General features: G+C 72.7%; 54 protein-coding genes. 15 read left to right on the plus strand and 39 right to left on the minus strand.

Going from position 1 to position 54,802, the window contains the following annotated elements:
* Positions 1–138 precede the first annotated feature (138 nt).
* The 9 genes from RB608_RS04820 to RB608_RS04860 all read right to left on the minus strand — a co-directional run bounded on the left by RB608_RS04820 (position 139) and on the right by RB608_RS04860 (position 8,370).
* Positions 139–468 carry a Rieske 2Fe-2S domain-containing protein gene (locus RB608_RS04820; protein ID WP_308086669.1) on the minus strand — a complete coding sequence of 110 codons (330 nt, stop codon included), beginning with the start codon at positions 466–468 and terminating at the stop codon, positions 139–141.
* Positions 465–1,226: an enoyl-CoA hydratase-related protein gene (locus RB608_RS04825; RefSeq protein ID WP_308086670.1), complete on the minus strand. Its 762-nt coding sequence runs from the start codon at positions 1,224–1,226 to the stop codon at positions 465–467. The genes RB608_RS04820 and RB608_RS04825 overlap by 4 nt, the downstream gene beginning before the upstream one ends.
* The gene (locus tag RB608_RS04830) at positions 1,223–2,449 is read right to left on the minus strand and encodes an acyl-CoA dehydrogenase family protein (protein WP_308086671.1); all 1,227 of its coding nucleotides are present in this window, start codon (positions 2,447–2,449) and stop codon (positions 1,223–1,225) included. Before RB608_RS04830 ends, RB608_RS04825 begins: the two co-directional genes overlap by 4 nt.
* Complete coding sequence (locus tag RB608_RS04835) at positions 2,446–3,120, minus strand: nitroreductase (RefSeq protein WP_308086672.1); 675 nt, start codon at positions 3,118–3,120, stop codon at positions 2,446–2,448. Before RB608_RS04835 ends, RB608_RS04830 begins: the two co-directional genes overlap by 4 nt.
* Positions 3,121–3,164: 44 nt before the next feature.
* The gene (locus RB608_RS04840; protein WP_308086673.1) at positions 3,165–3,923 is read right to left on the minus strand and encodes an SDR family oxidoreductase; all 759 of its coding nucleotides are present in this window, start codon (positions 3,921–3,923) and stop codon (positions 3,165–3,167) included.
* A gap of 41 nt (positions 3,924–3,964) precedes the next feature.
* Entirely contained in the window at positions 3,965–4,915 is a 951-nt protein-coding gene (locus RB608_RS04845; RefSeq protein ID WP_308086674.1) for an LLM class F420-dependent oxidoreductase, read from the minus strand.
* A 14-nt stretch (positions 4,916–4,929) separates the two neighbouring features.
* Positions 4,930–6,582, minus strand: coding sequence for an AMP-binding protein (locus tag RB608_RS04850; RefSeq protein ID WP_308086675.1), 1,653 nt, complete (start codon positions 6,580–6,582; stop codon positions 4,930–4,932).
* A complete protein-coding gene (locus tag RB608_RS04855; protein WP_308086676.1) occupies positions 6,579–7,649 on the minus strand; it encodes a CaiB/BaiF CoA-transferase family protein in 1,071 nt (356 codons plus the stop codon). The genes RB608_RS04850 and RB608_RS04855 overlap by 4 nt, the downstream gene beginning before the upstream one ends.
* A gap of 121 nt (positions 7,650–7,770) precedes the next feature.
* A complete protein-coding gene (locus tag RB608_RS04860; protein WP_308086677.1) occupies positions 7,771–8,370 on the minus strand; it encodes a TetR family transcriptional regulator in 600 nt (199 codons plus the stop codon).
* 158 nt (positions 8,371–8,528) lie between these two features.
* On the opposite strand from RB608_RS04860, the gene RB608_RS04865 reads away from it, so the two are divergent.
* The 5 genes from RB608_RS04865 (at position 8,529) to RB608_RS04885 (ending at position 12,799) form a co-directional block, all read left to right on the plus strand.
* A complete protein-coding gene (locus tag RB608_RS04865; protein ID WP_308086678.1) occupies positions 8,529–9,278 on the plus strand; it encodes a tyrosine-protein phosphatase in 750 nt (249 codons plus the stop codon).
* 168 nt (positions 9,279–9,446) lie between these two features.
* Positions 9,447–9,590, plus strand: coding sequence for a hypothetical protein (locus RB608_RS04870; protein ID WP_308086679.1), 144 nt, complete (start codon positions 9,447–9,449; stop codon positions 9,588–9,590).
* A gap of 202 nt (positions 9,591–9,792) precedes the next feature.
* Complete coding sequence (locus RB608_RS04875; RefSeq protein WP_308086680.1) at positions 9,793–10,947, plus strand: acyl-CoA dehydrogenase family protein; 1,155 nt, start codon at positions 9,793–9,795, stop codon at positions 10,945–10,947.
* A complete protein-coding gene (locus RB608_RS04880; protein ID WP_308086681.1) occupies positions 10,944–11,726 on the plus strand; it encodes an SDR family oxidoreductase in 783 nt (260 codons plus the stop codon). The genes RB608_RS04875 and RB608_RS04880 overlap by 4 nt, the downstream gene beginning before the upstream one ends.
* The gene (locus tag RB608_RS04885) at positions 11,723–12,799 is read left to right on the plus strand and encodes a zinc-binding dehydrogenase (RefSeq protein WP_308086682.1); all 1,077 of its coding nucleotides are present in this window, start codon (positions 11,723–11,725) and stop codon (positions 12,797–12,799) included. The genes RB608_RS04880 and RB608_RS04885 overlap by 4 nt, the downstream gene beginning before the upstream one ends.
* Before the next feature lie 25 nt (positions 12,800–12,824).
* On the opposite strand, the gene RB608_RS04890 is transcribed toward RB608_RS04885, so the two are convergent.
* The 5 genes from RB608_RS04890 to RB608_RS04910 form a co-directional block, all read right to left on the minus strand.
* A complete protein-coding gene (locus tag RB608_RS04890) occupies positions 12,825–14,111 on the minus strand; it encodes an acyl-CoA dehydrogenase family protein (protein ID WP_308086683.1) in 1,287 nt (428 codons plus the stop codon).
* Between the two features lie 56 nt (positions 14,112–14,167).
* The gene (locus tag RB608_RS04895; protein ID WP_308086684.1) at positions 14,168–15,247 is read right to left on the minus strand and encodes a phosphotransferase family protein; all 1,080 of its coding nucleotides are present in this window, start codon (positions 15,245–15,247) and stop codon (positions 14,168–14,170) included.
* Positions 15,234–16,289, minus strand: coding sequence for a phosphotransferase family protein (locus RB608_RS04900; RefSeq protein ID WP_308086685.1), 1,056 nt, complete (start codon positions 16,287–16,289; stop codon positions 15,234–15,236). The genes RB608_RS04895 and RB608_RS04900 overlap by 14 nt, the downstream gene beginning before the upstream one ends.
* Positions 16,290–16,403: 114 nt before the next feature.
* Positions 16,404–17,624 carry an NAD(P)/FAD-dependent oxidoreductase gene (locus RB608_RS04905; protein ID WP_308086686.1) on the minus strand — a complete coding sequence of 407 codons (1,221 nt, stop codon included), beginning with the start codon at positions 17,622–17,624 and terminating at the stop codon, positions 16,404–16,406.
* Between the two features lie 3 nt (positions 17,625–17,627).
* Positions 17,628–18,647, minus strand: coding sequence for an amidohydrolase family protein (locus tag RB608_RS04910; RefSeq protein WP_308086687.1), 1,020 nt, complete (start codon positions 18,645–18,647; stop codon positions 17,628–17,630).
* A 242-nt stretch (positions 18,648–18,889) separates the two neighbouring features.
* Between RB608_RS04910 and RB608_RS04915 the strand changes: the two genes are divergently transcribed.
* The 5 genes from RB608_RS04915 (at position 18,890) to RB608_RS04935 (ending at position 23,368) form a co-directional block, all read left to right on the plus strand.
* Positions 18,890–19,693 carry an IclR family transcriptional regulator gene (locus RB608_RS04915; RefSeq protein WP_308086688.1) on the plus strand — a complete coding sequence of 268 codons (804 nt, stop codon included), beginning with the start codon at positions 18,890–18,892 and terminating at the stop codon, positions 19,691–19,693.
* Positions 19,694–19,763: 70 nt separating this feature from the next.
* On the plus strand, positions 19,764–20,834 hold the full coding sequence (locus RB608_RS04920) for an alcohol dehydrogenase catalytic domain-containing protein (protein ID WP_308086689.1): 1,071 nt from the start codon (positions 19,764–19,766) through the stop codon (positions 20,832–20,834).
* A complete protein-coding gene (locus RB608_RS04925) occupies positions 20,831–21,688 on the plus strand; it encodes an SDR family NAD(P)-dependent oxidoreductase (RefSeq protein ID WP_308086690.1) in 858 nt (285 codons plus the stop codon). Before RB608_RS04920 ends, RB608_RS04925 begins: the two co-directional genes overlap by 4 nt.
* Positions 21,688–22,698 (plus strand): alcohol dehydrogenase catalytic domain-containing protein, encoded by a 1,011-nt coding sequence (locus RB608_RS04930; RefSeq protein WP_308086691.1) that lies wholly within the window; start codon positions 21,688–21,690, stop codon positions 22,696–22,698. The genes RB608_RS04925 and RB608_RS04930 overlap by 1 nt, the downstream gene beginning before the upstream one ends.
* A gap of 1 nt (position 22,699) precedes the next feature.
* Positions 22,700–23,368 (plus strand): nitroreductase family protein, encoded by a 669-nt coding sequence (locus tag RB608_RS04935; protein WP_308086692.1) that lies wholly within the window; start codon positions 22,700–22,702, stop codon positions 23,366–23,368.
* A gap of 14 nt (positions 23,369–23,382) precedes the next feature.
* Here RB608_RS04935 and RB608_RS04940 read toward each other — a convergent pair whose 3' ends face one another.
* The 13 genes from RB608_RS04940 to RB608_RS05000 form a co-directional block, all read right to left on the minus strand.
* Positions 23,383–24,174 (minus strand): glucose 1-dehydrogenase, encoded by a 792-nt coding sequence (locus RB608_RS04940; RefSeq protein WP_308086693.1) that lies wholly within the window; start codon positions 24,172–24,174, stop codon positions 23,383–23,385.
* Positions 24,175–24,177: 3 nt separating this feature from the next.
* Positions 24,178–25,743, minus strand: coding sequence for a class I adenylate-forming enzyme family protein (locus RB608_RS04945; RefSeq protein WP_308086694.1), 1,566 nt, complete (start codon positions 25,741–25,743; stop codon positions 24,178–24,180).
* 45 nt (positions 25,744–25,788) lie between these two features.
* On the minus strand, positions 25,789–26,247 hold the full coding sequence (locus tag RB608_RS04950) for a DUF3237 domain-containing protein (RefSeq protein WP_308086695.1): 459 nt from the start codon (positions 26,245–26,247) through the stop codon (positions 25,789–25,791).
* Positions 26,244–27,311, minus strand: coding sequence for a phosphotransferase (locus tag RB608_RS04955; protein WP_308086696.1), 1,068 nt, complete (start codon positions 27,309–27,311; stop codon positions 26,244–26,246). The genes RB608_RS04950 and RB608_RS04955 overlap by 4 nt, the downstream gene beginning before the upstream one ends.
* 7 nt (positions 27,312–27,318) lie before the next feature.
* Entirely contained in the window at positions 27,319–28,386 is a 1,068-nt protein-coding gene (locus tag RB608_RS04960) for an extradiol ring-cleavage dioxygenase (protein ID WP_308086697.1), read from the minus strand.
* 31 nt (positions 28,387–28,417) lie between these two features.
* Entirely contained in the window at positions 28,418–29,389 is a 972-nt protein-coding gene (locus RB608_RS04965; RefSeq protein ID WP_308086698.1) for an alpha/beta hydrolase, read from the minus strand.
* A gap of 60 nt (positions 29,390–29,449) precedes the next feature.
* Positions 29,450–30,643 carry an FAD-dependent oxidoreductase gene (locus tag RB608_RS04970; protein WP_308086699.1) on the minus strand — a complete coding sequence of 398 codons (1,194 nt, stop codon included), beginning with the start codon at positions 30,641–30,643 and terminating at the stop codon, positions 29,450–29,452.
* Positions 30,644–30,743: 100 nt separating this feature from the next.
* On the minus strand, positions 30,744–31,061 hold the full coding sequence (locus RB608_RS04975; RefSeq protein WP_308086700.1) for a non-heme iron oxygenase ferredoxin subunit: 318 nt from the start codon (positions 31,059–31,061) through the stop codon (positions 30,744–30,746).
* Positions 31,062–31,256: 195 nt separating this feature from the next.
* Positions 31,257–32,582: an ABC transporter substrate-binding protein gene (locus RB608_RS04980; protein ID WP_308086701.1), complete on the minus strand. Its 1,326-nt coding sequence runs from the start codon at positions 32,580–32,582 to the stop codon at positions 31,257–31,259.
* A 94-nt stretch (positions 32,583–32,676) separates the two neighbouring features.
* Positions 32,677–33,777: a branched-chain amino acid ABC transporter permease gene (locus RB608_RS04985; RefSeq protein WP_308086702.1), complete on the minus strand. Its 1,101-nt coding sequence runs from the start codon at positions 33,775–33,777 to the stop codon at positions 32,677–32,679.
* Entirely contained in the window at positions 33,777–34,667 is an 891-nt protein-coding gene (locus tag RB608_RS04990; protein ID WP_308086703.1) for a branched-chain amino acid ABC transporter permease, read from the minus strand. The genes RB608_RS04985 and RB608_RS04990 overlap by 1 nt, the downstream gene beginning before the upstream one ends.
* 7 nt (positions 34,668–34,674) lie before the next feature.
* Positions 34,675–35,382 carry an ABC transporter ATP-binding protein gene (locus tag RB608_RS04995; protein WP_308086704.1) on the minus strand — a complete coding sequence of 236 codons (708 nt, stop codon included), beginning with the start codon at positions 35,380–35,382 and terminating at the stop codon, positions 34,675–34,677.
* Positions 35,379–36,140 (minus strand): ABC transporter ATP-binding protein, encoded by a 762-nt coding sequence (locus RB608_RS05000; RefSeq protein WP_308086705.1) that lies wholly within the window; start codon positions 36,138–36,140, stop codon positions 35,379–35,381. The genes RB608_RS04995 and RB608_RS05000 overlap by 4 nt, the downstream gene beginning before the upstream one ends.
* Positions 36,141–36,410: 270 nt before the next feature.
* Here RB608_RS05000 and RB608_RS05005 point away from each other — a divergent pair, with 270 nt between their 5' ends.
* Complete coding sequence (locus RB608_RS05005) at positions 36,411–37,292, plus strand: VOC family protein (RefSeq protein ID WP_308086706.1); 882 nt, start codon at positions 36,411–36,413, stop codon at positions 37,290–37,292.
* 118 nt (positions 37,293–37,410) lie between these two features.
* Here RB608_RS05005 and RB608_RS05010 read toward each other — a convergent pair whose 3' ends face one another.
* The 12 genes from RB608_RS05010 to RB608_RS05065 form a co-directional block, all read right to left on the minus strand.
* Entirely contained in the window at positions 37,411–38,736 is a 1,326-nt protein-coding gene (locus RB608_RS05010; protein ID WP_308086707.1) for an aromatic ring-hydroxylating dioxygenase subunit alpha, read from the minus strand.
* Positions 38,737–38,816: 80 nt separating this feature from the next.
* Positions 38,817–39,530, minus strand: coding sequence for a dienelactone hydrolase family protein (locus RB608_RS05015; RefSeq protein ID WP_308086708.1), 714 nt, complete (start codon positions 39,528–39,530; stop codon positions 38,817–38,819).
* Positions 39,531–39,694: 164 nt separating this feature from the next.
* Positions 39,695–41,320, minus strand: a complete 1,626-nt coding sequence (locus RB608_RS05020; protein WP_308086709.1) for a long-chain-fatty-acid--CoA ligase — start codon at positions 41,318–41,320, stop codon at positions 39,695–39,697.
* Complete coding sequence (locus RB608_RS05025; RefSeq protein ID WP_308086710.1) at positions 41,317–42,132, minus strand: IclR family transcriptional regulator; 816 nt, start codon at positions 42,130–42,132, stop codon at positions 41,317–41,319. Before RB608_RS05025 ends, RB608_RS05020 begins: the two co-directional genes overlap by 4 nt.
* A gap of 136 nt (positions 42,133–42,268) precedes the next feature.
* Positions 42,269–43,072 (minus strand): SDR family oxidoreductase, encoded by an 804-nt coding sequence (locus tag RB608_RS05030; RefSeq protein ID WP_308086711.1) that lies wholly within the window; start codon positions 43,070–43,072, stop codon positions 42,269–42,271.
* Positions 43,069–43,599, minus strand: coding sequence for an aromatic-ring-hydroxylating dioxygenase subunit beta (locus RB608_RS05035; protein WP_308086712.1), 531 nt, complete (start codon positions 43,597–43,599; stop codon positions 43,069–43,071). The genes RB608_RS05030 and RB608_RS05035 overlap by 4 nt, the downstream gene beginning before the upstream one ends.
* Positions 43,600–43,752: 153 nt before the next feature.
* Positions 43,753–44,673, minus strand: a complete 921-nt coding sequence (locus RB608_RS05040; RefSeq protein ID WP_308086713.1) for a zinc-binding dehydrogenase — start codon at positions 44,671–44,673, stop codon at positions 43,753–43,755.
* Positions 44,674–44,702: 29 nt separating this feature from the next.
* Positions 44,703–45,320 carry an NAD(P)H-binding protein gene (locus tag RB608_RS05045; RefSeq protein WP_308086714.1) on the minus strand — a complete coding sequence of 206 codons (618 nt, stop codon included), beginning with the start codon at positions 45,318–45,320 and terminating at the stop codon, positions 44,703–44,705.
* Positions 45,317–46,507 carry an acyl-CoA dehydrogenase family protein gene (locus RB608_RS05050; protein ID WP_308086715.1) on the minus strand — a complete coding sequence of 397 codons (1,191 nt, stop codon included), beginning with the start codon at positions 46,505–46,507 and terminating at the stop codon, positions 45,317–45,319. Before RB608_RS05050 ends, RB608_RS05045 begins: the two co-directional genes overlap by 4 nt.
* Before the next feature lie 25 nt (positions 46,508–46,532).
* Positions 46,533–47,651: an acyl-CoA dehydrogenase family protein gene (locus tag RB608_RS05055; RefSeq protein ID WP_308086716.1), complete on the minus strand. Its 1,119-nt coding sequence runs from the start codon at positions 47,649–47,651 to the stop codon at positions 46,533–46,535.
* Positions 47,652–47,703: 52 nt separating this feature from the next.
* A complete protein-coding gene (locus RB608_RS05060; RefSeq protein ID WP_308086717.1) occupies positions 47,704–48,144 on the minus strand; it encodes a MaoC family dehydratase in 441 nt (146 codons plus the stop codon).
* Positions 48,141–48,563 carry a MaoC family dehydratase N-terminal domain-containing protein gene (locus RB608_RS05065; protein WP_308086718.1) on the minus strand — a complete coding sequence of 141 codons (423 nt, stop codon included), beginning with the start codon at positions 48,561–48,563 and terminating at the stop codon, positions 48,141–48,143. Before RB608_RS05065 ends, RB608_RS05060 begins: the two co-directional genes overlap by 4 nt.
* A gap of 102 nt (positions 48,564–48,665) precedes the next feature.
* Between RB608_RS05065 and RB608_RS05070 the strand changes: the two genes are divergently transcribed.
* The 4 genes from RB608_RS05070 (at position 48,666) to RB608_RS05085 (ending at position 54,688) form a co-directional block, all read left to right on the plus strand.
* Entirely contained in the window at positions 48,666–50,267 is a 1,602-nt protein-coding gene (locus tag RB608_RS05070) for an FAD-dependent monooxygenase (protein ID WP_308086719.1), read from the plus strand.
* 63 nt (positions 50,268–50,330) lie between these two features.
* Positions 50,331–51,113, plus strand: coding sequence for an enoyl-CoA hydratase-related protein (locus tag RB608_RS05075; protein WP_308086720.1), 783 nt, complete (start codon positions 50,331–50,333; stop codon positions 51,111–51,113).
* Between the two features lie 75 nt (positions 51,114–51,188).
* Positions 51,189–53,516, plus strand: a complete 2,328-nt coding sequence (locus RB608_RS05080; protein ID WP_308086721.1) for a CoA transferase — start codon at positions 51,189–51,191, stop codon at positions 53,514–53,516.
* Positions 53,513–54,688, plus strand: a complete 1,176-nt coding sequence (locus RB608_RS05085; RefSeq protein ID WP_308086722.1) for an MFS transporter — start codon at positions 53,513–53,515, stop codon at positions 54,686–54,688. Before RB608_RS05080 ends, RB608_RS05085 begins: the two co-directional genes overlap by 4 nt.
* The last annotated feature ends 114 nt before the right edge of the window (positions 54,689–54,802 follow it).

The following is a 54,802-nucleotide window of genomic DNA, read 5'->3' on the forward strand; positions in this document are numbered from 1 at the left end:
AGGGCAGGCACGAGACTCCGACCAGGGATTCGCCCCGTCTCCGCCTCGCCGGGCCTCGGACCAGTCCGACTCAAACGGTCAACGCACGCTCGCAGCATCGGCGTCGCGCGCGCATGCGACCTCTGGATTCCAGCACCGTCAGGCTTCGGACACGAGGTAGACGACCTCGTCGCGGACGACGACGCGGTGCGTGCGCGTCGCCGCGACGGCGGCGCCACTGACCTCCTGGCCCGTCCGGAGGTCGAACCTCGCACCGTGGAGCGGACACTCGACGTGACCCTCGACGACCCAGCCCCTCGCCAGCGAGGCCGGGTAGTGGGTGCAGGTGTCGTCGAGCGCGTACACCGCTCCGTCAGCGTCACGCAGGAGCGCGATGTCATCGTCGGTTCCCGCGGCGTCGCGATCGATCCTCAGCCCCCCGGCCGCAGGTACGTCCGCGAGCGCGGCCAGACGGACCAGGGTCGTCACCGCCGGCTCCAGTCGGGCTCACGCCTCTCGAAGAACGCGGCGATGCCCTCGGCCCGCTCCGGGTGCTGGGCCATCGCCGCGACCGCCTCGCCGGTCGCGGCCCAGCCGACCCCCTCCCGGGCCGAGCGCACCGTCCGGATCGCCGTGAGCGTCGCCGCGACGGCGGCCGGCGAGTTCCTCGCGATCCGGCGAGCCAGTCGCTCGGCCTCCGAACGCGCCAGGCCGGGAGCGCAGAGCCGGTTGACCAGCCCGTGCGCCGAGGCCCGCTCCGCATCGATCGGCTCAGCCGAGAGGGCCAGCTCCATCGCGAGGACGGCGGGCAGCCGGTCCTCGGTGCGGAACAGGCCGCCGCACGCCGCGACGACGCCCCGCGCGACCTCGGGCAGCCCGAAGGCCGCCTCGGTGCTCGCCACCACCAGGTCGCACGCCAGCACGATCTCGAAGCCACCGCCGAACGCCGGCCCCTCCACGGCGGCGACCAGCGGCTTGCGCCGCTCGCGCAGGATCACGCCGTACTCGCCCCCACGCTCGGTCGCCGGGCTGCTCGGCTCGTGCAAGTCGGTCCCGGCGCTGAAGACCGGTCCGTTGGCGGCGAGCACGCCGACGCGATGTCGGGGATCGTCATCGAGCTCGTCCAGCGCCCGGCTGAGCGCGTCGGCGAGGGCCCGGTCGAAGGCATTGCGCCGGTCCGGCCGGTTGAGCACGAGCGTCCGTACGCCGCCCTCGCCGTCGTGGCGCTCGACCAGCTCGCGCGTCATGGCCGGTCCAGCTCCGAGGCGGCGGCCAGCTCGGCCCGCGCGACGCCGCGCAGGTGCACCTCGTCGGGACCGTCGAAGATGCGCATCGCTCGATGCCAGCCGTACATCGCGGCCAGCGGCACGTCGTCGGAGACCCCGGCCGCGCCGTGGACCTGGATGGCCCGGTCGATCACCTCGAGCGCCACTCGCGGCACCGACACCTTCGCCATCGACACGAGGGTGGCGGCGGCCCTGTTGCCCTCCTCGTCGATCACCCGGGCGGCGTGCTGGCACAGGAGGCGGGCCTGGTCGATCGCGATCCGCGACTCGGCGATGTCGCGCTGCAGCATGCCCTGCTCGGCCAGGGGCTTGCCGAACGCGACGCGCGACTGGGAGCGGCGTACCAGCAGGTGGAGGGCGCGCTCGGCCGCGCCGATCGCCCGCATGCAGTGGTGGATGCGGCCCGGCCCCAGCCGTGCCTGGGCCAGCGCGAACCCGCCGCCCTCCTCGCCCAGCACGTGGGACACCGGCACCCGTACGTCGGAGAAGGTGACCTCGCAGTGACCGTGCTGGTCGTGTCGCCCGAAGACGGGCACGTCCCTGACCACGGTGACGCCGGGCGTGTCGCGGGGCACCAGCACCATCGACTGCTGCCGGTGCCGGGCGGCCGAGGGGTCGGTCTTGCCCATCACGATGAGCAGGCGGCAGCGCGGGTCGGCGATGCCGGAGGTCCACCACTTGCGGCCGTTGACGACGTACTCGTCGCCGTCGCGCTCGATCCGCGTCTCGACATTGGTGGCGTCGCTGCTGGCCACGGCCGGCTCGGTCATCGCGAACGCGGACCGGATCGTGCCGTCGAGGAGCGGGTCGAGCCAGGTCCGCCGCTGCTCCTCGGTGCCGAACAGGTGCAGCAGCTCCATGTTGCCGGTGTCCGGCGCGGCTCCGTTGATGGCCTCGGGGGCCAGCTCCATGCTCCAGCCGCTGATCTCGGCGAGTCCGGCGTAGTCGAGCTGGGAGAGGCCCGACTCGGCCGGGAGGAACAGGTTCCACAGGCCGCGGCGCCTGGCCTCGGCCTTGAGCTCCTCCACGGCCGGGGGAAGGGTGTGGTCCTCCGGACCGTGCTCGGCCCGGTAGGCGTGGTAGGCGGGCTCGGCCGGCAGCACGTGCTCGTGCAGGAAGTCGACCATCGCCGCCCGCAGCTCCACGGCGCGCGGCGAGGGCGTCAGGTCGAGGCCGGCCCTCATCGGCGCACCTCGGTCACGATGTCGGAGAGCGAGGCACGCTCGGTGCGGAAGCCGTTGCTCGGGTGCTCCTCGTCGGGATAGCCGAGGGCGACACCGCACAGCACCGCCTCGTGCTCGGGGATCTCCAGCAGCTCGCGCACCTTGCCGGCGTACACGCCCAGGGCGCCCTGCGCGATCGTGCCCAGCCCCTCGTCGAGCGCGGCGTTCATCAGATTGGCGACGAACGCGCCGCAGTCGGCGGCGGCGTAGGCGCCCTGGGAGCGCTCGACGGTGACGATCAGGGCCACCGGCGCCCCGAAGAAGGAGTAGTTGTCGAGCATGGCGGCGGCGCGCGCGGCGTGGTCGGTCCGCTCGATCCCCAGGCTCCGGTAGAGCGCGTAGCCGGCCTCCCGGCGGCGCTCGAGATGCACGCCGGCGTAGGTCCCGGGCAGCTCGAGGTCGGGCGTCTGGTCCGCTGCGTCGGGATGGGAGGAGACGTGCGCGGTGAGCTCGCGCGCGAGCCATCGGGTGGCCTCGCCGCGCAGCAGGCGCACGTGCCAGGGCTGCACGTTGCACCACGAGCCGGTGCGCTGGGCGGTCGCCAGGACCCGGGTGAGCATCTCCTCGGGCACCTCGTCGGGGCGATAGCCCCGGCAGCTCCACCGGGTCTTCATCAGGGTCGCGAAGTCCATGCGGTCTCCTCGTCGTGGGTGGGGGGGGTACGCCGCTCGGGCGCTCAGCGCCAGCCGCCGTCGAGCCGCAGCAGGGCGCCGGTCGCGTAGGAGGAGGCCGAGGAGGCGAAGAACAGCACGCTGCCGACGATCTCGTCCGGCTCGGCACAGCGTCCGAGGGCGACCTGCGACTCCATCCGCTCCCGCAGGCCGGGCATCCAGTTCTCGGAGATGTCGGTGAGGAAGGCGCCGGGCTGGACCGTGTTGACCCGCACCCGCGGCCCGAACGCCCGGGCGAACCCCTCGGTGAGCACGTGCAGGCCGGCCTTCGCCGCCGCGTAGGGCAGCGCGTGCTCGGTGGGCCGGATCGCCTCGACGGATCCGATGTTGACGATGCTGCCGCCGTCGCCCTCGGCCATCCGGGTGCCGATGGCGGCGGTCAGCCGGAACGGTCCGCGCAGGTTGACCGCGACGACCTTGTCGAACAGCGCCTCGCTGACCTCGGCCAGGCTCGGGTAGTGGGGGGACAGACCGGCGTTGTTGACCAGGACGTCGACACGACCGAACTCGTCGTAGACCTCCTCGACGAGGCGGTCGCAGTCGGCCCAGCTGCTGGCGTTGAACGCGACGGGCAGAGCGCGCACCCCGTGCTTCTCGGCGACCTCGTCGGCCACCTCCCGGCAGGCGTCCGGCTTGCGGCTGGCGACCACGACGTCGGCGCCCCGGCTCGCGAAGGCGTGGACCAGCTCGCGGCCCATGCCGCGGCTGCCCCCGGTCACCACCACGGTCCGGCCGGCGAACTCTCCGGGGTCGGTCCGGCGCATGAGGTCCTCCTCGGTCGTCGTCGATCCCACGTTCGGCCCTCTCATCGCGGCGCCAGGTCGCGCAGCGCCCGGCGGTGGTCGGTCCCGACGTCGAGCAGCATCGCGGTCGGCGTCCCCACGCCGGCCTCGACGAAGCGCTGCAGGTGCTCGCGCATCCGCGCCGGCGCTCCGTGCACGACGAGGGCGTCCACGATGTCGTCGGGCACGGCCTCGAGGGCCTGGCGGCGCTCGCCGGCGGCCCAGAGCTTCCAGGTGCGCTCCAGCTCGTCGTGGCCCAGCCACCGGTAGAACTCCCGGTAGACGGGCACGTTGAGGTAGGCGGCGAGCAGCCGCCGTCCTGCGGCCCGGGCCCGGTCGGCGTCCTCGGTGGGCGCGACCAGCACCCGGGCGGCGACCTCCTTGCCGGACCGGGCGCCGTCGGTGCCGCGCACGAAGGGCACCATCCGGGCCGCGTCCTCGGCGGAGACCAGGGTCAGGATGGCGCCGTCCCCCTCGGTGCCGCCCAGCTCGAGCATGCGCGAGCGCAGCCCGGCCACCAGGATCGGCACCGGCTCGGGGGGCACCGTCTCGCAGCGGTAGCCGCCGACCCGGAAGGTGTCGTAGGACTGCTCGACCCGCTCCCCGCTCAGCGCGGCGCGCAGGAAGCGCAGCATGTCGCGGGTGCGGGAGAAGGGTCGCTCGAAGGCGATGTCGTTGAGCCGGCCCACGATGATGTCGGACCCGGAGCCGATGCCGAGGGTGAAGCGTCCCGGCGCCAGCGACGCGAGCGTGGAGGCCGTCTGCGCGAGCAGGACGGGTCCACGGGTGAAGACGGGCGCCACGGCGATGCCGAGCCTGATCCCACGGGTCACGGCGGCCGCGGCCGCCAGCGGGGTGAATCCCTCGGGACCGGTGCCCTCGGCCGTCCAGATCCCGCTGTAGCCGAGATCCTCGATCTCCCGGGCGAGGTCGGGGACCGCCCGCAGCGGGACGCCGTCGAGGGGCAGCGTCATGCCCCAGCGAGCCGTCACGACCGGGCCCGGAGGGCGTGACGGCGGATCTTGCCCGTCTCCGTGCGCGGCAGCTCGTCGACGAAGTCCACGATGCGCGGCCAGGCGTGCCGCCCCAGGCCCTCACGCACCGCCTCCTGGATCTCGGCGGTCAGCCGCTCCCGGTCAACGGTGCCGTCGGCCACCACCACGGCGCGGACGGCGGAGCCGCGCTTGGGGTCGGGGGCCGCGACCACGGCGGCGTCGGCGACGCCCGGCCGGCCGAGGATGATCGCCTCGACCTCGCTGGGGCCGACGTTGTAGCCGGAGGTGACGATGAGGTCGTCCTCGCGGCCGACGAAGCGATAGCGCCCGGCGTCGTCGATCTCGGCCAGGTCGCCGGTGAGGAAGTACTCGCCGCGCCACCGGTCCTGCCACAGGTCGTCGCGGCCCTGGTAGCCGACGGACGCCTGGTACTGCGGACGCCGCACCGCGATGATGCCGCTGCGCTCCTGCGGCACCCCGTCGGCGTCCACGAGCTCGACGTCGAAGCCGGGCACCGCCGCGGCGAGCGCGCCGGGCTCGACCGGCTCGTCGGTGCCGGTGAGGTTCGCCAGCACCATCGCCAGCTCGCTCTGGCCGTAGCCGTCCTGCAGGTCGTGCCCGGTGAGCCGCCGCCAGGCGCTGGCGAGCGGCGCGTCCAGCGGCTCCCCGGAGCTGGAGGCCCCCCGCACCGAGCGCGGGATGCCGGCCCCCCGCTCCGCGGTGGCCACCAGCCGGCGGTAGGCACTGGGAGCGGCGCCGATGAAGGTGACCCGCTCCCGGTCGATGATCCGCAGCCAGGCCTCGGGATCGAAGTCGCCGCTGTAGGCGACCCGCGCATGGCCCAGCGCCTGGGGACAGATCCCCACGGTGTAGAGACCGTAGGACCAGCCCGGGCTGGCGCCCGCGAAGATCAGGTCCTCGGGCTGCAGTCCGAAGACGTGCCGGATGTAGGGCTGCACGGTGAGGATCAGCTGATGCGCCTGGAGGCAGCCCTTGGGAGCACCGGTCGTGCCGCTGGTGTAGATGAGGGTGGCGGGATCCGACGGCAGCGTCTCGACCGGGCTGGTCAGCGCGTCGTGGGACTCCAGCTCGGCCCAGAAGCTGCGGTCGCCGTGGCGCAGGCCCCGCCCGCCCGGGCCGGCGACGGTGTAGACCGCCGGGTCGATCCCGCCCGCGGCGAGCGCGGCGTCAACCTGGTCGCGGTGGTGGTGGTCGACGACCACGACCTTGGGGTCGCCGCCGGCGAGCCGGTCCGCGAGCGCCGTCGTCCCGAAGCCGGCGAACAGCGGCATGTAGACGAACCCGGCGCGCCAGGCCGCCAGCGCGGCGATATAGGCCTCGGTCTGCTGCCCGACGACTCCGGCGACGCGATCGCCGGGCCGCAGGCCGGCCTTGCGCCAGGCGGTCGCCAGCCGGCTCGACGTCTCGGCCAGCTCCGCGAAGGTCCACCGCTCGGAGGAGCCGTCCGGATGATGGAGGATGTAGGCGAGCCGCGCGCGGTCGCGCCCCCACCTGTCCGCCGCCTCGTGGGCGGTGTTGAGCCCACGGCTCAGCGGCCAGTCGAGCCGTGCGACGGCGGCCTCCCAGAGATCCTGGGTGGGCAGCTCGCGCTCCGCGCGCAGCTCTGCCAGGAACGCTTCGCTCATGCCGACCATCTCCCTGTGACCTCCTCGATACGACCCACGCGGCCCGGCGCTGCTCCGGTCCCGGACCGGGAGAACCGCGGCGCCGCGGCGGCCTCGACGCCGTCGGGCCCGTGGCGCAGCGTTCCCCGGCCGGCCACCTGCGGGTGCCGGGCCGCCTCCTCGAAGGTCAGCACCGGTGTCACGCAGGCGTCGGTGCTGGCGAAGACCTCGCTCCACTCCTCGCGGGTACGACGCCCGAAGGCGGTGCCGAGCACCTCGGCCAGGTCGGCCCACTGGGCGGGGTCGTCGCGGTCCGGCAGATCGCCGGGGAGACCGAGGAGCTCGATCAGCTCGTCGTAGAACTGCGGCTCGATCGCACCGACGGCGACGTGCCCGCCGCCGCGGCATCGGTACGTCCGGTAGTAGGGCGCGGCGCCGTCGAGGATGTTGGCAGCGCGCTCGTCGCGCCACAGGCCGCCGGCCCGCAGCTCGAGGATCGGCTGGACCAGGACGGCGGCGCCGTCGACCATCGCGGCATCGACGACCTGTCCCCGACCGGACAGCGTCCGCTCCAGCAGGGCGGCGAGGATGCCGGTCACCAGGAACATCGAGCCGCCGCCGTAGTCGCCGGCGAGGTTGAGCGGCGGCAGCGGCTGCTCGGCGGTGCCGACCGCGTGCAGCACGCCGGTGAGCGAGATGTAGTTGATGTCGTGACCCGCCGTGGCGGCCAGCTCACCCGCCTGGCCCCAGCCGGTCATCCGGGCGTAGACGAGCCGCGGGTTGGGGGCGAGGCAGGCGTCGGGGCCGAGACCGAGCCGCTCGGCGACACCGGGCCGGTAGCCCTCGATGAGGACGTCGGCCACGGCGACGAGGTCCAGCACCGCCGCGCGCTCGGCGGCGTCCTTGAGGTCGGCCCGCACGATGGTGCGCCCGCGCAGGGTGTGGTGCAGGCCGGTCCCCTGCGGGGCCGAGGGCCGTTCGACGCGGATCACGTCCGCGCCCAGGTCCGCCAGGACCATCGCCGCGTGGGGGCCGGGGCCGATGCCCGCCAGCTCCACGACGCGGATCCCGTCCAACGCTCCCGCCATCGCTCCTCCTCCGAACGATCGGACGATCACTCGTGGCGGGAAGCTACTGAACGATCGCTCGGGGGGAGAGCGGGCATCCCTGTGGGTGGAACACCTCGTGCCGCCGGCTCGGGCGGGACCCTCAGCGCCGGGGGACGGCGCGCACGACGCCCAGCGCGATGTCGACGTACCGCTTGGCCATGTCCTCGGGCGAGACGCCGCCGCCCTCGTGGTACCACCAGGCGATGGAGTAGCCCATGTTGATCACCGCGCGCGCCGCGTCGCGCGGGTAGGGAGTGGCGAAGACGCCCATCTCGACGCCGCGGACGATGACGTCGCGGAACATCCGCTCCTGCTCGTCACGGAGCCGGACGACGACCGCGCGGCCGTCCTGCTCCAAGCTGCGCAGCTCCGAGGAGCCGATCAGCGCCTCGCGCTGACGCGAGGTGTGGAACAGGATCCAGGCGTGGACCAGCGCCTCGAGCTGGTCGGCGGGTTCCGAGCCGGCGTTGAGGAGCTCGGCCCTGGTGAGCGCGATGACGTCGTTCATCGTCGAGGTCATGATCTCCTGCAGGATCTCCTGCTTGGAGGGGAAGTAATGGTAGATCGAGGCCACTGTCATCGACGTGGCCCGGGCGATGTCGCGCATGGAGGTGCCGTGATAGCCGAGGACCGTGAAGTTGTCGATGGCGGCGTTGAGCACGCCTGCCCGTCCGCCGATCCTGGTCTGGGCGACCGCCACTGCGCCACCGCGCCTTTCGCTCCGAACGTCCCGGGGGCCGTGCCCCGCGCCCGCCAGTGTGGCACGGCCGATGCCGCCCGACCGCACCCCCGGGCCGCCGGCCCAGCGGATGGAACCGGCCGCGACGAGCCGAACGATCGCTCAGTAGCCTCCGCGCCATGAGCTCGACGGCGACGACCGGACTGCCCGATCTGGCCAACCTCCGCGACGTGGGTGGGCTGCGTACCCACGACGGCCGACGGACCCGCCAGGGGCGGCTGCTGCGCAGCGGGACGCCGTTCTATCTCGACGCCACCCAGTCGCGACATCTGGTCGACGGACTCGGCCTGCGGCTGCGGATCGACCTGCGCAGCCGTGGCGAGGTCGACGGCGCCACCAACTCCCATCTGGCCGCCGTGGAGCGCGAGGTGCTGCTCGCGCCGATCGGCGCCGGTGGGGCCGGGACCGTCCCGGCGACCGCCGCGGCAGAGCACACGATGATGGCGCACTACCTGCGCTACCTGGAGCACGCCGCCGACTCCTTCGCCCTGATCGCCCGCGCCCTGGCCGACGCCGAGCGGCTGCCGGCACTGCTGCACTGCACCCTCGGCAAGGACCGGACCGGGACGGTGGTCGCCGTGCTGCTCTCGGCGGTCGGCGTCCTCGACGACGAGATCGTCGCGGACTACGCGCGCACCGAGGGCCAGAACGACGCCCTCCTGGACCGGCTGCGCAGGCTGCCGGAGTACCGGCGGCGACTCGAGCTGCTGCCGGCGGAGTCGTTGCGGGCCGTGCCCGAGTCGATGTCGCTCTTCCTCGCCGGCCTGCAGGACGGGTACGGCGGCGGGGCCGGGTACCTCCGCTCGGCCGGGGTCGGGGCCGATGTCCTGGACCGGCTGACCGGCGAGCTCGTGGAGGAGAGCCGATGACGCCGATCCTGGACCACCACGCCGGCACCCGGTGTGCGGTTGGTGACGCTCTCGCGCCCCGACCGGCTCAACACGCTGCCGCAGCCGGTCGTCGCCGCCGGCCGGGCCCACGAGCTGATGCTCACCGGACGGCGGGTCGACGCCGACTAGGCCGAGCGGATCGGCCTGGTGCTCGAGGTCGTTGACGGCGACCGGCTGGTCGAGGCGGCTCTCGCCAGGGCCGCCGAGATCATGGCGAACGGACCGGCCCAGGTCGAGCTGACCAAGGAGGGCATGTGGCTGGCGTTGGGGACGCCGTCGCGAGGACGATGATCGAGCTCGAGAACCGTCAGCAGGTGATCACCGCCCTGACCGAGGACAGCGCCGAGGCGAAGCGCGCCTTCCTGGAGAAGCGCCCGCCGGTCTTCCGGCGCCGCTGACTCCGGCCACGAGGTTCCGTCCGCCGGAATCGGCGCGTGCGCGGGACGCACTGGCGCGGGAGCCTGCGTGCGACGCGAGCCGACAGAGGGAGCCGATGAGACGAGAGCTGTACGACGCCGACCATGAGGCGTTCCGGAGCGTGGTGGCGGAGTTCGTCGAGCGCGAGGTGACACCCCACCTGGCGCGATGGGACGAGCAGCGTCTCATCGACCGGGAGACCTGGTTGGCCGCCGGCAGGCAGGGGATCCTCGGCCTCGCCGCCCCGGAGGAGTACGGCGGCGGAGGAGGCACCGACTACCGCTTCCGGGCCGTGCTCCTCGAGGAGCTCGCCAAGGTCCACGCCACGTCGCTGGCATCGAGCTTCTCGCTGCAGGACGACATCGCGATCCCCTACATCCGCGAGATCGGCACGGACGAGCAGAAGCGGCGCTGGCTGCCCGCGATGGCGGCCGGCGAGCTCATCGGGGCGATCGCGATGACCGAGCCCGGCACCGGCAGCGACCTCAAGGGCATCCGCACCGCCGCCCGGCAGGTCCCGGGCGGCTGGGTCGTCAACGGCGCGAAGACGTTCATCACCAACGGCATCCAGAGCGACCTGGTCATCACCGTGGCGCGCACCGACCCCGACGGCGGCGCGGCGGGCTTCAGCCTGCTCGTGGTCGAGCGGGACATGCCGGGCTTCAGCCGCGGACGCAAGCTCGACAAGGTCGGGCTGCACGCCCAGGACACCGCGGAGCTGGTCTACGAGGACGTCTTCGTCCCCGACGAGAACGTCCTGGGCCGGATCGGCGGCGGCTTCGGCCAGCTGCGGGAGATGCTGCCGCTCGAACGGCTCAGCATCGCCGTGCACGCACTCGCCGTCAGCGAGGCGATCCTCGCCGACACCATCGGCTACGTCCGCGACCGGCACGCGTTCGGCCAGCGGCTCGCCGACTTCCAGAACACCCAGTTCGAGCTGGCCGAGATGCAGACCGAGGTCAGCATCGGCCGGGTCTTCGTCGACCGGGCGATCCTCGCCCTCAACGCGGGTGAGTTGACCGAGGTCGACGCCGCGATGGCCAAGTGGTGGGGCGCCGACCTGCAGAACCGCGTCGTCGACCGGTGCCTGCAACTGCACGGCGGCTACGGCTTCATGCTCGAGTACCCCGTCGGGCGCGCCTACCAGGACGCCCGGATCCAGCGGATCTTCGGCGGCGCCAACGAGATCATGAAGCAGATCATCGGCCGCAGCATCGTCGGGCGCCCGTGACCGGGGCGGGTCCGCAGGCCCTCCCGGGCTCCCCCGACCTGTCCGGCCAGGTCGCCCTGGTGACCGGCGCGGCGACCGGCCTGGGCCGGCGCTTCGCGCTCACCCTGGCCGCCGCGGGGGCGACGGTCGCCGTCGCCGGGCGTCGCCCCGAGCCTCTCGAGGAGCTCGCCGCCCAGATCGCCGCGGCCGGCGGCGCCGCGGTCGTCACCCCCCTCGACGTGCGCGACGCGGGTGCGATCGAGACGTGCCTGGACACCCTGGCGAGCGGTGCCGGGCTCCCGTCGATCCTGCTCAACAACGCCGGCATCCCGGACGCCCGGCGGGCACACCGGATGCCGCTCGAGCTGGTCGACGCGGTCCTGGAGACCAATCTGCGCGGCCCCTGGCTGCTGGCGACCGGGCTCGCGGCCCGGCTCATCGCCGCGGACCGGGGCGGCCGGATCGTGAACATCTCCTCGATGTCGGCCTACCACTACGCGGGGGAGGGCGCGGCCCTCTACGCGGTCACGAAGGCGGCCGTGGCCCGGATGACCGAGGTGCTGGCGGTCGAGTGGGCGGCCCGCGGCATCAACGTCAACGCCATCGCACCGGGCGCCTTCGCCTCGGAGATGATGGAGGGGATGCTGGAGCGGATGGGCGACATCACCCAGGGCTTCCCCCGTCGCCGGCTCGGCGACCCCGCCCGGCTCGACAGCACCCTGCTCTACCTGGTCTCCCCCGCCTCGGACCACGTCACGGGCACGGTCGTCAAGGTCGACGACGGGCAGTACCACCGATGAGCGCCCCCTCGACCGCCTCGTCCGCCAGCGGCACGATGATGCGCGCCGTCCGGCTCTCCGAGCACGGACGGGACCCGGTGCTGGCCCGGGTGCCGGTGCCGCCGGTCGGCCGGGGCGACGTCCGGGTCGCCATGCGGGCCTGCGGCATCTGCGGCTCGGACCTGCACATCATCGAGGGCTCCACGGTGCCCGCGCACCTGCCCATCACGCTGGGCCACGAGGCGTCGGGCGTCGTGGAGGCGGTCGGCGGCGACGTCGCCCACATCGCCGTCGGCACCCGGGTCGCGGTGAACCCGATGCTCAGCTGCGGCGCCTGCCGGCAGTGCCGCACCGGCCGCGCGAACCTCTGCCCCCGCGTCCGGGTCATCGGCCTGCAACGCGACGGCGCCCATGCCGACCTCGTGGTGGTGCCGGCGACGAACGTGATCCCGCTGCCGGACTCGGTCGACTTCGCGCTGGGCGCGATCGTCGCCGACGCCATCGCGACGCCGTGGCGGGCGATCGCCCGGGCGCGCGTGCAGCCCGGCGACGTCGCCGTGGTCTACGGCCTCGGCGGGCTCGGCCTGCACGCGGCGATGCTGCTGCGCCAGGTCCTGGGAGTCCGGGTCATCGGCGTGGACGCCGGCGACGCCGCTCTCGAGCGAGCCGCGTCCTACGGCATCGACGAGGTCGTCGACGCCCGCGCCGGGCGGCCGGCGACGGAGATCCACGCGCTCACCGACGGCGGCGCCGACGTCTCCTTCGAGTTCGTCGGCGCACTCGGCGTCGTCGAGCAGGCGGTCCGCTCCCTGGCCTACGGCGGACGCTGTGTGGTGGTCGGCGTCGGGCCGGACCGGCTCGGGCTCTCGCTGCGCCAGGAGACCCTGGTCGCGCGCGGACAGTCGATCATCGGCTCCCACGGCTACGTGTCCGACGACATCCGCGAGCTGCTCGACCTGCTCGACAGCGGCCGGGTCGCCGTGCACGACACCGTCAGCCACCGGTTCCCCCTGACGTCGTACGCCGAGGGCCTGGCCGCACTGCGCGACCGCACCAGCGGTGCCGTCCGCGTCGTCATCGAGAACGACGGCTGACGCGGACCCGGCACCGCGGCGACGCTCAGTGGGCGCGGTCGGCCCAGACCGCGCCGTACCTGGCCCGGGCGCGGTCCAGCCGCTGGTGGCGGACGTAGGCGGGGAACGGCGCGTCGTTCGCCTTGTGCTCCTTGAGCACCTCCCGGGCCACGACCATCTTGTGGACCTCCGTGGGGCCGTCGGCGAGGCCGACGTGGAAGGAGTTGACGACCCACTCGGCGAACGGCACCTCGTGGCTCAGCCCCAGCGATCCGTGCAGGTGCAGCGCGGTGGCGGCGATGTCGTGCAGCACCTTGGGCATCACGGACTTCACCGCCGAGACGTTCTTGCGGATCGTCTTCCAGTCGTGGCCCTGGTCGGCCAGCCAGGCCGTCTCGAGCACGAGCAGCCGGAACTGGCGCAACTGCACCCAGCCGTCGGCGATCTTCTCCTGGACCATCTGCTTGTCGGCCAGCAGCTCTCCCTTGGTGGTCCTCGACAGCACCCGCTCGCAGGTCATCTCGAAGGCCCGGGTCGCCTGGGCCAGGGTCCGCATGGCGTGGTGGAGCCGGCCGCCGCCCAGGCGGGTCTGGGCGATCGCGAACGCCGCTCCGCGCTCGCCGAGCATGGCGGAGGCCGGCACCCGGACGTCGGTGAGCCGCAGGTGGGCGTGGGTGTCCTCCGGCTCGCCGTAGAAGCCGTAGTTGCGCACGATCTCGATGCCCGAGGTGTCGGTGTCGACGATGAACATCGAGGCCCGCTGGTAGGGGTTCTCCGCGTCGGGGTCGGTGACGACCATCATGATGTAGAAGGCCGCCGACTCCGCCTCGGAGGCGAACCACTTCTCGCCGTTGATGACCCAGACGTCACCGTCGAGGACGGCCGAGGTCCGGAACAGGAGCGGGTCGGCACCGCCCTGCGGCTCGGTCATCGAGAAGCACGAGGTGATCTCGTTGGCCAGGAGCGGCTCGAGATAGCGGACCTTCTGCTCCGGGGTGGCGAAGTGCGCGAGGATCTCGGAGTTGCCGGTGTCGGGGGCCTGGGCGCCGAAGACGATCGGGCCGAACCGGGACATCCCGAATTTCTCGTTCATCAGTGCCAGCTTGAGCTGACCGTAGCCCTTGCCGCCCAGGTCGGGGCCGAGGTGGCAGGCCCACAGGCCGCGCTCCTTGACCTCGGCCTGCAGCGGGCGGACCAGTCGCTCGAACTCGGGGTCGTGCACATTCCACTGGCTGCCCAGCACGTCGTCCAGCGGCTGCACCTCCTCCCGCACGAAGGTGTCGATCCAGTCCAGCTCGCGCTGGAAGTCGGGGTCGGTCTCGAAGCTCCACACAGTCGGTCGTCCTTGTCTGTCTCGGGTCGTTCTCGATGTCCTTGCTCGCCGGCGCCTCAGCCGACCCCGCGCAGCGCGGCGTCGGAGGCACGGGAGCAGCGGTCCAGCGCTCGCTCCAGGAGCGGCGCGACCATGTCGCCGATGTCGTCGAAGCCGTCGCCGAGGGTGTCGCCCCGCAGGTGCCGAGCGTGGATCTGCTCCAGCACGACGGCGATCTTGACGTCGGCGAAGACGACGTACCAGTCCAGGTCGTCGACGCCGATCCCCCGCTGCCGCGCGTAGGACTCGACGATCTCGTCCGCGGTCGGGAAGCCGGGATGGGCGGTGGCGCCGGCGGTGATCGGGTTGAAGGGCCTGCCGACCTCGTCCCAGAAGCTGACCAGCAGGCCGAGGTCGGACAGCGTGTCGCCCAGCGTGGAGAGCTCCCAGTCCAGGACGCCCACCACGCGGGCGGGGTCGTCCAGCCCCACCATCACGTTGTCGACCTTGTAGTCGCCGTGCACGATGCCGGGGAACCTGGAGACCGGCATCGTCGCGGCCAGCCGCTCCACGAGCACACCGACCTCGGGGCGCTCGGAGGTCTTGACCGCCTCCCACTGCCGTGCCCAGCGGGCGAGCTGACGCTGCAGGTAGCCGTCGGGACGGCCCCAGCCCTGCAGCCCGACCTGGGCCGGGTCCACGTCGTGCAGGGCGACGAGGGTGTCGACCAGCGCGCCGGCCAGCGCGGCACGGTCGGTCTCGGCGAGGACGGCGGTGTCCTCCCGGGTCCGGAAGGTGCGCCCCTCGAGCCGGTCCATGACGTAGAAGGGCGCCCCGAGCACGGCGGGGTCCTCGCAGTGGGCCACCACGTGCGGCACGGGCACGGGCGTGCCGGCGAGCGCCGTCACGACGCGGACCTCGCGGGCCATGTCGTGGGCCGACTGGAGCACGTGGCCGTGCGGCGGCCGGCGCAGGATCCACTCGCGGGAGCCGTCGGAGAGCGCGTACGTCGGGTTCGACCGCCCGCCGACCAGCAGGCTGGAGCGCAGCTCGCCGGCCAGCTCCACTCCGGCCGCGGCCAGGTAGCCGGCCAGCGCCGCCCCGTCGAGTGCGCCCTCCGGGGCGATGGGCCCCTCGGACGTGTCAGACGATGCCATGGACACGCATGCCTCCATCGGTTCGGTCGCTCACGGCGCACAGCTCGAGGCCGCGCTCCAGCAGATGCGGTACACCCAGGCCCATGAGGTCGCTCACGGGATCCACGCGCCGCCCGCTGCGGTGCAGGTACAGGTTGTGGGCGGCGATCACGCCGTAGCGATAGCAGGCGAGCGCCTCGTACCAGTCGAAGGCCGGCAGCGCCCGGCCGGTGGCGGCCTCGTAGCGCGCACGCAGCCGGGCGGGGTCGTCCCGCACCAGCATGGCCTCGCGCCGGGCGGCGTACCAGCACGACGCGTCGACCATCATCGCCAGCCAGCCGATGTCCAGGCCCACGGCGCCGATACCGGCGATCTCCCAGTCGATGACGGCGCTGAGCCGCCCGTCCGCCCGGTACAGGATGTTGTGGGTCTGGTAGTCGCCGTGGAAGACGCCGACCCGGTGGTCGCCGGGGTCGCTCGCCAGCAGCTCGGCGCGGAGACCGCGCGCCAGATCGGCCCACTCCTCGGGCATCCTGGCGAGCAGCGGCGTCCAGTAGTCGACCTCCTCCACGATCGACCGGGCCACGCCCCAGCTCGCGAGTGGGGCCGGATCGACGGCGTGGATCGCCGCGAGGACGTCCACCGCCTGGTCGAGGTAGGGGGTCACATCGCCACCGACCGGACCGATGCCCGCGTCCGGATCGGTCATGTGCAGTGGCAGCGCGTCGAGCCGGCGCTGGACCATCGCGTCGGTGCCGAACCAGGCCTCGTCGCCGCTGGACCACACCACCGGGGCGGTGGGCACGCCGGCGGCGGCGAGCGCGGCCAGCAGCGGCACCTGCCGCAGCACGTCGGTGTTGCCGCGGCGACGCACCCCCGGCGGCGCCAGCCGGATGACCAGGGGCTCGATCGGCGCGCCGTCGGGGCGGTGCAGGTCGAAGCCGAAGCTCAACCCCGCGTTGCCCGGCATCGGCGCCAGGCCCGCCACCGTGCTGCCGGCTCCGCCGATCTCGACCGCCCACCGGTCGAGGTCGACGACGAAGCGGGCATGGTCGAGTGACATGGCCACGTAGGTCCTCCCACCGGGATCCGCGTCAGCCCTGTCGCTGCCCGCGCCCCGCAAGGACACACCGGCGGAGCGGAGCCGACAACGCGGAGTACCAGCCGACGGAACCGGTCAGCCGGGTTCGGTCGCGCCGACCTTGCGCATCGAGCGCAGCGGCGCGCTCTGCAGGCCGCGGCCGACCAGGAGGAACTGCCGCTGCCGCGACGGGCTGGCGGTGATGTGCCGGAACCGCTCGACCTCGGCCTCGATCCGCCCCGGCCCCTCGGAGTTCCACAGCATCTGCTTGTGCTCGGAGGAGACCGGCGACGTCAGGTTGGTGAAGACACGTCGCCGCTCCTCCGAGAAGCGGTCCAGGATCTCCTCGTCGGCGCCGAAGTGGATCACCTCGCGCAGCGCCTCGACCAGCGTCATGCCGTCGAAGAAGCCGCCCGGCAGCCCGTAGCCCGCGCTGGGGCTGGTGACGTGGGCGGCATCCCCGATGAGCAGGAGGCGCCCGGCGCGGAAGCGGTCCGCCACCCGCTGGTGCATGCGGTGGGCGCCGTACGCCTCGACCTCGACGTCGACGCCGTCGGGCAGCACCCGCCGGAACCGGTCCCGCATCCGCTCGCCGAGGGTCTCCTCGGGCAGTGCGAGGTCCTCGGCGTAGGTGTAGCGCCACAGCCCGGAGTCGTCGACCTTGGCGACCAGGGCGCCGTCCTGCGCATCGAGCTGGACGCCGGAGAGCTCGTGGCCCAGCGACGCGAAGTCGAACCGGACGTTGGTCGCCACGAACCGCTCCGGCCAGGTGATGCCGGGAAGGCCGAGCCCGGCGGAGCGACGCACCATGCTGTGCACGCCGTCGGCGCCGACGACCCAGTCAGACCGGTAGCTGCGCTCGCCGCCCGGTGCGTCCGCGGTGACCGTGCAGCCGTCGGCGTCCTGCTCCACGCGCTGCACGCGGGTGTCCCACTCGACGTGGACGTTGGGCAGGGCGGCCAGCCGGGCGATGACGATCTCGGCGAGCGTCTGCTGGGGCAGATGCAGGGTGAACGGGTGCTGGACGTCGTCGGCGAGGACGTCGAGGTCGAAGTAGAGCCGCTCGCCCGTCGCCAGCACGTAGATCGACCAGCGCCGGTGCACCAGACCGCGGGCGACGGCGTCGTCCAGGACGCCGAGCCGGTCCAGCCCGCCGAGCATCGACCAGTGGAACATCATGGCGCGCGGCGAGGAGCTCGGCTCCGAGGACTGCGCCTCCAGGAGGGTCACCTCGATGTCGGAGCGGGCCAGCGCCAACGCGACGAGCAGCCCGTGCGGGCCGCCGCCCACCACGGTCACCGATGCTGAAGAAGCCACGACTCACCCTCGCTGAGATTCCCACGCGCCGAGCGCGTCCGACAATCGTCCCGCATTGCGGCCCAACAGGCCATCGCCCTCGGCCGCGGTCAGGTCGCCCGCCGCGACGGCGGCGCCGACCAGGCGCTCGGCCCCCTCGAGCTGCCCGGGGATGAACGGATAGTCCGAGCCCACCAGCACGTGCTCGGCGCCGAAGCGGCGCGCCAGCAGCCCGAGGTGCTCGGGGACCAGGACGAGCGTGTCCACCCAGAGGCGGCGCAGCAGCGCCGCGTGGTCGCCGGAGGAGCGGTCACCGCCCAGCACGCTCCCGCTGGCGAGCCGCGGGAAGGCCCAGGGGAAGGTGCCGCCGCCGTGCGCCAGCAGCACGTCGAGTCCCGGGCACGCGTCGAGCACGCCGCCGAAGACCAGCGCGGAGGCCGCCATCGCGGTGTCGGTCAGCATGCCGAGGCCGAAGTCGTAGGGCTGCTCGCCCGAGCGGCGGATCGCACCGTCCCCGCCGCCCAGGGGGTGGACGAAGACCAGCGCACCGAGCTCCTCGGCGGCGGCGAAGAGCGGTCGCAGGGCGAGGTCGTCGAGTTCCCGCTCCCCCATCCGGCAGCCGATCTCGATCCCGAGGAGGCCGAGCTCGCACACGGCGTGCCGGAGCTCGGCGACGGCCAGGTCGACGTCCAGCCACGGCACACCGCCGAGCCCCGCCAGCCGCCCGGACGACGCGACCACCGCCTCGGCGATGCCGTCGTTGAGCGAGCGGTAGTAGCCGATGCTCGCCTCGGCGTCGGTGCCGGCGTCGAGCGTGACGGGCACGGGCGAGACGAGCTGGCGCTCGACACCCAGGACGTCGAGCTCGGCGAGCCGCACGTCGAGGTCCCACAGGCCGGCACGCACGTCCCGGAACAGGCGCTCGCCCACCAGGAGCCGTCCCGACACCGCGTCGTCGACCTCCAGGCGCGGCCACGGCCCCCCGCTGACGGGCAGCTCGACCCGGCGCGGGAAGAAGTGCGCGTGTACGTCGACGATGGCCATCCGCTCTCCTCCGGGACCCTCCGCGGGCCCCGATCTCTGTGGAGATAGGGACGCTAGGGGTCCGGGTCGCCGGATCGAGCGCGGCGTTCCAACGGATGGAACGCGCGCTCGCGACAGCGGCCCCGATGCGTCTGACTGTCCCTGCGACGAGATGGCGTGACGTCTATCACGTAACGTACGATGATGAGCGTCACGACGGGCTCGGGCGCTGCAGTCAAGTCTTCGAGTGCGAGTGGGTGCCGGTGGCCAACAGCGAGAACCGTGCGGTTCCTGCGGCGGACCCGCCCTCGATCCTGACCAAGGTCTTCGACCTGTTGCACGCGTTCAACACCAACAACCGGGTGATGACGCTCAGCGAGCTGGCCCGCGCCTCGGGCCTGCCGAAGTCGACCGTGCACCGGCTCATCGCGCGCCTCATCGACCTCGGCGCCGTCGAGCCGCACCGCTCGGGCTATGTCGTCAGCGTGGAGATGCTGAGCCTGGCGACGAACACGCCCGCCGGCGGCATGCGGGACGCGGCGCTCCCGTTCATGGCGGCCCTCCACCGGTGGTCCGGACACAGCGTGCAGTTGGCCGTGCTGCGGCAGTTCGACGTGGTCCTGCTCGAGACCATCACCGCACCCGACTCGCCCGGCCCGCCCGGCACGCTGGGCTCGCGGATCCCGGCCAACTGCACCGCGCTCGGCAAGGTGCTGCTCTCGCGGGAGCACCTCGACGACCTCGAGGCCTTCCTGCCGCGCCCAATGCCGATGCGGACCAGGTTCTCGGTGACCGAGGTGGACCCGCTGGTCATCGAGCTGCGGAAGGCGCGCACCTCGGGCATCGCGTACGACCGCGAGGAGAGCCAGCTCAACCTGGCCTCCGCCGCGGTCCCGATCGTGATCCGCGACTACGCCGTCGGCGCCCTCGCCGTCTCGCACCCGGCCGACGTCGAGATCACCGCCAAGGTGGAGCAGGCGCTGCGCGAGACCGCCGCCCAGATCGCTCGCGTGTGCCGCGACGACCTCCAGCGGGGCAAGGCCCACTACTTCCCCCACGAGTTCTGAGCCTCCCTCCGCGTTCCAGGCTCCGGGACGGGCTGTCGCACGCGAGGGACGCCCTGCGCACGCTGAGCGCGTGAAGGCGATCAGGATCCACGGCCCGCGCGATGCCCGGCTCGACGAGATCGAGGAGCCGGTCGTGACCGGCGACGACCAGGTGAAGATCCGGATCGAGTCGGCGGGGGTGTGCGGATCCGACCTGTGGCTCTACGAGACCGCGCCGGTCCCCGACCACTACCGCCATCCGGCCTTCGGCGAGTCCGGTCCCCACGTGCTCGGTCACGAGATGGCGGGCCGCGTGGTGCTCGCCGGCAGGGCCGTCACCGGGCTGGCCGCGGGCGATCTCGTCGCCGTCCGGCCGCTGGTCGCCGACGGCACCTGCGCGACCTGCCGGCGCGGTGAGACCAACCTGTGCGAGCAGCGCGGCTTCGTCGGCATCAACGGCGGGGGCGGCGGCTTCAGCGAGTACGTCGTGGTGCCGGTCGAGCAGGTCCACCGGCTGCCCGCGCCGTTCACCGCCGCCACCGGGAGCCTCGTCGAGCCGTTGGCCACCAGCTGGCACACCGTCGACGCCGTCCCGCTGACGCCTGAGGACCCGGTGCTGGTGGTGGGCGCGGGACCGATCGGCATCGGCGTGCTGCTGTGTCTGCGGGCACGCGGGACGACCCGCGTGCTGGTCAGCGAGCCCAGCGCGCTGCGGCGCGGGCTCGCGGCGCGATGGGGCGCCGAGGTGATCGACCCCCGCGAGACCGACCTGGCGCGCCACGCCCGCGCCTGGTCCGAGCGCCGCGGCGTCGCGGCAGCCTTCGACTGCGCCGGCGCCGGCGGCGAGGTGATCGGCAGCGAGCTGCGCGCGCTCCGGCCGGGCGGTCACCTCGTCGTCCCCGCCGAGTTCCACGCGCGCGTGGAGATCGATCCGACCGAGCTGGCCCGTCACGGCAAGCGCATCCTGGGCAGCTCGGCCTACCGTCGCGAGGACTTCGACGCCGTCATCCGCGCCGTCGCCGACGGACGACTCGACCCGACGGGGATGATCACCTCCACGATCGCCCTCGAGGACACCGTCGCCGCCGGTCTCGAGCACCTGCTGGGGGCCGGCCGGGACACCGACATCAAGGTCCTCGTCACGGCCGGGACGTCCTCGTGACCGGCTCCGCGCCGGGCGGGGCGCGGCCGTTCGAGGACCGCGTCGCCGTCGTCACCGGCGCGGCGTCGGGGATCGGCGCGGCGACCGCCGCCCTGCTCGCCGAGCGCGGCGCCCACGTCGTGGTGGCCGACCTCGACCGTCCGGCGGCGGACGTGCTCGCCGACGACCTCACGGCCCGCGGCCTGGCCGCCTCGGCAGCCGGGGTCGACGTCAGCGACGAGGCGCAGGTGAGCGCCCTGTTCGACCGGGTGCGTGCCGAGCACGGCCGGCTCGACGTCCTGCACAACAACGCGGCGGCGATGGGGCTGACCTTCCGCGATCCCGTCGTCACCAGGGTCGACGTCGCCAGCTGGGACCGCACCTTCGCCGTCAACGCCCGCGGCGTGCTGCTGGGCTGCAAGCACGCGATCCCGCTCATGTTGGAGGACGGCGGCGGCGCGATCGTCAACACCACCTCGATCTCCGGCGACGTGGGCGAGCTGACCATGTCGGCGTACGGCGCCTCCAAGGCCGCCGTCTCGCAGCTCACCCGGGCGGTGGCCACCCAGTGGGGCAGGCAGGGGATCCGCTGCAACGCCGTCGCGCCCGGGCTGATCCTGTCGCCCTCCGGCGAGCAGACGCCGGAGCCGCTGCAGGAGATCTACCGGCGGCACGTGCTGACCCCTCACCTCGGCACCCCGGACGACGTCGCCCGCCTGGTCGCGTTCCTGGCCTCCGACGAGGCCCGCTACATCACCGCCCAGGTGCTCCGGGTGGATGGCGGGCTGGTCGACCACCACCCCATCGTCGCGGACTTCGCCGACTGGGCGGCGTCGGTCCGGGCCGACCGGGCCGCCGCACGGGGGCCGGCCTGATGCGCGCCGCGCTCTTCACGGGTCCTGGCGAGCCGATCTCCTATGTCGACCTGCCCGATCCGCAGGCGCCGCCCGGCTGGGTGGTGCTGGACGTCAGGGCAGCGGGGATGTGCCACTCCGACGTGCACACCGTGCGCGGTCCCGGCGCGGCCTGGCTCAGCCGGATGCCGATCGTGCTGGGCCACGAGGTCGCCGGCACCGTCGCCGCGCTCGGCGCGGGTGTCACCGGCTTCGCGCTCGGCGACCGGGTCGGCGTCTGCTCGACCCCGGGCCCCGACGAGCACACGCGGCCGTTCGGGCCCGGCACCCACCTCGGGCCCGCCGGCGGCTCGCAGCCGGGCACGCACGTCGACGGCGGCTACGCCCAGCAGTGCGTGGTCCGGGCGTCCCGGCTGGTCCCCATCCCTCCCGAGGTCAGCTTCGAGCAGGCGGCGATCGGCACCGACGCCCTGGCGGCGGGCTACCACAACGTGCGCAACGTGGCCGGCGTGAGGATCGGCGAGCGGGTCGGCATCGTCGGGCTCGGCGGCCTCGGCATGGCCGGCCTGCGCACCGCGGTCCTCGCGGGCGCCCACGTCTATGGCGTCGACGTGCGCGAGGAGGTCTTCGACGACGCGCGCGCCGACGGCGCGCTCGACTGCTTCACCGACATCGCGGCGCTGGCCGAGCTGGACCTCGACGTGATCGTCGACTTCGCGAACGCGGCGGGCAGCGTCAACGCCGCCGTCCGCGCGGTGCGTCCGCGCGGCCGCGTGGTCGTGGTCGGCCTGGGGTCGGAGCAGATCGTCCTCGACACGATCCCGCTCGTCCTCGGCCGGCGCACCCTGCTCACCTCCCAGGGGATCCGCAAGCAGGACCTCGAGGACGTCTACGGACTGCTGGCCCGCGGCCTGCTGAGCCCACGGCTGGAGGCCTTCGACTTCGACCGGATACCCGAGGCGCTCGAGCGCCTCGCCCGAGGCAACGTCCACGGACGGCTGTTCACCCGTCCACCCACGAGAGAGAGCTGACATGACCCACCCCGCGACCGAGATCCCGACGACCTTCGACCTGACCCAGACCGACGGCCTGCTGCGGACCACCAAGGCCGTCAGCCGCCGGCTCGACCTGACCCGCGACGTGCCGACGGAGCTGATCCTCGACTGCATCAGGATCGCCTCCGCCGCGCCGATCGGCGGCAACCGGGAGGCCAACCGCTGGCTGGTGGTCAAGGACCCGGTCAAGCGGCAGCAGCTGGCACAGCTCTACCAGGAGGTCGGCAACCCCTACCTGGCCGCGCTGCGCGCGAAGGCCGAGCCGGGGTCGCGACAGGCCCGGGTCATCGAGGCCGGCCAGTACATCGCCGACCATCTCGCCGAGGTCCCGGCGCTGGTGCTGCCGATCCGCCTGGGCGTGGTCGGCGAGGGGGTCTTCAACGCGCAGTCGCTCTACGGCTCGGTGGTCCCCGCCGTGTGGAGCTTCCAGCTGGCCGCCCGCTCGCGGGGCCTGGGCACCCGCTACACGACCTACCTCGCGACCCGCGCCCGGGAGGTGGCCGAGCTGCTCGGCATCCCCGAGGAGGTCACCCAGGTCGCCCTGCTCCCGGTCGCCTACTACACCGGGGAGCGCTTCAGCCCGGCTCCGCGCCGGGACCCGGCGGAGATCACCTACCTCGACTCCTGGGAGAACCCGGTCGGCTGAGGCCGAGGCCGGGGTCAGGCCAGCGTCCAGCCGCCGTCGACCGGCAGGGTGTGCCCGGTGACGAAGGAGGAGGCGTCGCTGGCGAGGAAGAGCACGGCGGTAGCGATCTCGTCGAGACCGCCACCGCGGCGCTGCAGGCTGGCGCCCTCCCACATCGCACGGACCATCTCGCCGGTCTCGTCGGCCGTCATCTCGGTGTCGACGAAGCCGGGGGCGATGCCGTTGACGCGGATGTCCTTCCGGGCGAGGTTGGCCGCCAGGTCCCTGGTCAGGGCGATCAGTGCGGCCTTGGAGGCGCTGTACATGTAGCTGGGGATGCCCGAGGCCTTCAGGCCGAAGGCGCTGGCGACGTTGACGATGACGCCACCGCCGGTCATCCGGGCGGCCGCGGCCCGGGTCATCGCGAAGCTGCCCAGCAGGTTGACGTCGACGACCTGGCGCAGATCGTCCATCGGCGCCTTGAAGGGATGCTCCGTGGTGCTCCGGGACAGGCCGGCGTTGTTCACGAGGACGTCGAGCCGCCCGAGCTCGGCCACCGCGGCGTCGGCCGCCGCCCGGCAGTCGGCCTCGTCGGTGATGTCCCCCTCGACCACGACCGCTCGGCGGCCGGACCGGGCCACGGCTGCCGCGGTCTCCTCCAGCCGGTCGCGCCGCCGCGCCATCAGGACGATGTCCGCGCCGGCCTCCGCGAACGAGGTCGCGATCCGCACGCCCAGACCGCTCGAGGCGCCGGTGACGAGCGCGACGCGGTGATCCAGCCGGAAGCTGTCGAGGATGCTGGCGCTCCGTGTCCGCTGCGACGACATGGCTCAGTCCTCGATCGCGATGCTCAGCTGGGTCGCGGCCCACGGCCGGATCTCGCGCTTGAGTACCTTCGCATTGGCGTTGCGGGGCAACGGCTCGCTGCGCACCAGCGTCCAGCGCGGGCGCTTGTAGGACGCCAGCCTGCCCTCGCAGGCCGCCGCGACCGAGGCGGGATCGAAGTCGGGATCGCTGGTCACCACCACCGCCACCGGTGTCTCTCCGAACCGCTCGTGCGGCACGCCGACCACGGCGACCTCGGTGACCCCGGGAAGACGGACGACGAGATCCTCGATCTCCTGGGGATACACGTTGAGGCCGCCCGAGATGATCATGTCCTTGGTGCGGCCCACGACCGTGATGTAGCCGTCCTCGTCCAGCTCGACCAGGTCACCGGTGTGCAGCCAGCCGTCGCGGAACGCCTCGGCGGTCTGCTCGGGCCGGTTGTGGTAGCCCTTCATCGAGGCCGGCGAGCGCAGCAGCAGCTCGCCGCGGCCCGAGAACCGGATCTCGCCGTCGGCGTCGCGCACCGCCGTGTCGGCGTGGGGCATCGCCCGGCCCGCGGAGCCCTCGTGGGCGGCGACCTCCTCGGGGCGCAGCACGGTGGTGATGGTGGGGAACTCCGAGAGGCCGAACCCCTGGCACACCGCCACGCCCGGCATCTCGGCCTGGCACTTCTCGATCACCGCCCGCGGCACCGGCTCGGTGCCCGTGATGACCCAGACCAGCGGGCTGGCCGAGAGGCGGGCCATCAGGTCCGGGCGGGTGACCAGGTCGCGCAGCAGGCTGGGCACGAGCATGATGTGGGTGATGCCGTGGTCGACGATGAAGTCGGTGACCGACTCCATCGAGGCCGAGCCGGTGCGGCGGATCTGGGAGAAGCCGCCGATCCAGGCCAGGGCGAGCACCAGGTTGTGGAACCCGGCCGCCCACGAGAAGGACGCGATGACGCCGTACCGCACGTCGGGGGTCAGGCCCAGGCCGGGCAGCTGGCCGAACGAGTTCCACAGCACGCTGTCATGCGTGTGCACGGCGGCCTTCGGGAGCCCCGTGGTGCCGGAGCTGTAGTAGAGGATGAGGGTGTCGCCGAGGTCGGGCTCCCGGTGGTCCGGAGGCGGCCAGGCGCCGCCCTTGCGGACCGTCTCGTACCGCTCCGCCCCGCGCGGCCCGGGATCGATGTCGTCGACGGTGATCAGCAGCTCGAAGTCGTGGTCGATGTCGGCGAGGCCGGCCTGCGCGATCTCGTCCGCGATCATGAAGCGCGCCTCGCTGTCGCGGCACATGTGGTCGATCTCGGGCCCGGTGAGCAGCACGTTGACCGGGACGCAGACCGCGCCCAGCGCCGCGAGGCCGAACAGCACCTCCACCCACTCCAGCCGGTTCCCCATCATGACCGCGACCCGGTCGCCCGGCCTGACGCCGGCGGCACTGAGGCCCGCGGCGACGTCCAGGGACCGGTCGCGCATCTCGCGGAACGTGACCAGCTCGCCCTCGAACCCGAAGGCGGGCCGGTCGGCGTAGTGCGACCTCGCCGACCGGTCGAGGACACCGAACAGGTTGCGTGCCAGGGTCATGTGGTTCTCCTTCGCCGGCGCCCGGGGGGCGCGAGAGGACGACGCTCAGTCGAGCGCGTAGACGTCGTAGCGGGCGGCGTGGCTGCTCAGGTCGGCCTCTCCGATCGCCACCGCCTGGATCTCGTTGAGCCAGGCGTAGCGCTCGTCGCCGGTCTGGAACCGGGGCGCCCCCCGGAGCCGCAGCACGCCGGTGGGGTCGCGCCGCAGCAGTCCGTTGTAGAAGTAGAGGACCGTCGCATCGTCGTCGGTCACGAACGCCGCCCGCACGTCGATCTCCCAGATGCCGTCGCGGCGAACGGTCACCCAGTCGGACGTGAGCCCCCGCACCATCCGTCCCGAGACGCGCGGCCCGGCCACGGTGCCCTCGGTGACGCCGGCGACGACGCGGGTGCCGTGGGGCCCGCCCTCGGCCAGGGCCGAGAACTCGCCGTCGTGGGTGGCCTCGACGCGGAACAGCAGCGTCGCCGCCAGCCGGACGCCGCCGGTGTCCGCCGGTCCGCTCACCGCAGCCCCCACACGCCGAGCAGGTCGTGGTCGATCGCGGCGGTGAAGACCCGCTTGCCGGCCTCCTCCATCACCGGCGCCGGTCCGTTGTCACGGGGCAGGGCGCCGTAGGAGGCGATGGCATGCGCCATCTGCCGGCGGTACGACGTCCACATCTCGTCGAGCTCGGGTGCCGGCCCACCGGCGGCCCGGAGCGCGTCGCGATAGGTCTGCACGAGGTCCCGCTCGTGCTCGCGGCGCTGGTCGACGTCGAGCGAGGTGACGATGATCCACGCCATGTCGTGGGAGTAGGTCCCGGCGAAGCAGAGCTGCCAGTCGAGGATGCCCGGCCGGCCGTCGGCCTCGTAGAAGAGGTTGCCGCCGTGGGGATCGCCGTGGACGAACGTGTGCGGCTGCGCGTCGCACCACCCCCACAGCCGGTCCAGGGCCGTCAGGGCGTTCTGCGCGGAGCCGATCGCCTCGACGAGGAGGTCCCCGTTGGCCCAGTCCACGAGCACGTCCCAGTGCGACGGCCGGAAGCAGTACTTGAGGAAGGTCCGTTGCGGCTGCTCCCATCCGGCCAACCGCGCCAACCGCGGCGATCCCCACCAGGCGGCGTGCATCGGCGCGATGGCCTCCAGCACGTTCGCCACGTGGTCGGCGGTGACCGGGAGCATGTTCTGGCCGAAGGTGACGCCACGGGCGAGCAGGTCCTCGAGGACGAGGATCCCCTGTGGCGCGTCGTCGGTCGCCGCGAAGTACACCGTGGGGATGTTCAGGGCGACCTCGGGCGCGATCTCGTTGTAGAACCGCACCTCCTGCTGCAGCGCCATCCACACCCGCTTGCGCCAGGTGTCGTCGAAGCCGCCCTTCACGTGGACGCTGGCGGGCCCGACCGGGCCGCCGGGGGCGTAGGACAGGTGGAGGCGCGCCGACGCCGCGGTCCCGAAGAACTCGCGGTCCCGGCGTACCTCGGTCACCTCGATGCCCGGGAAGGAGCTCGCCAGCGCACCGGTCAGCCAGGCCGGCGTCACCTCGTCGAGCGAGAGGGGGAGCGGGGTCGTCGCCGAAGCGATCTGGGTCATGGCCGCCTCACTTGAAGACCGCGAAGGTCTTGTTGGAGTTGAACACCTCGGTCACCACGAAGTCGCTCCACTCGAGCGTCATGCCGAGCTCCTGCATCGCCCCGAGGAGGCAGTACCAGTTGAGCATCTCGTGCTGGCCGGCCTCGACGATGTCGCGCGAGGTGACCTCGAGCCAGGCCTCGTAGTCGCCGGCGACCATGGCGTCGTAGAGGACCTGGTCGGCCTCGGTGTCGGGGCGCAGGTGCCAGAGCCGGTCGACCAGGAACGCGTGCGACCAGCTGGAGGACGCCACGAGGGCGACCCGCTTGCCGCTCTCGCGCACGCTGCGCCCGACGGCGCGGCCCAGCTCGAAGCAGCGCCGCGGCGAGGGGCCCGGCGGGTCGAGTCGCTCGCCCTTGTTGATCTCGGCGAAGCGGGCCAGGCCGCCGCGCCGGGCGATGACGTGCTCGCCGTAGCAGTTCACGGCGACCGGGACGATCGGGTAGGGGAACTGCTTCCCGATGTGGTCCCAGTCCAAGAAGATCTGGGTGTTCGCGAACGCGTGCGGGAAGTGGATGTGCTCGCGCGGCTGGTAGGAGTAGGCGCAGTCCACGTCGTCGTTGATGACGTCGGTGACCAGCGCCTTGGCGAACTCCGGAGCGCCGCGCATCGTGAAGGTCTGTCCCTCCCGGGGGGCACCCCAGGCGTTCGGGATCTTCATGATGTCCAGCACGGCGAACGGGTCGATCTCGGTGTCCTCGTAGGCGAGCACGCAGAACGACGGGATGACCTCCTCACGGAAGTTCTCGTACTGGTCGTCGCCCCACACGATCACGACCTCGGGCTCGAAGGCGTCCAGCTCGGCACGGCACTTGGCGATGCCGGCGAGCAGCTGGGCGCGGTGCCCCGCCGCGGCCGCGGTGCCCTGGTCCTCACCCCACTCCCGCTGGGCCAGCTCGGACCAGTTGCGGGGATCCTTGGCCTCGTCGGGGATGTCGGGATCGGTCAGCGTGAACTTCAGCAGGTTGGCCATATGGGAGTCAGCGCCCGCGAGCAGCGGGTAGTGCGTGATCCCCAGGCCGAGCACCTCAGCCATGGTGGGTCTCCTCTCCTTCTCGGATCCGCGCTCAGACCTGCTCGACGAGGTCCGGGTTCTCCGGCCGCAGCTTGGAGACGCCGGCGGCGTCGGCGGTACGGCGCGAGACCTTGCCGTCCCGGAAGAACTCCAGGAACACCGGGTTGAACAGGTCGGGGCGATCGGTCTGGCCCTGGTGGCCGCACTCGGTGGGGTAGAAGAACTGCACCTTCGGCAGCACCTTCTCCTGCTCGTAGCCCCACTCGACGGGGGTGAGGACGTCCTCGGTTCCGTAGAGGTAGATCCCGGGGATGTCGAGCTTGTCGAGGCGGCCCTTGGTCGAGAGCCGGGCCTCGATGTTGTGGTCCTCCCACGGGATGATCCGGCCGTACTGGAGCAGCGAGGGCCAGAACGACGCATGGCCTGCCTTGCCCCGCTCGGCCGCCTGGTAGCGCATCTCGATGAGGTCGTCGCTGATGGCTTCCCCGCGGTAGATGATCGCCTCCATCATCCGGCGCATGCCGTCGCGGGTGCCGTCGTACTGGGTCAGCTGGACCTTGGCCGGGGGCTTGAGCCCCTCGGGCACCACGTCGCCGATGTCGCCGGCGATCAGCGCGAAGCTGATGACCCGCTCCGGGTGGGCGACCAGGTAGTTGGTGGTGTTCATGCAGCCCATCGAGTTGCCGGCGATGTGGAAGCGGTCCAGGCATAGCGCCGAGGTGAACTCGTGGATGAAGTCGACGAAGTCGGCGATGGAGCGGGGACGGTGCTCCTCGCGAGGGTCCGAGAGGCCGAAGGCGGGCATGTCGGGGCAGTAGACGCGGAAGCCGTTCTCGGCGAGGAAGGGCGCCATGAAGCGCCAGCCTGCGGTGCCCGACGAGCCCGGGAGGCCACCGTGGAGCAGCAGCACCGCGGGCCCGGTGGTGCCCGAGGTCATGTAGTGGGCCTTGGCCCCGCTGGGGAGCTGCACCCAGCGGCTGAGCATGCCGGGGACCTCGATGATGCCTTCTTCTGTCAGAGCCATGTCTGTCTCCCTGTCGTGGTTGATCGGGTGGGAAGGGGTCGGTGCGGTGGCGGTGGCGTCTCAGACGCCGGCGGGAACGAGGTCCAGGTCGGCCCAGACCGAGCCCGCGGTGATCGCCTTGCGGCACTTCATGAGCAGCCGGGGGTCGTCGACGACGACCGCGCCGACGAGCTCGCCAACGGTGCCGACGTAGGCGGCCACCAGGTCGCCTCCGGAGAGGGTGCCCGCGACGTGGGCGAGCGACCCGGTCGCCGGGCGACCGACGATCTGGATGCGGTGGCCGTACTGGTCCGACCAGACGTAGGGCACGGTCGGGGTGGGGGCTGCCGCGCCGGTCACGGCGGCCGCGATGATCGCGGCGTGGTCGTTGGCGTTCGTCCAGTGCTCGATGCGTAGGTCGTAGCCGTAGTGGGGGTGCGGCCAGCGGGCGACGTCCCCGGCGGCGTAGATGCCCTCCGCGCCGACCACGGTCAGGTCCGCCCCGCACTCGACGCCGTCGGAGATCGGCAGACCGGAGGAGTCCAGCCAGCCGGTGGCCGGGGTGGCACCGATGCCGACCACGACCAGATCGGCGGGCAGCCGGCGGCCGTCGTTCAGCACGACCGCGCGGACCGCGTCCTCGCCCTCGAGGTGGGCGACGCCGACACCGGTGACCAGCTCGTTGCCCGCGGCCGCGTGGACCTCGGCGAGGCGGGCGCCGACCTCGGCGCCGAGCAGGTGGGACAGCGGCACGTTCTGGGCCTCGACGAGGGTGACCTGGACGCCGTGGCGGCAGGCCGCGGCGGCGAACTCCGCGCCGATGAAGCCGGCGCCGATCACGACCACCCGCCCGGCGGTGGCCAGGCCCGTTCGCAGAGCGGCGGCATCCTCGGCGTTGCGCAGCGTGTGGACACCCGCGAGCCGATCCGCCCCGGGCAGGGTCCGCGGGGTCACGCCGGTGGCGATGACGAGCCGGTCGAAGGCGATGGCCTCGCCGGCGTCCGTGGTCACCGTGCGCGCGGACACGTCGAGCTCGCTCGCGCGCACCCCGAGCCGGAGGTCGACGCGGAGGTCGGCCAGCTGCTCGTCGGTGAGCAGCGGGACCGGCGCCGGGTCGCCGTCGGGAAGGATCATCTCCTTGGACAGCGGCGGCTTGTCGTACGGCGCGTACGACTCCTCGCCCAGCAGGGTGATGGGGCCGTCGTACCCCTTCATGCGCAGGGCCTGCGCCGTCCGCACGCCTGCCACCGAGGCGCCCACGATCAGGAGAGTCACGCGTGCCACACTCGCCGTTCGCCGAGGCCCTCACAACGGGGAGTGCCAACGGCTGGAACCGGGTGCCGGGTCGCTCCGGGCGCGAGCCCTCAGCCTGCCGTCACGCCGACACGACGTAGACGCCGTCGCCCTCGATCTCCACCCGGTAGGTGGCCAGCGCGATGGTGGCGGGCAGGCATAGCGGAGCGCCGGTGCCGAGGTCGAAGCGCGCCATGTGGAGCGGGCAGACCAGCTCGTTGCCCTCGATCTCACCCTCCTCGCCCAGCGAGAACTCCTCGTGGGTGCAGGTGTCGGCGGTCGCGAAGAACTCCCCCGACTCCACCCGGTGCAGCGCGATGCCGGGATCCGTGCCCTCGACGATCATCGACGTCCCGGGCTGGAGGTCGTCCACCGCGCACGCGAAGTGGCGCTCGCTCAACTGATGCTTCCTTCCGCTGTCTCGAGCCCGGTCGTCCGGGCCCGGCCGTCACCGCAGTGCCGAGTCTCCCCGTGGCCCCGGCGTTCTCCCCACGCAGGGTTTCAGCCGCTGGAATCCCGCTCCGCGCTCCGGCGTGCCTGCGGCCCGGCCACCGGGGAGGGTGACCGGGCCGCGCGCCGGGCGGAGGCCCGCCGGCTACTTCTGGGTGAGCTCGCCCTCGAAGTCGTAGAGCTTGCCCTGCTGGAAGCCGCCCTCGGCGACCGACCAGCTGTTCAGCTCGCCGGCCTCGATCGGCGCGACATCGGACAGCCCGCTGGTGGTGAAGTCGATGCCGTCGGCGACCATGTCGGGGTGGAAGTCCAGGTTGCGGGCCGCCACGATGAGGCCGAGCTTGCTGAGCCCGAGATCCGACGCCGCGGCCTGCTTGGCCGCCTCCACGAACATCTGACCGTAGACGTAGCCGCTGTAAGCGGTGGTGTTGGTCAGGTCGACCCCGCCGCCGTACTCCTTCAGCACGTCCCTGACCCGCTGGACGCCGGCGTCGTCCGCGAAGCGCGGCGAGCCCACGTCCTTGTAGGTCTGCAGGGTGAGCACGCCGTCGGCGGCACCGCCGGCGGCGCCGAAGTAGGTCGAGGAGGAGCAGTTGGTGGTCATGTAGATCACCGGCTCCCAGCCCTGGTTGGCGGCCTCGGTCATGATCGAGATGCACTGCGCACCGGTCGGCGCGGCGAAGAGCACCTCGGCCCCGCTGTTGCGCATCGTGGTCACGGCCGAGGACGGCGCCGCCGCATCGGCGGCGTCGATGGTCTCCTTGTCGACGATCGTGCTCTTGGAGCCGGTCTCCTCGAGCCAGTGGTCGATCTGCTCGGCGTAGTCCTTGCCGGACTCGGTGTTGCCGATGAACGTCGCGATCTTGGCGCCCTCGGGGAAGCGCTCGTTGACGTCCTCGACCCACACCCGGGCGTCGAGGCTGAACGGCACCGCGCCGGAGACGACCTCGGGATAGGCGGGGTCGAGGACCGTCCCGCCGCCGCCCGGGAGGCCGATGCCCGGCAGGCACTCCTCGCGGAGCAGGTCGCGGATCGCGAGGACGCCGGCCGTGCCGGTCACGCCGCTGAAGCCGACGACGCCGTCCTTCTGGACCAGCTCGCGGGCGGCCACCAGCGTCTTGTCCGGCTGGAACTGGTCGTCCTTGAGGATGAGCTCGAACTTGGTCGGCAGATCGGCCTCGGCGTTGGCCTCCTCGAAGGCCGACTTCACGCCCGGGCCGAGCACGGCGAAGGCCGCCGCCGGGCCGCCGGTGAGGGGAAGGGTCAGGCCGACCTTGGCGGTGTCCCCGAGCGGGTCGGTCATATCGGCCGGGCAGTCGTCGAGGTCGATGCCGAGCGCCTCGGCGGCCTCGACCGCCGCGTCGCTCGCCGAGGACCCGCTGCCGCTGTCGTCGCCGGGCGCACCGCAGCTGGCGAACGTCAGCGCCGCGACCGCCACGGCCAGCGTCAGCTTGCTTGATCTCTTGGTCATGACTCGTTCCTTCTTTGTGCTTCTCGGGGACGGGCGTCCGCGACGCCGCCCGGGCATCGGCGTCGTGGGTGAGGAGGGGAGGGCGGAGAGGGTCCTAGCGGACCAGGCGGGCCTCCAGAGGCGGGTTGCCCGCGGCCGGGTCGCCCGGCTCGACGGGGACCGGGGACGGGCCCTCGGTGGCGCCCCGGGGCGGCTGCGGCACCACCACGACGACCCGGCGTACCAGGCTCGTGAGTCCACCGGCCAGGCCGTTGGGCATCACGAAGACCAGCAGGATGACCAGGGCGCCAAACAGGACGCCCGAGATCGGTCCCTGGCTCAGGTCGCTGGTCCAGACCGGGACGAAGTAGATGACGAACGCGCCGAAGACCGGGCCCCAGTAGCTGGCTCGCCCGCCGATGATCATCGCCACCAGCAGGTTGATGGTGAGCAGCAGGCTCACCGCCTCCGGGGTGAGGATCCCGGCCTGAACGGCGAAGATCCCGCCGGCGAGGCCCGCGATCGACGCGGAGAGGCCGAAGACCACCGTGCGCACGAACGCGCGGTTGATCCCGGTCATGATGGCCGGCGCCTCGTTGTCGCGCAGCGCGACCACCGCGCGGCCGATCCGGCTGTGCATCACGTTCCAGACCACGACGCAGGCCAGCACGAGCGCGACGACGGTGACGTAGTAGAGCCAGACCGTCTCTCCGCCACGTCCGGCGAAGTACGCGATGCCGGGCGGCTCCCACTCCATGCCGAACAGGCCCGAGGAGCCGCCGGTCAGTCCGTCGAAGCGGCGGATCAGGCTGGGGAGCAGCACACCCACGGCCAGCGTGACCAGGGCGAGGTACATGCCCTGCAGCCGCAGCGCCGGCAGGCCGACCAGGACGCCGACGACGAAGCAGAGCACCATGCCGACGACCAGGGTGATCGGCACCGCGGTCTCCCACTTCACCGTCATCACGCCCGTCGTGTAGGCGCCGATGCCGAAGAACGCCGCGTGGCCAAGCGAGATCTGGCCGGCGAAGCCGGAGAGCAGGTTGAGGCCGACCACCGCGATCGCCAGCACCAGCGCGCCGGTGATCTGGCTCAGCCGGAAGGAGGGCACCAGATAGGGCGTGGCGAAGACGAGGAGCGCGATCAGCACCACGCGCCCCACCCGCCAGCCGATGTCGGCGCGGCTGCCGGCCGGGATGTGAACGGGAAGGGCCATCACACGCGCTCCACTCTCTTGCTGCCGAAGAATCCGGTCGGGCGGACCATCAGGACCACCAGCAGGATCACCAGCGCGACCGCCTGCTTGAGGTCGGAGCCGACGAAGCCGACGTAGCTGGCCACCAGGTTCTCCACGACGCCAAGCACGATGCCGGCCAGCACGGCGCCGAGCGGGCTGTCGAAGCCGCCGAGCGTCGCCGCCGCGGCGGCGTAGATCAGGAAGTTGAACATCATCGTCGTGGTGAGCGTCGTGGTCGGCGCGATCAGCGTGGCGATCAGCGCACCGACGGCCGCCGCCAGCATCCACCCCAGCGCGTTGATGCCACTGACGCGGATGCCCAGCAGGCGAGCGCTCTCGGGGTTGCTGGCCGTGGCCCGCATCGCCAGCCCGAGCCGGGTGTAGCGGAACAGCGCGAACAGGCCGCCCATCACCGCCAGCAGGACGCCCAGGATCAGCAACGGGAGATAGCGCAACCGGGTGCCGAAGAACCCGATGTAGTCGTCGGGCCGGTCGGGCACGAGCGAGGGGAAGGCCAGCGGGTCCCCGCCCCAGATCACGCCGGCCGCCGCGTTGAGCATCAGGAACAGTCCGATGGTCACCAGCAGGATGGAGTAGTCGGCGTGCGCGCCCAACGGACGGATCAGCACCCGCTCGACGACACCGCCGGCGACGAACGAGACCGCGACCGCGCCGAGGATCGCGAGGATGACGGGCAGCCCCGCGGCGTGCAGGGCGTAGGCGATGAACCCCGAGAACATCGCCATCTCCCCCTGGGCGAGGTTGAGGTGGTGGGTGCCGCGGTAGACGCAGACCAGCGCGAGGGCCAGGAACCCGTAGATGACGCCGTAGTTGACGCCGTCGATGAGACGGGCGATGAGCAGCTCCATGTCGTCCTCACGCTCCCAGGTACGCAGCGCGCACCGCGTCGTCGGCGGCCAGCTCGGCGGCGGGCCGGGACTCGCTGATCTCGCCGATCTCGAGCAGGTAGCCGCGGTCGGCGATCTCGAGGGCGATCATCGCGTTCTGCTCGACCACCAAGATGGCCATGCCCAGGTCGGTGTTGATCTGCCGCAGCGACTCGAAGAGCTCCTCGGTGAGCAGCGGCGAGAGGCCCAGGCTGGGCTCGTCGCACAGCAGCACCCGGGGGCGGCTCATCATGGCACGGGCGATGGCGAGCATCTGCTGCTCACCACCCGAGAGCAGGCCGGCCTTCTGCTTGCGGCGGTCCGCGAGGCGCGGGTACTGGGTGTACCAGCGGTCGAGGTCCTCGGCCAGGCCGCGACCGCGGCGCACGTGCGCGCCGGCCCGGAGGTTCTCCTCCACGGTCAGGTCGACGATGGTGCCGCGGCCCTGGGGCACCAGCGCCAGGCCACGTCGCACGATGGCGTCGGTGGCGGCGCGGGCGATGCTCTCGCCGTCCAGCTCGATGCCGCCGCGGCGTGAGATCAGGCCGGCCACGGCCCGCATCAGGGTGGTCTTGCCGGCGCCGTTCGCGCCGAGCACGACGACCACCTCGCCGGCGTCCACGTGGAGGCTGACGCCGTCGAGAACGTCGCCGGCGCCGTAGCCGGCGTACATGTCGGTGATGCTCAGCATGCTCATGCGCGCGTCCCCAGGTAGGCGCTGACGACCTCGGGATGCCGCCGGACCTCCGCCGGTGTCCCCTCGGTGATCTTCTTGCCGAAGTTCATCGCCACCACGGTGTCGGAGATGCCCATGACCATGCCCATGTGGTGCTCGACCAGCAGCACGGAGAGTCCCTTCTCGTCGCGGACGTGGCGGATGGTCTCGGCGAGCTCGTCGACCTCCGCGTGGGTGAGGCCGCCGGCGGGCTCGTCGAGCAGCAGCAGCCGAGGGCGCGCCGCGAGGGCGCGCGCCAGTTCGAGCCGCTTGAGGGTGCCGAAGGGCTGTCCGGCCGCCGGCTCGAAGGCGAGGTGGCCGAGGTCGAGGAACTCCAGCAGCTCGTAGGCCTCGCGCCGGATCCGGCGCTCCTCCTGACGCACCCCCCAGCTGAGGATGGACCGGACGAAGCCGGTGCGCCCGTAGGGATGCGCGCCGACCATGGTGTTCTCCAGGAACGTCATGCTCGGGAAGAGCCCGAGGTTCTGGAAGGTCCTGGACACGCCGTGCCGGGCGATGCCGTGGGCCGGTACGGCGAGCAGGTCGCTGCCGTCCCAGGTGATGGTCCCGCTCGTCGGCTGGTAGACCCTGCTGACGCAGTTGAAGAGCGTCGTCTTTCCGGCCCCGTTCGGCCCGATCAGGCCGCAGATCTGGCCGGGCTCGACCGACAGGGTGAGGCCGTCCAGAGCCTTGATGCCACCGAACCGGATCGACAGGTCGTCGATGACGAGACTGCTCATGCGGCCCTCCTTCTCACTCTCGGCTCGCTGAGTGTGACGTGAGGCACACGCGCCACTCATCGGAAGTTCCAGCGATTGGAACCTCCTCGAACTCCGCCGCGGAGCTGTGATCCAGGCGCGTGTGCGGAGGACGATCGAGACGACGTCAGCGTGGCCGAGCGACGCCGGAGGGACGACCGCTGTTCCCACATCACGGAACGGCGCCGGAGTTTTTCCGGGCGCTGGACCGGACCGGTCCGCGGCACGTCGTACCGACCTAGGGTCGCGGCCATGTCGACCTCCCCATCCACCCCCGTCATCGGCCACGTCGGTGTCGTCGTCGCGGACCTCGAGCGGTCCCTGCCACGATGGTCCGCCGCCCTCGGCTATCGCTTCTCGCCCGTCGCGCGCTATCGCTGCGACACCTACTACGACAGCAGCGGGCCGGACCCGCACCGCTACGAGCGCCGCATCACGATGTCGCGGGAGGGCGCTCCGCACGTCGAGCTGATGGAGGCCCTGCCCGGGGAGCCCGTCGGAGTCCATCACCTCGGCTTCACGGGCATCGCCGACCTCGCGGCGCAGCACCGCGTCCTCGCCGAGGCCGGCGTCGACTGGGACGGCCATGCCGTCGCGGCCACCGGCGACCTGTTGTTGTGGTTCACCGAGCCCGGCGCACTCGACGGCGTCCGGCTCGAGTACGTCGGCACCCGGGACCAGCCTCTGCTCACCGACGCGGGCGACCGGCTGGCCACGCCCTCCCACGGCGCCCTGCTGTGGCCCGAGGGCGCGCCCGCACCCTCCGGGGCGCAGCTCGTCGACGAGGTCGAGGTGGCGACCGCCGACGTCGGCGACGCCGCGACGCGGTGGTCCCGGGCCACCGGCTGGCGCTTCGCGACCGACGCACCGTCGTCGGACCGGCGAAGCACGACCGACGGGGGGACACGGGTGGTGCTCGCTGCGCCGCCACCGCGCTCGCCCGAGCTGACCGGGGCGTTCCGGCTGCGCTTCGACTCTGTCGCGGATCTCCCCGGCAAGGTCTCCGACCTGGAGGCGGCCGGCATCGGCCACTACGTCGTCACCGGCGCCCCGGGCGAGGGACCGCGCCTGGTCAGCACGGACCCCGTCCACCTGGACGGCGTGACACTGACGTTCGTCGGGAGCACGGCCTAGTGCCGCGCGTCGCGCGACACCAGCCTCGTGAAATCCCGGGGCCAGTCCGGCGCCGACACGGCAGTCGCCCGGCGGGAGGATCCCGCCGGGCGACCCGGTGCGCGGAGTTCGAGGTGGCTCAGGCGGTGCCGGCCGGTGCCTCCAGCTCGAGGCGCTGACCGCGGAACCGCTCACCGGGCGGGTCGTGCGGCTCCGCCTCGTGCTCGACGCCGTTGACCAACAGGTCCCAGCGACGCCACCAGGTGCGCATCTGGAGCTCGTCGGAGCCGAGCGCGACCGGGCTGGACATGCCCCGGGAGACGTCGGACCACGGCAGCTCCCGGTAGGAGGCGAAGGACCGCTGACAGGTCTCCAGCGCCTCGACGTCGTCGGGAGAGGCGAGCCCGCCCGGACCCCAGAAGGTCAGGAAGTTGTCGAGACGCTGCTGCTTCAGCTCGGGGCCCTCGTCCGGCGGCACCAGCTCCCAGGCCGTGACCTCCATGTAGTCGGGCGCGATCGGGTCGATCTTGCGGATCACGACGCCCATGACGAGGTCGATCACGACCAGGTTGGGGAAGATCACCAGGTTGCGCGCGCCGGTCATCCGGTCGACCCAGGCCTCGCCGTACTTGGTGCGGAACCGGTCGAACCGCTGGGACTTCTCCGACAGCGCCTCCTCCGACAGCGGCCGGCCGAAGAGCCCACCGGTGTTGGGACCGCCGACGGACGCGGCGTGGCCGTTGCCGAGGTCGACGCCGATCGAGTCGCCGAGCCGGGCCGCGTCCAGCTCGATGCCGGAGGCCACCACCATCTCGAAGTAGCGCTGGTGGGTGGAGACCGCGTGGTAGCCGTCGTAGCTGTTCTCGACGAGCAGCTTCCAGTTGGCCTTCACCGAGTACTCGTGGGTGCCCTCCAGCACCTCCATGCCGACCTCGGACTGGTCGCAGACGAGGTCGAGGAACTCCTTGGCCTCGGCCAGGTAGTCGACGAGCGGCTCGACGTCGGGGTTGAAGCTGATGAACACGAACCCGCGGTAGGAGTCGACATGGGCCGGCGACGTGAGCCCGGGCCGCTCGAAGTCGGCACCGTAGGACGTGTCCCCCGGGATCGAGACGACCTGGCCGGACGTGTTGAAGCTCCAGCCGTGGTAGAAGCAGGTCATGAATCGGGCGTTGCCCTCCCGCTCCCGGCAGATCATGGCGCCACGGTGCGGGCAGGAGTTGATCCAGACCTGGATCCGGCCGCCCTTGTCGCGCGCGAAGATCAGCGGCCGGCCGGCCACGGTGCGGGTCTTGAAGTCGTTCGGCTTCTTCAGCTCGGTCTCGTGCCCGACGTAGAGCCAGACCTTGCTGAAGATCCGGTCGCGCTCGCGCGCGAACACGTCGGGGTCGACCATCGCCGAGCGGTTGACGCGGAAGCGGGGCGCCTCGCGGTCGTCGTCGATGTACTTGATCGGTGCGGTCATCGCACACTCCCTTGTCTCGGCTTGTCGCGGCTTCGTCGCGGCTGTGTCACGGTGATGTCACGGTGGTGCCCCGGCTGGTCTCAACCGGCGCTGCTGGTCTGGAGGCGGTCCGCCCAGCGCTCCGCGTAGGGCGAGGGGCGGGGTACGACGCGGATGTTGAGCCACTCCACGACCCGCTGCCAGGAGTCGAAGGCGGCCGCGTGGCCGAGCGAACCGGCCGAGGCACGGAAGAAGTCCGCGCCGACGCCCGGGTAGACGACCAGGTGGGCGTACTCCGGGGCCGGCGCCGCCCGACGCTCCAGCTCGGCGACCGCCGCCGGCGGCATGTCCGGGTCGTGCTCGCCGAACATCGCGAGCCAGGGGCTGCGGACCAGCGGATCGTCGACCTCCAGCGCGGCGCGCGGCGAGAGGCTCACGGTCGCGCCGAGGACCAGGTCGCACGCGGCCACCAGGGCGGCCCGCCCGCCCAGGCCGTAGCCGACCACGCCGATCTGGTCGTGGGACCAGCCCTGCTCCCCCAGCACCCCGAGCAGGCCGTGCACCGCCGTGAGCAGGCCCTGGTCGTCGAGGTCGAGCTCGGCGAGGTCGACGGCCAGCGACTCGTAGCCGTGCTCGGCGAGGGCGTTCATCAGCTCGGGCGCCTGGGTGTCGAGACCGCCCCGCTCGCACAGCAGCAGGGCCGCCCCGCGCGGCAGGCCGAACAGCCTGACCTCGGCCGTCGGCACGGAGCCGACCCGGAGCTCGGCTCGCGACCGGACCGGCTCGATCCGGGGAACGGAGACGTCGAACTCCATCTGCCTGCCTTTCCAGCACCGACCACCGTCGTTGTCTGTCTGGGACTATGGCTCGGCTCCGGCGGGCCGGTGAGGCCACGTCCCAGGCACCGGAACACCGGCGGCGCCGGGCCCGATCCGGCACGGTGTCAGCCGATACGCCAGCCGATACGCCAGCCGATGCGTCAGCCGATGCGCCGCTCGCTGCGCTGCCAGTAGGGCTCGCGCAGGACCCGCTTGAGGATCTTCCCCGACGGGTTGCGGGGCAGCTGGTCGAGGAACTCCACCTGCTTGGGGCACTTGTAGGCGGCCAGCCGCTCGCGGCAGAACGCCACGACGTCCCCGGCGCTCAGCTCCTCGAAGCCCGGCGCCCGGACGACGATGCCGGTGACCGCCTCTCCCCAGCGCTCGGACGGGACGCCGATGACGGCGGCGTCGACGATGCCCGGGTGCTCGAGCAGGACGTTCTCCACCTCGACCGGGTACACGTTCTCGCCGCCGGTCACGACCATGTCCTTGATGCGGTCGCGCAGGAACAGGTACCCGTCGCGCACGTAGCCGGCATCGCCGGTCCGCACGAACCCGTCGGGCCGGATCGTCGCCGCGGTCGCGTCGGGGTCGTTCCAGTAGCCCGTCATCGCGGTGCCGGCCCACAGCTCGACCTCGCCGACCTCGCCCTCGGGCAGCTCGCGGCCGTCGGGCCCGACGACCCGCACCCGGCTGCCGGCGACCGGCCGACCCGCCGACTCCAGCAGCCAGGGGCGGTCCTCGTCCAGATGCGCCTCCGGGGGCAGTGCGGTGGCGGACTGGGTCTCGGTGAGGCCGTAGAGCTGGACCATCCCGCACCCGAAGGTGTCCAGACAGCGGCGCAGCAGCTCGGGCGAGATGGGCGATCCGGCGTAGAGGACCCGCTCCAGCGCGGGGAGGTCGCGCCTGACGGCGTCCGGCGCCTCCACCATCGCCTTCAGCACGGCCGGGACCAGGTTCGTGACGCTGATAGCCCATCGGTCCAGCAGGTCGAAGAGGAGGTCGGGCTTCGCCTCGCGCGCGACCACGATGTGCCCGCCCGAGCCGAGCGTCAGGACGCCGAACGAGGTGCCCAGCGAGTGGAAGACCGGCATCGCGACCAGAACGGTGGCCTCCGCGTCGACCCGGCTGACGTCGGCCATCTCCAACGTCCGCGCGAAGCCGGCGTTGCTGAACATGACGCCTTTCGGCAGCCCGGTGGTGCCGGAGGTGTACATCATCAGCGCGGTGTCGGTCGGGGCCACCGGGACCTGCGGGTCGACCGCGGCGTGGCGGGCCAGCCAGTCCTCGTAGCGCTCGTCGCCCTCGCGCAGCCGCTCGTCGGCGACCGCACCGAGCACGACGACCTTCGCCAGCGTGGGGACCTGGTCGCGGAAGGTGTCGAGCGCGTCGAGGAAGGAGGCGCCGACGAGCAGGAAGGAGGCGCCGGACAGGTTCAGCACCTGCGCCATCTCGCGCGGGGCCAGCCGCCAGTTGACCGAGGCGACGACACCGCCGGCCATCATGGCGCCGACCAGCAGCTCGAAGTACTCCGGCCCGTTCTGGTCCAGGAACGAGACCCGCGACCCCCGCCGGACCCCGGCGGCCACGAGACCCTGTCCGACCCGGGCCGACCGGGCGCCGAACTCACCCCAGGTGCGGGTGACGTCGTCGCAGCTCAGACAGGGCTGGTGGGCACGGGCGTGGAACCAGGGCCGCACGAGGGCCGCCAGGCTGTGGTCGGGGCTCAGCGCCGGGTCGTCGGACGTGGGAGCCGCGGTCGCCATCGCTCCGGGAGTGGTCATGACGCCGGGAGGAGCTCGCGGATCTGACCGGCGGCCTCCACCGCGAGACGGCCGAAGGAGCCGAGCCGCTGGTCGGCGGCTCGCCCCAGTCCCCTGGTGGGCACGCACAGCGACACCGCGGCGACCGCCTTGCCGTGGCGAAGCACCGGTGCCGCCACGCACAGCGTGCCCTGGCAGGACTCCTCCCGCTCGACCGCGTAGCCGGCCTGGGCCGCGGTGCGCAGCTGGTCGACGAACTGGCGCCGGTGGACGACGGAGTACGGCGTCGCCCGCGGCATCGGGCGATCGAGGATCCCGTGCACCAGGGGCGGCGGGCTGAAGGCGAGCATCGCCTTGCCGAGGGCGGTGCAGGTGGCCGGGAAGCGGCCGCCCACCCGGCTCGGGAGGCGGGTGCCGGCGGGACGCGTGACCTTGTCGAGGTAGAGCACGCTGGGCCCGCTCAGGACCGCGAGGTGGACCGCGATCGCCTCGGAGCGCTCGAAGAGCCAGTTGAGCGGCTTCGGGGCCACCTCGCGCAGCTCGCCGTACTCCGACCACAGCGCGGCCTCGGCGAGCTCGAACAGAGAGCCGCCGACCCGGTAGCGGATGCCGGTGCGGCCCACGAAGCCGTGTTGCTCGAGGGTCTTGAGCAGACGGTGGGCGGTGCTCTTGGGGACGCCGATCTCGGCGGCCACCTCGCTCACGCCCACGGTCGCGTCCTGCGACCTGCTCAGCACCTCGAGGACCGCCAGCGCCTTGGACGCCGACGACTGCACAACGCCGTCGCCCGCCTCCCGCCCGGTCGGCGGCCGCAGCGTTCCGTCTGCCTCCATCAAGCCGATCATCCGAAGACCTCCTCGTCCCCATCCTCGTCCGTCGATGTGACGTCCACCACCGGAAGCCTCTACCGAACGTTCGTTCAAGAGAGATCGGGGTTCCATCCGTTGGAACGGGTAGGCGGTCGGGGGCTCAGTCGGCCTGCGGGCGCCACGGCCAGTACTTCGCCGTCGCACCGCCGTCCACGGTGATATTGCTGCCGGTAATCAGCGCGGACTCGTCGCCGGCCAGGAAGACCGCCGCCGGGACGTAGTCGCTGGGCGTCGGCAACCGGTGCCAGGGGAACTGGCTCGTGAAGTCCATCGGCCACGGCCCCGGTGCGCTCGTCGCGGCGGTCATCCGCTGCAGGATCTCGGGATCCTCGGGCATCGTCGCGGTGGGAGTGAGCCCGTTGACACGGATCCGGTGCTGGGCCAGCTCCATCGCGGCGGAGCGGGTGAAGTTGATCAGGCCGCTCTTGCCCGTCGAGTAGCCGATATTGCCGGGCTGTCCCTGCCAGGCGGCCGTGGAGAGGATGTTGATGATGCTGCCGGCGCGGCCGTGGCGGATCATCGACTCGGCGACGACACGGGTGAAGATGAAGGCGCCGCCCAAGATGATGTCGAGCTGACGGCGATACTCCGCCAGCGGCATGTCGAGCAGGCCCTTCTGGTTGAACCAGACCGCGTTGTTGACCAAGATGTCGACCCCGCCCCACCGCTGCTCCGCCTGGCGCACCGCGTCGGCGGCGTGGTCGGGATCGGTGACGTCGCCGACGACCGCGATCGCCTCCCCGCCGGCCTCCTCGATCGTCCTGGCGGCCGCCTCGGCGGAGGCGTCGCTGACGTCGGTGACGACCAGCCGGGCCCCTTCGGCCGCCAGCCCGCGGGCGAGGGCGCCGCCGATGTTCGGGCTGGCGCCGGTGACGATCGCGACCCGGCCGGCGAGCCGGCTCACAGGATGATGCTCACTTTGCCGTGGGGGCGCAGGGCGTCGAGGTCGAGGATCGCCTTGCGCTCGACGAACCGGTAGCCGACGGCGGTGTCGGAGGCCTCCTCGAGGACGTGACGGTAGCGACCGACATAGGTGTCGAGCGCGGCGTTGCGCACCCGGACCACCGAGAAGTTCGCCTCCAGCCGGACCAGCCCGTCAGGGTCGTGGAAGGCGCGCACGTTCGTCACCGCCCGCCGGGTGCGCGAGTGCGGGTACTCGGCGTGGGCGGCGCGGGTCAGCAGCGAGTTGACCCGCTGCTCGAGCAGGAACCGGTCGTCCTGCACCAGGAACAGGTGCCTGCTCGGGTCGGCGTCCGGCTTGTCGGTCGACGGCACCAGGTAGTGGGCCTGGGGCGTGAACAGGTCGAGCCATTCGATGAGCCGCCACTGGTCGAGCAGCTCCGCCTCGTCGTAGAGGAAGTCCTCCAGCCCGGCCCGGGTGCCGGGGGCCACCCGGGTCAGCCGCTCGTCGGTCAATGTCGCCTGGACCATCTCAACCTCCTGGAATCGGGTGGGCTCGGCACGGCGCCGTACCCGGGTCGTCTGAGTGTCTCGGGGCGATCCTCGCCAGCCCGCCGGACCCCGGCCAGAGTCGGTTCCGGGAACCGGAACCGGACCTCCCGGCCGGCGAGCGGCGCTCCGGGCTCAGACGGCGAGCAGGAGCTTGCGGTGCGGCGAGGAGTCCTGACGGCGCCAGATCTCCGTGACCTCGGCCAGGGGCACGGTCTCGGACTCGGCGGCGATCCGACCGGCCTGCACCAGCCCGATCAGGTGGCCGAAGGCGTCGGCGATGTCGGCGGGTCCGGCGTCGCCGATATTGCACGACAGCAGGTCCTTGCCCTTGAGGGCGATGCCGTCCAGCTGCATCGATCGGCCGGCGCGCATGCCGAGGTTGACGACCCGCCCGCCCATCCGGGTGGCGCGGATCGCCGCCATCAGGGGCTCCCCGAACAGCGCGTCCACGACCAGGTCGAAGCCGCCCCGGGAGGCGTCGGCCAGCGCCGCGGCGTAGTCGCCCTCGAGCACCACGGTGTCGGTGGCGCCCTGCTCGCGCAGCGTCCGCAGGGTGGCATGGTCGCGGCCGGCGGCCACCACGCGCGAGGCGCCCAGCGCGGCGGCGGCCTGGACCGCGATCTGGCCGACCGACCCGGTCGCGCCCGTGACCAGCACCGACTCCCCCGCGCGCAGGGCCCCCTTCCAGGTCAGCGCCAGCCAGGCAGTCGTGCCGGCGACGCCGACGCAGAGCGCCTGCTCGTCGGTGACGTCGTCGGGGACCGCCATCGTGGTGCCCGCGGGAGCCACGGCGTACTCGGCGAAGGTGCCGTGCGGGGGCGGTGCCATCGACACGTAGACGCGGCTACCGTCCTCCAGCCGTCCGACGCCCTCCAGTCCGGGCACGTACGGCAGGGGCGGCTGGAGCCGGATGCCGGCGGCGTAGACGAGATCGGCGGGGTTGAGCGCCGCCGTCGAGATGGCCACGAGGTGGTCCTCGCCGGCCGGCTCGGGGACGGGTACGTCGCGCAGGGCGGGCTCGCCGCCGAGCTCGTCGATGACTGCGGCGCGCATGGTGGTGCTCCTTGTCGTCGGGGGCATGGTCAGTAGGCGACGGTGAAGCGGTCGCGGACCAGGGAGGGCTCCTCCAGCTCGTCGGCGATCGCGAGGATGTAGTCGGCGAACGAGATCGACGGCATCGCGCCGTCCTCCCGGACCAGCAGCTCCCGGCCGCCGCGCCGGTAGGCGCCGGTCCGCGTCCCCGGCCCGATGCCGGGCGGTGGGGAAAGGTAGACCCAGTTCAGCTCGGTCTCCTGCTCCAGCAGCTCCCAGAAGTGCGCCGCGGCCGCCGCGGAGGCGGCGAACGAGGCCGGGAAGGACTCGGTGTCCATGATCCGGGTCGTCGTGCCGGGGACCCGGAGGGTGCCGGAGCCGCCGCAGACGAAGTGGCGGGGTACGCCGGAGGCCTTGACCGAGGCGATCAGGCCGGCGTGGTCGGTCTTGGCGTACTGGATCGAGGTGACCACGACGTCGTGGCCGGCGATCGCGTCGACGAGCTGCGCCGGGTCGTTGGCATCCGCCGCGACCACGGCGACCGCGGCGTCGGGCGCGACCAGCTCGGGGTGGATGGTCACCGCGGTCACCCGGTGGCCGCGGTCGACCAGCTCCGCGACGAGGGGGCGACCGACCTGGCCGGTCGCCCCGACCACCGCGATCCTCATCCGGCGAGGCCGCCGACGAGGGTGCGGCCGACGATGATCCGCTGGACCTGGCCGGAGCCCTCGAAGATGTCCATGATCTTGGAGTCCCGGTACCACTTCTCCAGCAGCAGCTCCTTGCTGACGCCCTCGGGGCCGAGGAGCTCGATGCAGCGCCGGATCACCCGCTCGGCCGTCTCGGGCGCGAAGCCCTTCGCGGCGGCGGCCAGGCTGCGGCTGGGCCGCCCCCGGTCCACCGTCACCTGGGCGAGGTAGTTGATCCGCCGGCCCCGCTCCAGGGTGGCGTTCATGGCCTCGAGGTCCCGCTCGACGGCGCTCCAGCGCTGCGGCGTGAAGCCCGCCTGCTGGCCTTTGAGGATCGGGGTGACGACGTCGATCGAGGCCTGCGCCAGCCCGATCGCCAGGGCGGCCATGTTGGGCCGGTTGAAGGCGAGTGCGCCGAGCGCGCCGCCGTACCCGTTGCCGACACTGTTCTCGGGATGGTCGACATCCCAGCCGAGCCGGTTCTCCAGGGGGATGGCGCAGTCGTCGAACTCCAGCAGCGAGGTCGTCCAGCTGCGGATGCCGAGCTTGTCCTCGTTCTCCTTGACGACGTTGAAGCCCGGAGTGCCCCGCGGTACGACGAACGCGTTGATGCCCCTCGCCCCGAGTTCCTTGTCGACGGTCGCGAAGACCACGACGTACTCGGCGAAGGCACCGCCGGTGCAGTACATCTTGCTGCCGTTGACGACCCACGAGTCGTTGTCGCGGACGGCGGTGGTGGCGACCATCGAGGTGTCGGACCCGAAGCCCGGCTCGGTCAGCGCGAACGCCGTGGCGCCGCCGCGCTGTTGGATCGGGTCGTACCACTCGGCGACCTGCTTCGGGGTGCCGAGGGCCTTGACGACCAGGTCGCCGATGCCGCCGCCCAGGGTGGGATGGACCCAGACGTCGCCGTAGTTGATGGCCTCGTAGAAGGCGAGCTTGGTGATCCAGTCGCCGTCCTCGAAGGTGGGCACCTGGCCCAGCTCGGGCTTGTCGGCCCGGCCGAGCGGGATCGGCGCGGTATCGAGGATCTCCCGCCAGTTCTCCGGCCGTCCCTTCTGCTCGTCGGCCTGGCGGGCGTACGGGCGGCACTCGGTGGTCGACCACTCCCGCAGGGTGCGGGCGTAGTCCTGCAGGGGCCGGCTGAGGGTGAACGAGTAACTCATCGGATTGCCTACGCTTTCGTGTCGTTCAGAGCCGTGCCTGGAACGGGTCCCGCAGCGGGTCGAAGTCCAGGGCGGACAGGGTCGCGGCGGAGCGGTACCAGAGCTCGACGGGATGGTCCTTGATGAAGCCGTGCCCGCCGAGGGTCTGCACCCCGTCGCGGGTCGCCTGGACGGCCACGGCCAGGGCGTAGGAGACCGCCTGGCCGACCGCCGTCCCGTGGTCGCCGCCCGGGTCGGCGACCACGGCGTTCGTCACGTCGACGAGCTCGGCGCGGGCCGCCTCGATGCGCATCATCGCCTCGGCGAGCGGGAAGCTGACGCCCTGGTACGACGCGATCGGCCTGCCGAACGCGATCCGGCCGGTGGCATACTGGCCGGCGTACTCGACGGCGCGCAGCGCGGTGCCGACGGCGGTCGAGGCGGTCAGCAGGCGGAGCCGCTGCACCGTGGCCAGCAGGCCGGCCGGGTCCGCGTCGGGGCCTCCGAGCAGCGCCGAGACCGGGACCGTCACGTCGAGGTCGACCGCTCCCAGCTGGGTGGCGTCCAGGGCCAGGCTGCCGGGGTTGGCGACGACCGTGACGCCCGCCGTGCCGTGGGGCAGTACGACGGCGCGGACCGCACCGGTGGCCGGATCCGTGCCGACCACCACGAGCGGATCGGCGGATGCCGCGAACGGGACGCCGACCTTGCGGCCCCGCACCCGGACCTGGTCGCCCTCGACCGCGACGCTGGTGGCGAGCTCGGCCGGGCCGCGGCCGAAGCCCTCGTAGAGCGCGACCGCGGAGCGGGCGCCGGGGTCGGTGGCGAGCCGGGTCAGCGCGGACCGCTGCTCGGCCGTGCCGTGAGCGCCGACGAGCAGGGCCGCGTGGGCGTGCCACAGGGCCGCCGAGGCGATGCCGGGGTCACCGTGGCCGAGGTTCTCCGCGATCGCGAGCAGTGCCAGCGGGCCGGGGACGCCGCCGCCACCGTGCTCCTCCGCGACCGGCATCACGAGACCGGTCTCGAAGACCTTGAGCCAGACGTCGTCGGGCACGGCCGCGGCGTACTCCGCGTCACGCGCGGACGGCGCGACCAGCTCGTCGGCGATGCTGCGCGCGAGGGCGGCGATCTCGACCTGCTCCTCGTCCGGTTCCAAGTCGATCATGTGGGTCTCTCCTCGATCTCGTTCGGGCTCGTTCGGATTCGGGTTGGTGTGTCTAGGCCAGGTACTCGAGCGTCGCGTCGACGGTCGTGGTCACCAGGTCGGTGCCATCGCTCGCCTCCACGTGGACGTCGACGAGCCGGCGGCCCCGCTCCTCCCGCACCCCCGTGACGACCCCGTGGCAGACGATCGGACGGCCGGGGAAGGTCGGCCGCAGGTAGCGGGAGCGGCTGCGCACCACGCGCGCCGCGCTCGGGGGCAGCCAGCTGGTGACCGACTGCAGCAGGATCGCGTAGGTCAGCCAACCGTGGTTGATGACGCCGGGCTGTCCCGCTCCGATCGCGTAGTGGTGGTCGAAGTGCACCGGCATGTAGTCGTCCTCGGCGCCGGCGTACATCACCAGCTGCACGGTGGTCGGGGTCTGCCGGTACGGCGGCAGCGGCGTGCCGACGGCGAGGTCGGCGAAGGCGGGCGCGGCCGCGGCGGCGGTGCTCATCGGTGCTGCACCTCGGTCCAGGCGACCCGCGAGACGGGCTGGTCCCCCCGGGTCGTGACGAAGGTGACCTGCGTGAACAGCATCGGGCCCTGGCGCCCCTGCTTCACGAAGACGTCGGTGAGCTCGGCGGTGACCGTCAGCACGTCACCGGGCCGGATCGGCTCGTGCAGCTCGAGCTCGTCGTTGGTGTGCAGGTGGCTGCGGAAGGGACGCTCCGGCTCCGGCAGGTCGGGCAGCGGGGAACGGAGCGCGGCGACATAGGTCGGCGCGGCGAGGTCGCCGTGGTGCACCGGATGCGGGTCGCCCGTGGCGACGGCGAACTTGCGCAGGGCACCGCGCTCGACCTCGATCGTGGCGGGCTCCCCGCGCGACCCGACGCAGGCCCTGAGCCGCTCGGCGTACTCCTCGACATCGCTCACCCGCGCAAGGTATGTCCGTGCCGCGGCGGCCCGGACGGCCATGTTCCAGCGGCCGGAAACCCGCGCGGCCGCGGCCGCGACGCGCGGCGAGGGTGCGGTGCCATGACCGACTACGACGTCGTCGTGGTGGGAGCCGGGCCGGTCGGCCTGACCCTCGCCATCGATCTGGGCCAGCGCGGGATCCGTACCCTCCTCGTCGAGCGCGACCCCACCACGAAGCAGTTCCCAAAGATGGACCGCTCCAACGCCCGCACCATGGAGCTCTACCGGCGACTGGGCTTCGCGGAGCGGGTCCGCGCGCTGGGCTATCCGCCGGAGGCGTCGATGGACGTCTTCGTGGTGACCAGGCTCGGCGACCCGCCGCTGGCGCGGCTGCGCTACCCGAGCGTGGCCGAGCACCGGGCCACGATCGCCGCCTCCACCGGATCGACCGAGCCGCTGGAGCCCTACCAGCTGGTCGCCCAGAACGACCTCGAGCCGCTCCTCGTCGAGATCGCCGCCGCCACACCGGGGGTCGAGGTGAGGTTCGGCCACGACCTGGTCGGCTTCCACCAGGACGATCTCGGCGTCGATGTCGAGCTGGTCTCCGGGGCCGGCACGCAGACCCTCCGCGCGTCGTACCTGGTCGGCTGCGACGGCGGCTCGAGCACGGTGCGCAAGCAGCTCGGCATCGCGCTGCAGGGCCGGGGGAACCTGGTGGAACAGCGCCAGGTCACCTTCCGCTCCGAGGAGCTCTACGAGCGCATCCCCATCGGGCAGGGCCGTCACTACTACGTCGCCGACGAGCAGGGCGCCGTCTTCGTCGTCCAGGGCAGCCGGCGCCACTTCACGCTCAACGCCGGCCTGCCGCCGGAAGCCGACGCGCGCGAGGAGATCCGCCGGCGGATCGGCTTCGACGTCGAGTTCGAGATCCTCAACCAGACCACCTGGCGACTCCATCTGCTGCTGGCCGAGCGCTACCGCGATGGCCGGGTCCTCATCGCCGGCGACGCCGCCCATCTGGTCATCCCGACCGGCGGCCTCGGGATGAACAGCGGCGTGGGGGACGCCGTGGACCTCGCCTGGAAGCTGGCGGGCACGCTGCAGGGCTGGGGCGGCCCGGGGCTGCTGGACAGCTACGAGACCGAGCGCCGCGCCGTGGGCGCCCGCAATGTCGAGGCCTCCGGCTGGGCGGCGGAGGGCCTGGGTCTGTGGCGCGGGCTGGTCACGCCGTCGATCACGGACGCCGGGCCGGCCGGCGAGGCCGCGCGCGCGGCCGTCGCGGCGGCGGCCGAGGTCCACCACCGCCGGATCTACGAGATGATCGGCGTCGAGCTGAACTACAGCTACGCCGGATCCGCCCTGATCGCCACCGAGGAGGGCGAGCCGGGGACCTGGGACACCACCACCTACGACGGCCACGCGCGACCGGGGGTCCGGCTGCCGCACGTGTGGCTGGCCGACGGGCGGGCGATCCAGGACGCGCTGGGCTCCGGCTTCGGTCTCGTCGACCTGACCGGCACGGCCGACGCCACCGCCCTGGCGGCCGCGTTCGCAGGCCACGGCGCTCCCTTCGACGTTCTCAGCTCCGACGAGCCGCGGGCCCGGGCGGCGTACGGGTGCTCGCTCCTGCTGGTGCGGCCGGACCTGCACATCGTGTGGCGGGGCGACCGGCTGCCGGCCGATCCAACCGCGCTGGCAGCGATGGCGCTGGGTGCCGGCTGAGCCCGTTCCAGCGGCCGGAAAGCACTCTCAGCACGGGCGCGGGGCGGACCTAGGTTCCCTGCCATGTCGATCGTCGAGCTCGAGCGGCACGGCGCCGTCGCCGTGGTGACCCTCAACCGGCCCGAGGTGCGCAACGCGTTCGACGGCCCCATGGCCCGCGCCCTGGGAGCCGCGATCGACGAGGTCGAGGCGGACCCGGGGCTGCGGGCCGCCGTGCTGACGGCGACGATCACCGAGCCGCGGCCGGTCTTCTGCGCCGGCCACGACCTGCGGACGATCGAGGACGAGTTCGCCGGCGGCGACCAGGCGATGACCGAGCGCGGCGGCTTCGCCGGGTTCGTCACCTACCGGCGCACCAAGCCGGTCGTCGCGGCCGTGGACGGCCTGGCGACCTCGGGGGGTCTCGAGATCGTGCTCGCGTGCGACCTGGTGGTCGCGTCCCGGCGCTCGTCGTTCGCGCTGGCCGAGGTGAGGTGGAACCTGGTCGCCGGGGCCGGCGGTCTCTTCCGGCTGCCCTGGGCGGTCGGCAGGGCCGCGGCGATGGACATGCTCCTGACCGGCGACGCCATCGATGCCGAACGCGCCCATCAGCTCGGGTTGGTGAGCGCCCTGGTCGACACCGACCCGACGGCGGCGGCGCTGGCCCGGGCCGAGCGGATCGCCGGCAACGGCCCGCTCGCGGTCAGCGCGAGCATGCGGGTCTGCGACCGCGCGTTCTCCGACTCCGAGGCCGAGCTGTGGGCGGCCAACGATGCGGCGCTGGAGTCCATCGCCGGCTCCGAGGACCTCGAAGCCGGCCTGGCCGCCTTCGCCGGCCGCTCCACACCGACCTTCCTCGGGCGCTGAGCCGTGACGCTCCCCCCTGCCCGGATCGCGGCGCTCGCCACGCGGCGGGCGTGACCCGACCTTCGAGGAGACGCGATGCTCAGTGACGTCCTGGTGATCGAGCTCGGCGGCCGGCTGGCCACGGCGTACGCCGGGCGGCTGCTGCGCGACCTCGGCGCGACCGTGGCACTGGTCGAGCCCCACGACGGCGACCCTCGTCGCGTCGACCAGCCCGCCTACGCGGAGTACCTCCACGGTGGCAAGCAGTCGGTCACCGAGCCTGCCCTGCCGCGGCTCGTGGAGCGCGCCGACGTCGTCCTCCACGACGACGATCCGGCCACGCTGGCGCTGGTGGGGACGATCCGAGCGGCCAACCCCGCGATCGCGACCGTCGCGGTCTCCGACTACGGGCTCGACGGCCCGCTCGCCGGCACGCCCGCGACCGAGCTCACGCTGCAGGCGGAGGCGGGCATCTGCATCGTGCACAACACCGGCGACCGGCCGGTCGTCCAGGCCGGCACCGACCTGGGCGAGCTCGCCGCCGGCGCCGCGGCCGCGCAGGCCGTCGCGACCGCACTGCTCTCCGGCGACGCCGGCGCGGCACGGGTGGCCGCGGACGTGTCGGTGTTCGAGGCGATCGTCGGCCTGCTCCAGTACCCGTGGCTGTTCGAGAGCATCGAGCACCATCCGCCCTATCCGACACCGCAGGCACCGGTGCCCGGCATCGAGCGGGCTGCCGACGGGTGGGTGTGCGTCGTCAGCGTCACCGGTCCGCAGTGGAAGGACTTCAAGGCCCTCGCCGGCGTGCCCGAGCTGGAGGACGCGCGGTTCGACATGCTCACACCGCGGGTCGTGCTCGCCGACGAGGTGACACCCCTGGTGCGGCGCTTCACCGAGCGGCACTCGGTCGCCGACCTCGTCGAGCTCGGTGCCGCCAACCGCGTGCCGATGGCGCCGGTCGCCACCCCCGCCACGATGACCTCGCTGCCGCCGTACCGCGACCGGGGCACCTTCGTCCCGCAGGCCTCCGGCCACGGGGTCCGGCCGCGGCCGCCCTTCCGGGCCGCGGCACTGCGCTGGGCCGCCGAGCCGCTCGTCGACGTCGGCGCGGACGACGACCCGGACCGGCTCCCCGAGCGCCGCGCCCGGATCCCCGTCCATGCCGAGGCGAGCGGCGAGCTGCCGCTCGCCGGGCTGAAGGTGCTGGAGTTCGGCACCTTCCAGGCCGGACCGATCGTGACGGCCAACCTGGCCGCGCTCGGCGCCGAGGTCATCAAGGTCGAGGCGGTCAACCGTCCCGACCTGATCCGGCTGGCCGGGCCACCGCTGACCGTCGACCGCTCCTGGGAGCGCTACGCCTCGTTCGCCGCGGTCAACCTCGGCAAGCGGGAGGTGACGGTCGACCTGGCGACGCCCCAGGGGCTGGACATCGCTCGCCGGCTGGTGACGGAGGCGGACGTCGTCCTCGAGAACTTCCTGCCCCGGGTGCTCGACGAGCGCGGCCTGGACTACGACGGGGTCCGCGCCCTCAACCCCGACGTGCTTTTGCTCCGGATGCCGTCGTGGGGACTCGACGGCCCGTGGCGCGACCGCCCCGGCTTCACCTACACGGTCAACGCCGCCAGCGGCCTGGCGGAGCTGACCGGCTATCCCGACGGCGAGCCGCTGATCACCGGCACCATCGTCGACCCGTTCGCCGCCATGATCGCCACGACCGTCGCGCTCGCCGCGATCCGCCACCGGGTGCAGACCGGCACCGGCGGCCAGGTCGAGATCCCGCTGTGCGACGCCGCCGCCCAGCTCGCGGCACGCTCGGTCATCGAGTGGTCGGCGACAGGCGTGGCCGCCACCCGATCCGGCAACCGCTGCCAAGGCACGGGCCCGCGCAACATCTACCGCTGCGCCGACGGCGGCCACGTCGCCATCGACGCGGAGTCCGACCGCGCCTGGCAGGCCCTGGCCGGGACGCCCTTGGCCGAGGACTGGGCGAGCGACCCCGCCGTCGCCGCGGCGGAGGCGCGGGCCGAGCGGCTCGCCGAGCTCGACGGACTGCTCGCCGAGGCATGCGGTCGCTCGCGCGCCGCCGACGTGGTGACGACGCTGCGCGCGGCCGGCGTCCCGGCGGCCCCCGTCGAGACCGGCGCGGGCGCCGTCGACCATCCTCAGCTGCAGGCCCGCCGGCGCATCGTCGAGCTCGACCACGCCGTGCTGGGCCGGCAGCGCTATGTCGCCTCCCCCGCCCGGTTCACCGACGGCCCGCGTGCGGTCCCGCGCGGCGGGCCGCCGCTGTTCGGGGAGCACAGTCACGAGATCCTGCGCGAGCTCGGCCTGACCGCGGCGGAGATCGCCGCACTGGAGGCCGACAAGCTGGTCGGCGACTCGCCCTTCGACCTCCCCTACGAGGGGAAAGCCGCCACCGGATGAGTACGACGGCCACCGACCCGCTCTGGACCCGGCCGTATCTGGTCACCGTCGCCGCGACCTGCCTCGTCTTCGTCTCGGTCGGCGTCACGATCCCGCTGCTGCCGTTCGTGGTCACCGACCGGTTCGACGGCACGGCGCTGACCGTCGGCCTGGTGTTCGGCGCGTCGGCGGTCGCCGCGATCGCCGCGCGACCGTGGCTCGGCCCGCTGGGTGATCGCCGCGGGCGTCGCCTGCTCCTGATCGCGGGCACCGTGGTCGCCGCCGCCGGCCTGATCGGCCACCTGCTGGCCGGCAGCATCGCCGCGATGGTCGCGGCCCGGCTGGTGCTCGGCCTCGGGCAGGCCGGCGTGATGGTCGCCGCGACGACGCTGGCCCTGGACCTGGCGCCCGCGGGGCGGCACGGCGAGGCGTCCAGCTACCTGTTCATCGCGGTCAACGGCGGACTGGGCACCGGACCGATCCTCGGCGAGCTGCTGGCGCGGGCCGATACCGAGGTGGCCTGGCTGGGTGCAGCGGCGACCTGCCTGCTGGCGGGCCTGCTGGCGCTGTCGCTGCCGGCAGTCCGCCACCACGTCGCCGACGGCGGGCCGGTCGCGGCGACCTATGGTCCCGCGCTGCGCACCGGTGCGCTGGCGGGGCTGGGGACCCTGGGCTTCGCCGGCTTCCTCGCCATGGTGCCGCTCTACGCCGCCGAGCTCGACATGGCGCACACCTCGCTGATCTTCATCCTGGCCTCGGGGACCGTCGTCGCGGTCCGGGTGGTGGCCGCCAAGGTGCCCGACCGGCTCGGCCCGCGGCCGGTGGCGCGGACCTCGTTCCTGACCCTGGCCGGCGGCTTCACCCTGATGGCGCTGTGGGTCAGTCCCACAGGACTGGTCGTCGGCACCGTCATCATGGCCGCCGGCCTGTCGTTGCTCGTGCCGTCGCTGGTGCTCCACGCCACCGAGGGGGTCTCCGAGGGCGAGGAGACGCGCCGGATGAGCGCATTCACGGTCTTCCTCGACCTCGGCGCAGCGCTCGGACCGAGCGCGCTCGGCCTGGTAGCCGCGGCGACGACGTACCAGAACGCGTTCCTGCTCTGCACCGGTACGGCGCTGCTCGGCCTGGCGCTGCTGCTCGCGTGGGTGCCGCGCCGCCACGTGCTCCGGGCCGAGCCGGCCGGCTGCCCCTAGCGATCCTTGGTCGCTAGAACTCCGACGTCGGTCTTGAGTTTCAGGCGGCGGTTCCCAGGCGCGCGTGGTCGAGATAGCCGTTGACGTGACGGTCGACGACGGCGAGTGCCCGTT

Origin of the sequence: Nocardioides sp. LHD-245 (genome assembly GCF_030929495.1) — a bacterium.
Lineage (GTDB): Bacteria > Actinomycetota > Actinomycetes > Propionibacteriales > Nocardioidaceae > Nocardioides.

Coding starts and splice junctions, on each gene's coding strand:
- RB608_RS04990 (WP_308086703.1), bottom strand. CDS start 34,667: ATGGAGCTGCTCATCGCCCGTCTCATCGACGGCGTCAACTACGGCGTC.
- RB608_RS05070 (WP_308086719.1), top strand. CDS start 48,666: ATGACCGACTACGACGTCGTCGTGGTGGGAGCCGGGCCGGTCGGCCTG.
- RB608_RS05000 (WP_308086705.1), bottom strand. CDS start 36,140: ATGAGCAGTCTCGTCATCGACGACCTGTCGATCCGGTTCGGTGGCATC.
- RB608_RS04965 (WP_308086698.1), bottom strand. CDS start 29,389: ATGGCTCTGACAGAAGAAGGCATCATCGAGGTCCCCGGCATGCTCAGC.
- RB608_RS04825 (WP_308086670.1), bottom strand. CDS start 1,226: ATGACGCGCGAGCTGGTCGAGCGCCACGACGGCGAGGGCGGCGTACGG.
- RB608_RS04985 (WP_308086702.1), bottom strand. CDS start 33,777: ATGGCCCTTCCCGTTCACATCCCGGCCGGCAGCCGCGCCGACATCGGC.
- RB608_RS04960 (WP_308086697.1), bottom strand. CDS start 28,386: ATGGCTGAGGTGCTCGGCCTGGGGATCACGCACTACCCGCTGCTCGCG.
- RB608_RS05035 (WP_308086712.1), bottom strand. CDS start 43,599: ATGGTCCAGGCGACATTGACCGACGAGCGGCTGACCCGGGTGGCCCCC.
- RB608_RS04840 (WP_308086673.1), bottom strand. CDS start 3,923: ATGCGCCGGACCGACCCCGGAGAGTTCGCCGGCCGGACCGTGGTGGTG.
- RB608_RS04855 (WP_308086676.1), bottom strand. CDS start 7,649: ATGGCGGGAGCGTTGGACGGGATCCGCGTCGTGGAGCTGGCGGGCATC.
- RB608_RS04875 (WP_308086680.1), top strand. CDS start 9,793: ATGAGACGAGAGCTGTACGACGCCGACCATGAGGCGTTCCGGAGCGTG.
- RB608_RS04835 (WP_308086672.1), bottom strand. CDS start 3,120: ATGGACTTCGCGACCCTGATGAAGACCCGGTGGAGCTGCCGGGGCTAT.
- RB608_RS05005 (WP_308086706.1), top strand. CDS start 36,411: ATGTCGACCTCCCCATCCACCCCCGTCATCGGCCACGTCGGTGTCGTC.
- RB608_RS05080 (WP_308086721.1), top strand. CDS start 51,189: ATGCTCAGTGACGTCCTGGTGATCGAGCTCGGCGGCCGGCTGGCCACG.
- RB608_RS04935 (WP_308086692.1), top strand. CDS start 22,700: ATGACCCACCCCGCGACCGAGATCCCGACGACCTTCGACCTGACCCAG.
- RB608_RS04930 (WP_308086691.1), top strand. CDS start 21,688: ATGCGCGCCGCGCTCTTCACGGGTCCTGGCGAGCCGATCTCCTATGTC.
- RB608_RS05075 (WP_308086720.1), top strand. CDS start 50,331: ATGTCGATCGTCGAGCTCGAGCGGCACGGCGCCGTCGCCGTGGTGACC.
- RB608_RS04995 (WP_308086704.1), bottom strand. CDS start 35,382: ATGAGCATGCTGAGCATCACCGACATGTACGCCGGCTACGGCGCCGGC.
- RB608_RS04910 (WP_308086687.1), bottom strand. CDS start 18,647: ATGGCCATCGTCGACGTACACGCGCACTTCTTCCCGCGCCGGGTCGAG.
- RB608_RS04940 (WP_308086693.1), bottom strand. CDS start 24,174: ATGTCGTCGCAGCGGACACGGAGCGCCAGCATCCTCGACAGCTTCCGG.
- RB608_RS04955 (WP_308086696.1), bottom strand. CDS start 27,311: ATGACCCAGATCGCTTCGGCGACGACCCCGCTCCCCCTCTCGCTCGAC.
- RB608_RS05050 (WP_308086715.1), bottom strand. CDS start 46,507: ATGAGTTACTCGTTCACCCTCAGCCGGCCCCTGCAGGACTACGCCCGC.
- RB608_RS04830 (WP_308086671.1), bottom strand. CDS start 2,449: ATGAGGGCCGGCCTCGACCTGACGCCCTCGCCGCGCGCCGTGGAGCTG.
- RB608_RS04900 (WP_308086685.1), bottom strand. CDS start 16,289: ATGTCACTCGACCATGCCCGCTTCGTCGTCGACCTCGACCGGTGGGCG.
- RB608_RS05015 (WP_308086708.1), bottom strand. CDS start 39,530: ATGGAGTTCGACGTCTCCGTTCCCCGGATCGAGCCGGTCCGGTCGCGA.
- RB608_RS05055 (WP_308086716.1), bottom strand. CDS start 47,651: ATGATCGACTTGGAACCGGACGAGGAGCAGGTCGAGATCGCCGCCCTC.
- RB608_RS05060 (WP_308086717.1), bottom strand. CDS start 48,144: ATGAGCACCGCCGCCGCGGCCGCGCCCGCCTTCGCCGACCTCGCCGTC.
- RB608_RS05040 (WP_308086713.1), bottom strand. CDS start 44,673: ATGCGCGCCGCAGTCATCGACGAGCTCGGCGGCGAGCCCGCCCTGCGC.
- RB608_RS05045 (WP_308086714.1), bottom strand. CDS start 45,320: ATGAGGATCGCGGTGGTCGGGGCGACCGGCCAGGTCGGTCGCCCCCTC.
- RB608_RS05020 (WP_308086709.1), bottom strand. CDS start 41,320: ATGACCACTCCCGGAGCGATGGCGACCGCGGCTCCCACGTCCGACGAC.
- RB608_RS04845 (WP_308086674.1), bottom strand. CDS start 4,915: ATGACGCTGCCCCTCGACGGCGTCCCGCTGCGGGCGGTCCCCGACCTC.
- RB608_RS04865 (WP_308086678.1), top strand. CDS start 8,529: ATGAGCTCGACGGCGACGACCGGACTGCCCGATCTGGCCAACCTCCGC.
- RB608_RS05010 (WP_308086707.1), bottom strand. CDS start 38,736: ATGACCGCACCGATCAAGTACATCGACGACGACCGCGAGGCGCCCCGC.
- RB608_RS04895 (WP_308086684.1), bottom strand. CDS start 15,247: ATGGCATCGTCTGACACGTCCGAGGGGCCCATCGCCCCGGAGGGCGCA.
- RB608_RS05085 (WP_308086722.1), top strand. CDS start 53,513: ATGAGTACGACGGCCACCGACCCGCTCTGGACCCGGCCGTATCTGGTC.
- RB608_RS04850 (WP_308086675.1), bottom strand. CDS start 6,582: ATGAGCGAAGCGTTCCTGGCAGAGCTGCGCGCGGAGCGCGAGCTGCCC.
- RB608_RS04885 (WP_308086682.1), top strand. CDS start 11,723: ATGAGCGCCCCCTCGACCGCCTCGTCCGCCAGCGGCACGATGATGCGC.
- RB608_RS05025 (WP_308086710.1), bottom strand. CDS start 42,132: ATGGAGGCAGACGGAACGCTGCGGCCGCCGACCGGGCGGGAGGCGGGC.
- RB608_RS04980 (WP_308086701.1), bottom strand. CDS start 32,582: ATGACCAAGAGATCAAGCAAGCTGACGCTGGCCGTGGCGGTCGCGGCG.
- RB608_RS04945 (WP_308086694.1), bottom strand. CDS start 25,743: ATGACCCTGGCACGCAACCTGTTCGGTGTCCTCGACCGGTCGGCGAGG.